We start from the raw sequence: 57,671 nt of genomic DNA on the forward strand, positions 1-57,671 counted from the left end.
AAGGCTTTAAAACTGAAACGCTGGGCAAAAGAGGTGAAAAGTGGTGATGGCGACAATCATGAAGCCTATGCTGCCGCCTATTATTTTCAGCATCTTTTTGATGTAGAAGGGTTTAGTCGTAACCAAAAAGGTGTTGCGCCCAATAATTTACTTAATTATGGCTACGCCATACTTAGGGCAATAACCGCTAGAGCCTTATGTAGTAGTGGGCTTTTACCCTCTGTGGGTATTTTTCATAGAAATAAATACAACGCCTTCTGTTTGGCAGATGATATTATGGAGCCTTACCGGCCTTATGTGGATATGTTGGTCTATGATATTGTTGAAACGGGTTGTCCTTTAGAGGAGCTCAATACCAACTTAAAGAAAGAGTTACTGGGCATACCTGCTATGGATGTTATTATAGATGGTAAGCAAAGTCCTTTAATGAACGCTATGAGCCGTACCACAAATAGTTTATACGAGTGTTTTGAAGGTGGTAGTAGAAAACTTCTTTATCCAGAATTATAAGTATCAGTAACCTTAATTAGAGTGGTTCATTAAATAATTGGCTGGTATGAATGAAAATAGATACGAACGTCTTAACCAATATAGATGTATGTGGGTACTAGTATTTTTTGATCTGCCAACCGAAACGGCAACAGAACGTAAGCATGCGGCTAGGTTTAGAAAAGATTTGCTCAATGATGGTTTTACCATGTTTCAATTTAGTATATACATGCGCTTTTGCCCAAGTAGAGAAAATGCCTGGGTACATATAAAGCGAACTAAAAATGCCTTGCCCAAAAAAGGGAAAGTTGGTATTATGCAGATTACCGACAAGCAATTTGGAATGATAGAGTTGTTTCATGGTAGAAAGGAACAACAACCGGAAACACCAAGCCAACAATTAGAACTGTTTTGAATTAAAAAATAGTGGGTTGCCTTTCTGTTTTTAGAAAATATGGAGGTTGTTTTTTAATGCTACAATAGGGGTTAAAAAACAGTATACCAACTTGTTATGGTTGGTATACTGTGAATCATCAATAAAATTAAAGAACTGAAAGCAATTCACAACTATGTTGTAGAAAATGTTATAGTCGATCATACTGTGAATCATCAATAAAATTAAAGAACTGAAAGCAATTCACAACCCATTAACCGACTTACCGCCCAATAAATCACTGTGAATCATCAATAAAATTAAAGAACTGAAAGCAATTCACAACTAAAAGTTTTTCAATGTCCAAAATGTTTAGACTGTGAATCATCAATAAAATTAAAGAACTGAAAGCAATTCACAACGCTGTTGTAGCTCTACCTCTGCCGTGTCAAACTGTGAATCATCAATAAAATTAAAGAACTGAAAGCAATTCACAACAGAGAAATTGCAATACCATTGGACAATGAAACTGTGAATCATCAATAAAATTAAAGAACTGAAAGCAATTCACAACTACCCAGCCGCTTTAATTAAAAATGCGAAAACTGTGAATCATCAATAAAATTAAAGAACTGAAAGCAATTCACAACTATTAGCGGACTCGGGGGTGGTTTTATTGTACTGTGAATCATCAATAAAATTAAAGAACTGAAAGCAATTCACAACTTGGTATTCATCACTTCGTCTAGTTTTATGACTGTGAATCATCAATAAAATTAAAGAACTGAAAGCAATTCACAACTGTTCATAATTCAATAGATATGTTCCTTCTACTGTGAATCATCAATAAAATTAAAGAACTGAAAGCAATTCACAACTTGCATTGTTTTATAAGTTCTTCCCGTATGACTGTGAATCATCAATAAAATTAAAGAACTGAAAGCAATTCACAACTCAAGATGGTGATATGGCTATATACTTAGCACTGTGAATCATCAATAAAATTAAAGAACTGAAAGCAATTCACAACTTTCAGGCGAAAAAGGAAATCTCCAGAACGACTGTGAATCATCAATAAAATTAAAGAACTGAAAGCAATTCACAACTGGCATACCGCTATCCAATACAATTGGCTCACTGTGAATCATCAATAAAATTAAAGAACTGAAAGCAATTCACAACTATTTCATATCAATTTGAATTTTAAAATATACTGTGAATCATCAATAAAATTAAAGAACTGAAAGCAATTCACAACTATTTGGGATTTTATTTCTTCAATCGTTGGACTGTGAATCATCAATAAAATTAAAGAACTGAAAGCAATTCACAACTAGTAGGGCATTTAAAAGAGCCTCTCAAGAACTGTGAATCATCAATAAAATTAAAGAACTGAAAGCAATTCACAACGAGAGTGCCGGTTATGAGCTCAAGGGCGATACTGTGAATCATCAATAAAATTAAAGAACTGAAAGCAATTCACAACTCAATCGCCTCTATGGCTTATGGCCCAAAAACTGTGAATCATCAATAAAATTAAAGAACTGAAAGCAATTCACAACTGCAAATGGAATGCATGTAATTTTGTTTTTACTGTGAATCATCAATAAAATTAAAGAACTGAAAGCAATTCACAACTACGGTAGTTCAAAGCCTTTGCCATAATCCACTGTGAATCATCAATAAAATTAAAGAACTGAAAGCAATTCACAACAACATTAAATCTACCCCCTAAATAAGTTTTACTGTGAATCATCAATAAAATTAAAGAACTGAAAGCAATTCACAACCTTGGGTTGGTAATGTTTGGAAAGATTATAACTGTGAATCATCAATAAAATTAAAGAACTGAAAGCAATTCACAACTTTTGTCGTCGATATTCTTTAGGTCAAACACTGTGAATCATCAATAAAATTAAAGAACTGAAAGCAATTCACAACTGAAACCATTCCGTTTCAATCTCCATTATAACTGTGAATCATCAATAAAATTAAAGAACTGAAAGCAATTCTCAATGCTTTACATATTTTATATTACTACAGATTTCTTTATTTTTTTCTTCTTTATTAAAGAATTCTTATGGGCATTTAATTGCTGCAAGATACTGCTGGCTAAAAACTTTGCTAAATTAACGGGTACTGCGTTACCGATCATTTTATAACCGGCGGCCACTTTTTTATAATGAAAAATAAAGTCATTTGGAAAAGTCTGTATCCTGGCACATTCACGTACACTTAGTCTTCTGTAAAGATGTTCTTTTCCTGGTACAAAAATCCGAACGTCTTTTTCAATCAGTTTCATTTTTGGCGCCTGCGGGTGTATTGGTGCATGCCTGCCGCCTGCTTGTATGGTAAACGATTGTTCGTCCCAATTACGAACGCGGTTTCTAGACATGAACATGGTAGAAAAACCACCGATCATATATTCATGATTTGGAACAGGACAACGTTTACCGTTGGTGTTATTAAACTCTAAAGCAGGAATTGCTTTTTTATCTAAATCGCCTATGGCAGATTCTAGCGTTATTTTAGGAAAAGTTTCAGTAGGGAATTCATATTTAAAATTCAGGTCTTTTCTAATACCTATAAAGAAAACTCTTTTTCGGTCTTGCGGTACGTTATAGTCAGCTGCATTTAGCATTTGAAAAGATAGATCATAACCAGCACCGGCATTTTTTAGTAGCTTTTTAATACCATCAAGTGCAGTACTGTGCTTGCCAATAAGCATTCCGCTTACGTTTTCTGCTAGAAAGAACTTGGGCTGTTTTGCTTCAAGTATCCTAATAAAATCATAGAATAGCTGTCCTCTTTTGTCCTGAATACCTCTTGCGGCACCAGCGGCACTCCAACTTTGACAGGGCGGTCCACCAATGATCCCGTCGCAATCTGGCACTTCATCTGCAGGTATGTCCACAATACTTCTTTTATCGAATGTAGTATTTGGATGATTTTTCTCATAAGTCTCCCAAATATCCTTATCATACTCATTTGCCCAAATGACATTGAAGCCAGCTTGTTCAAAACCAAGGTCAAGTCCGCCTGCTCCGGCAAAAAAGGATACTATATTCATTTTTTATGCTATTCTTTTATGTTCGTTTTCTTAAATAAGTCATCAGAAACACATCATTTGAAAACAAAAATACATTTTAGAATTTCAAATTGCTTTTAATTCAAACATCTATTTTATTCGATAATCGAGATTTAAATGCTCCGGTGCTTGCGTTTAAATAGTAATTATGTTTTCAAATTAATACTTTGAGGGCTTGCCCCAAAGTTAGTTACCGCTATGGTTTCTTTTTTACGTTTAATGTCTGCTACATTATTTTCAAATGCCTTTACTGTATGCTGATCTTTTATGACCAAATGCATTCCTACTTCGCAATGTATTCCGTTATAGCTTAAATGGGGCATGTTTTTGAATTTAGGAATGGTTACATTGTCCAAATAAATAAATTGAGTGGGGGTAAAGTTATAGGAGCAATATATAAGTGTGTCGTCTATGAGTATGAATTTTGAATGAATGTTCTCATTGACAAAATATTCGGTATTTTCGGTTTTAATAAGCTGACTAAAAAATTGTTGAAAGTTGTTGGTGTTTGCAGGTCTTCTGAATTTTATCTCTTTAAACTTTTTTTCATCCTTAACCAGTGGGGCAAATGTCTGTGATAAACAAGTGACCTTTATTCCTTTGTTCGCCATAGAAATAACCTCGCCTAATATACCTTTACGTATTTCGTTCTTATTGATAATGGTATGGTGTTTTGCGTTAAATTCATAATTAAATGCTGCCAAATGCTGTGCACAAACAATAATTCTTTCCTTAGCTGTAAGTATAAGTGCTGATAAGGTTTTATCTAGAAGATGGGCAGAATTTTCATAGAACGGAGCAGTAATACATACCAAATTTGAAAAATTAAAATCTATTTTCTCGTATGTATTACATGTGGTATCTAAAGATGCCCTGTAGTTTTTAATGTGAATAGAGTTACCGATCAAATTCTTGTAAAATGCTTTTATGTGTTCCTCATAATTTGGCTCGTCTTCTACACAGATCATAGATTCGTTTTTTACTAAATCTCGTACTGCCAAATTTGACGAACTCATTACGGCTATATAGCCACTTTTCTTTTTAATGTATGCAGATTTAATATGTAAAGAATAGGGTAGAGCTCCTCTTGAGAATTTTTTTACGCGCGCACTTCTCACATACAAATGCGGAAATATATATAAATTGATATTTTTGATCGATGTTGATCTATACATCTCGCCAAAAATATTTCTGGCCAAATTATACTTCGTAAGACTTTTGCTAGATCTTTTGCCCGTTACAAGGTTTTCTATAACTTTTGGCTTAGAATGGTCGTAACCTTCTAGCGGAATAGTTATTACATTCACTACAATACCACCTGCAGCTACTTCTTTTAAGTAGTCATGCAAATGTTGGTTGTTATACAAATACCATGAAATGTTGATTTCTTTAATATCATTTCTTTGCTCTTCAATAGTTGCTATAAATTTTTGTAGTAACAAAGGAGATCCACCTTGCTCATAAAAACCGAAGCGATCTTTATAATGGTCAGGTTCGTCAAAAAATGATTGAAATGGCATGTATGTTTTAACTGATTGTTAGAATGTAATAATACGGAGTTTTGATTACTTCACACTAATCAATACCGCCTCGCAACTCTGTAAGTCTGAGTTAAGTATAATATTTTCAGATTTCTTTCCGTCAGATATCTCTACAGATACGGTGTTGGGTGGCGAATCTCCTAAATTATGAGCGTAAAGAAATAGGTCATTAGACTTTTTGGGGTCCAACTTAATTTTAAATTCCTTTTTCAAATAGGTTAAATAGTGTTTTTTAACTACTTGTGCACCGTTAAGGTAAATGGAAACGATATCACCATCTTGCCTGCCGTGGTCCCATATTTTTACGATGATGTTTTCAGAGTTGAATTCTAGTTCTTTGGTGTATGAAATTTTTCTGTTATTAAAGCTGTCCCTAACCTTAGGTTTGCTTTTAGTTTTGGTGTTAGGCCTGTTGTTGGCTTGGGCAACTACAGTTTGTTTAGGGGGTATTTGCTCTTTTGCTTTAGATCTGGATCTCTTTTTTTTCGGGGTTACCGTATTTGCATTTGCTAATTGCTGTTTTTTCCTTCTTTCGTCCGATGCCGCATTTGTAATGGTGAAAAAAGGGGATACTTTTTTGGCAATGTTGAATTTATCATCTGGGAATAACTCTATGGCCACTACTTGATATCTATTGCCAGATCCAATGTTTTTTGCTAGTTCAATTCCGTCTTCAAAACCGTCATTTTTAAAAGAGCCTAATTCTTGCACCACCATTTCATTTCTTACAAGAAAAAAACGGATAGACTTACTGGTGTCAATTTTTACGGTATTCCATTTCAAGGCTATTCTATCTGGAATATTCCAGACTGTTTCTTTATTTGGCGAATTTAGATGTATAGTAGCTATGTCTTGTGCAAAACTAAAAGTAGCTAATAGTAATAGAGCGGTAATCAATATAAAGTGAATTTGTCGCATAGGTAATGTCTTATTTTAAAAGATCATGTTAAACGATAATCTGTCTAAGTCCCTTATAATCTACAAGATATATGAAGTTGAGCGAAAAACGATATTATTTTAATATAAGTATCATTGGCTTTTGGTTCAATGAAATCAAATTAATTTCTTATCAATAGCTGATTTTATTGGATAATTGAGATGTACATACCCTGATGCTTACGTTAAAATTTCAACTATGTTTTCAATTCAATGTCTTGCGGATTTGCTCTTAGGTTATGTACTATTTGTAATGCTATACTTTTGTTTTCATGTTAAAAAACGGAAAAAATCCAAATAACTGGAAATATTCCATAATTTAGCTGTCCCGAATTTTTAGAGCGATAGTTATGAGCAAGACCATACTTCATATAGATTTAGATACTTTTTACGTTTCTGTAGAACGGTTGAATAATCGCGAATTGCAGAATAAGCCTTTGTTGGTAGGCGGTACGGGAGACCGGGGAGTAGTAGCGGCATGCAGTTATGAAACCCGTGGTTTTGGCGTACATTCTGGTATGCCTATGAAAATGGCACGTGAACTGTGCCCTGATGCTGTTGTAATTCGTGGTAATGCCGGTGATTACAGTAAGCACTCAGACGTGGTGACAGAAATTATAAAAGAGTATGTGCCTGTATTCGAAAAATCGAGCATAGATGAGTTTTATGCAGACCTTACCGGTATGGACCGTTTTTTTGGCTGTTACCAATATGCATCAGAAATGCGAAAGAAGATTATTAGAGAAACGGGACTCCCCATTTCTTTTGGACTGTCAGCCAATAAAGTGGTTTCTAAAGTAGCTACGAACGAGGCTAAACCAAACAATCAATTAAAGATAGATGAGGGATTGGAGAAGCCTTTTCTTGCACCGTTGTCCATTAAAAAAATACCGATGGTGGGCGATAAAACCTATCAGACTTTACGAAACCTTGGTTTACGGCAGGTGCGTACCGTACAAGAAATGCCTATGGAAGTAATGCAGCGTGTGTTAGGTGCCAATGGCGGTGTAATATGGAAAAGGGCAAATGGTATTGATAATACGCCCGTAATTCCGTTTTGCGAGCGAAAATCTATCTCTACCGAACGTACTTTTAATAAAGATACTATTGATGTTAATAGACTAAGAGGCATTCTAATTGCCATGACAGAAAATTTAGCCTATCAATTACGACGTGGAGATAAACTAACGGCATGTATTTCGGTAAAAATTAGATATTCGGATTTTAACACGTATTCAAAGCAAATGCGAATTCCCTATACCAGTGCCGATCATATTCTAATTCCTAAAATACTAGACCTGTTCAAGAATTTATATAACCGTAGGTTATTGGTGCGGTTAATAGGTATTCGGTTTACGCATTTGGTATCTGGAAATTATCAAATCAACCTTTTTGATGATACCGAGGAAATACTCAGTCTTTACAATGCAATGGATAATATAAGAAAACGCTACGGAGACAAAAGTGTCTTACGAGCATCGGGCATGGGCGCAAAAACAATAGGAAGAATGCATAACCCTTTCAACGGACTGCCGCCAGTGGTGTTGGCGCATCGGAAAATTTAATCCCCCTAGCCCCCAAAGGGGGAATGAAATGTTGGTTACTTCGGCTAAGCTCAGTACAAGTGTTGGTTGATAGTTTTTGGAGGTTTTGTCCAGTCGAGTGCAGTTGAGACCTATTTGTTTGTTGAGGAGAGAAAAGAAGAAGAGCATTGCGCTGCACGCCGAGCGCCACACTCAAAGCGCAAACACGAGCAACGAGCAACGAAGAACCAACAACGAAAAGCGTAGCGTCAAGCGTTCAGCGCAAAGTGCAAAAAAAACGAACAACGAACAACGAATTTGTACCTAAACTGCCACACATACTACAGCCTTCGTTACGGCACTTTCTCGGAGATCGAGCTTTTGCAATTGGCAAAAAAACATGGTATTACGCAATTGGTATTGACAGATATTAATAACACCTCTGCTTGTTTAAACTTTGTTCGTAAAGCACCTGAGTTTGATGTAAGACCTATTTTAGGTATCGATTTTAGAAACGGAGTAGAGCCTTGCTTTGTGGGTGTTGCCAAGAATAATGAAGGGTTTTTAGAGCTCAATAATTTCTTATCACATCACATTCATCACGACAAGAAAATTCCAGAAATAGCTCCGCAGTTTAAAGAGGTGTTTGTTATTTATCCTTTTGAGAAAGTCCTTCAGCATGAAAAAAAAACCTTTGCAGAAAACGAATTTATTGGAGTTTCTGTAAATGAGCTAAAACGGTTGCGATTCTCAAAATTATTGGAGCAACGAGATAAAATTGTATTGCTGCAACCCGTAACGTTTAGGAACAAGCGCGATTTTAATGCACATAGATTGTTACGGGCTATTGATAACAACACTTTGCTGAGTATGTTGCCGGTTACGGAGCAGGCACGGGAAGATGAACATATGTATGCGATTCCCAATCTAGCGGCACATTTTTCCGAGCATAGTTTTATTCTAGAAAATACCCAACGGTTAATGGATAGCTGCTCTATTTATTTTGATTTTTCCGAGGGGCGAAAAACGCAGAATCTAAGCAGGTATCTGGGAAGCAAAGAAGAAGATGAGGTTTTTTTGGAGCAGTTGTGTCAAGAAGGATTGCCAAAACGATATCCAGAAATAAACCAGGCGGTGTTGGATCGCTTGGAGAAAGAGCTCTACCTCATTAAAAAGATGGATTTTGTCTCTTATTTTCTTATCAATTGGGATATTATCTCTTATGCCCGAAAACAAAAATTCTTTTATGTAGGTCGTGGTAGCGGTGCCAATAGTATTGTGGCATACTTACTTTTTATTACTGATGTGGACCCTATGGAGCTCGACCTTTATTTTGAACGTTTTATAAATCTGTATCGTGTAAATCCGCCCGATTTTGATATTGATTTCTCGCACCGAGACAGGCCGGTGATGACGGAGTATATTTTTAACCGCTTTGAAAATGTTGCGCTGTTGGGGACTTACGTTACTTTTCAATCTAGGGGCGTTATTCGGGAATTGGGTAAGGTATTTGGGCTGCCAAAAGATGAAATAGATGTGCTGTGCAATGGTAATGTAGAGACCAGCAGGTTAGATGCAATATCTGCGTTGGTTTTGAAGTACACGCAACTGTTACACGGTATGCCCAATTACTTGAGTATTCATGCAGGCGGAATTCTAATTACAGAAAAACCTATTCACTGGTTTTCGGCAACTAATATGCCTCCAAAAGGTTTTCCTACCACACAGTTTGATATGGTTATTGCCGAAGATGTCGGTATTTTTAAGTTTGATATTCTTGCCCAACGCGGACTCTCCAAAATAAAGGAAACGCTGGATATTTTGGAGCGCGACCGACCCGAAGAATTTGCCAAGTTTGATATTCATGATATTAAGGCATTCAAGCAAGATCCAAAGATTAGTAATATGGTAAAAACAGCGCAGTGTATGGGGTGTTTTTATGTGGAATCTCCCGCTATGCGAATGCTATTGAAAAAGCTAGAGGTAGATACCTACTTAGGTTTGGTAGCGGCAAGTTCTATTATTCGCCCGGGAGTTTCTAAAAGCGGAATGATGCGTGAATACATTCTTCGGCACCGTAACAAGGGTAGGGCAAAAGAACTTGCGCATCCGGTGATGTTAGAAATTATGCCAGACACGTATGGGGTAATGGTCTACCAAGAAGATGTGATTAAAGTAGCCCACCATTTTGCCGATTTGGATTTGGGCGAAGCAGATGTATTACGGCGTGGTATGAGTGGTAAGTTCCGTTCACGGGAAGAGTTCCAAAAAGTGCAAGATACCTTTATGGATAATTGCCGGAAAAAAGGCTATGCGGAAAAACTGATTCAAGAAGTGTGGGACCAAGTGGCAAGTTTTGCTGGCTATGCTTTTGCTAAAGGGCATTCCGCTTCATACGCAGTAGAAAGTTACCAGAGTCTGTTCTTACGGGCGTATTATCCGTTAGAATATATGGTAGCCGTACTTAATAATGGTGGCGGGTTTTATAAGCCTGAATTTTATGTGCACGAAGCACGTATGTTGGGGGCAACAATACATCCGCCTTGCGTAAATAGAAGTAATGCGGGCAATCGTATTTATGGTAAAGATTTGTATTTAGGATTAGGCTATTTACGGGATTTGGAACAGCGGGTGATGGAGCGTATTTTAAAAGAACGCTGTGTGAAAGGACTGTTTAATTCTTTGGAAGATTTTCTAGATAGGTTGATTATCTCCATAGAGCAAGTAAGTATTTTAATACGAATTGATGCTTTTAGATTCACCGAAACCAATAAGCACGAACTATTGTGGAAAGCACATTTGTTTTTAAATAAAACTAAAAAAGTAGACCACCCAAAATTGTTTGCGCCACGGCAGCAACACTTTCAGATTCCGTCATTGTATAGTACCAATTTAGAAGTAGCCTTTACGCAGTTAGAATTGTTGGGCTTTAGTTTATGCAGTCCGTTCGATTTGTTGTTAGAACAACCCTTAAATACTTCCGGTAGTAAAGATTTGGAGCGGTATGTAAACAGGAATATAGATATCTACGGATATTTAATTACCGTAAAGAGAACGCGGACACATACAAAGAAAGCAATGTTCTTTGCCACATTATTAGATCAACAAGGGCAAGTTTTTGATACGGTATTGTTTCCACCTGTAGCGGCAAAATATATGTTTAGGGGAAGAGGAATATATCGATTCTATGGCAAAGTAGTCAGTGAGTTTGGCTTTTTGAGTATAGAAGTCATTAAACTACAAAAACAAGACTTTATACAAGACCCTAGATATGCAGATATGAAAACCAGTACCAAGGTTTTTGACCAAAAGAAAACGGGTGAAGAGAAAATTGGAAAAGAGAAAATAGAAGTTAGAGAATAGAGGAATCGCCATTCGCTATTCGCAATGCGCCACGCGCTCAGCGCAAAATAATCGTCGCGAGAATCGTTCAGGGTGAGGTTAAAAGCGCCAAGCGCAAAAACCATCAACCGACAACCAACAACCAAAAAGCGTACAGTGTCCAGCGTTTAGCGAACAGCGCATAAAAAAACCGACAACTGACAACCAACATTAAAAAGCTTCTAGCACATAGCCTATAATCCAAAATAATATCAAGAACACAAAAAAGGTTCCGATACACCCACATTTACCACCGCCTATTTTTTTAGCGCCATACCAAGCACCAAAGAATTGTATTAGTTTTTTCATAAGAGCAATTTACAGGTATGTTTGGTTGTTATTCATAGAAATTGTAGCCCTAAAAAGAGTGATGGAGAATTAAGGTTTGCGCCCACTTAACCGTTCTAAAGTATCCATAACTAAAAGTCCGTCTTCTGCAGCACAAGGATTTTCATTTTGTCCAAGAAAATAATCTACCGTAGCTTTGATCATAGGTTCTTGAACGTGCTTGGGGTTTTTAAATTTAAAAATTTCAGTACCTTTTAAATTATTGAGATGAACTTCGCTATCAAAGAAAGAGAATTTTATGGAACCCTCTGTTCCGTAAATAATACATTCATCTTTTTCATTTAATGGTGAGGAAGTAAAATTCCAAATACCCCGAAATTGTATTCCATTTTCAAAAGAAATAACTCCATTAACAGTATCTTCTATTTTTGAGTTGTGCTCGGTAGAATATGAGGTGCCGCTTACTTTATTCATTGCTCCAAAATAGTGATACATTAAATCAATTTGATGCGGCCCCAAATCATAAAAATAACCACCACCTGAAATTTCAGGGTTTATTCTCCAATTCTCTTCGCTATTTGCTATAAACAAGGATTTTTTAGCTTGCAAGATTTGAATATCGGCATGTGTAATTTTTCCGATAGCATTTTGGTCCAAAAGTTCTTTTACTTTTAAAAAAGCAGGTAATTTTCTGCGATAGTGGGCAACAGTAAGTTTGCTTTTACTATTTTTTACAGCGTTGCATATTTCTTTAGCTTCAAGTGCATTTAAAGCCATGGGTTTCTCTAGGTAAACGTGTTTGTTAGTTTTTAATGCTTCTAAAGTATATTGTAAATGAGTAGAAGGCGGGGTTGCAATATATACAGCATTAATCTCTTTGTCTCTTAATATATCTTGGGCAGAGTTTGTCCAATTGGGTACATGGTGTCTATGGGCAAAATCTTGTGCTTTGTTCGCATTTCTTCTCATCACACATAGCAAGGCGGAGTTTTCTGCCAATTGAAAAGCCGGTCCGCTTTTAACCTCTGCGACATCGCCACAACCAATAATTCCCCATTTTATCATTTTACTCTAATATTTAAATTGTTGTAAATACTTATTTTGCTTACATAAAGTTACAATTTCGTGTTGGAGTTACCATTTCTGCCAATAGAATTCCCATATATGATTCTGTTAAATTATTTTTGAATAAAATAAAGAATATATGGCTTCAGGTTTTTTCGCAATTTTAGATGATGTGGCAGCACTTTTAGATGATGTAGCGGCGATGAGTAAAATTGCTACAAAAAAGACAGCGGGAATTTTAGGTGATGATTTGGCGGTAAATGCGGAAAAAGCATCTGGTTTTGTTTCACAGCGAGAGTTGCCTGTGTTGTGGGCAATTACAAAAGGTTCTTTATTAAATAAAATTATAATTCTACCTATTGCCTTTTTGTTAAGTGCCTTTCTACCATGGGCGGTAACTTTAGTTTTGGTGCTTGGCGGAATTTATCTTGCCTTTGAGGGAGCCGAAAAAATATATGAATTTTTTGTGCCCCATGAACACGAGCATGTTACAGCTGATATTGAACCTATGACCAAAGAAGAAATTTTGGCATTGGAAAAAACAAAAGTGAAATCTGCTATAGTCACTGATTTTATTTTATCTATTGAAATTGTAATCATTGCATTGGGAGCGGTAATATCTGAGCCTCTTCTTACACAGATTTTAGTTGTGTCCGTAGTGGCGTTATTGGCTACTGTTGGTGTTTATGGTATTGTGGCCTTGATTGTGCGTATGGATGAATTTGGGACTAGGCTTATCAATTTGAATGAAGAGGATGATAGTGTCTCTGATAAAATTGGACATTTTTTTGTAAGTGCTTTGCCAAAAGTGATTAAGGGATTGTCAGTTGTTGGAACAATTGCACTGTTACTGGTCTCTGGTGGTATTTTTGTTCACAACATTGATCTTTTACATCATTTACTGCCAAACGTACCTGGTATTATAGTAGAATTTCTTGTAGGGCTCGTTATCGGTTTCGTTGCACTTTTACTTTTTAAAGGGATGAAGAAGTTGTTTAGAAAGTAAAGGGTTGATTTAAATTCGATGCCATCGCAAATATGATATTGTGTAGCTATATTTCTATCCGATAATCATATTTGTTAGTATAATATATTTACAGAAGCCTTAACGGTAAAATAAAGCCGTTTAGGGAACAATTTTAGAGTGTGTAAAATGGAATATTCTTACTTTGTGTATTGATAATAATCGAGGTATAAAAACTACCATTAATATTCATCTGTTTTTAGTCTCATTTCTTTAATAAATGCTAGAAAATGGTGGTTCATTGCTTGCTATATAGGACAGCGTGGTGAAGCTTTCACCAAGAGGATTACGGAAGAGAATTTTATTAAAAAGAGTGAGAATTTGATTATCAAGGTAATACAGAAAAAAGATAACAAACCTATTGTAATACCAGTATTACCCAAAGTTAGGGAAATCTTTGGGCAAGGGCTACTTTATTCAGTTTCTACCCTAAAGCTTAATAAACATTTTAAGACGTTAGGTGAGAAGGCGGGAATTGATAAATCTACAATGGGAAGGTTAAAGGAAAAAGTAGATAAAGTGGGTTTAAGAGGTGTAAAAAGGGTGCGTCCTAAATGGATGTAGATGAGTACTCATATAGGCAGAAGAACTTTTGCGACTATTCATTATAGTGAGCTCGACAATGCCTTTATAATGGCTGTTACAGGTCATAAGAAAGAATCTTCATTTTTGAAGTATGTAAATAAATCAAATGACTCGCATGTAGACCCAATAATGCACTATTACTGAAAAAAGAGGAGGAAGATAGAAAGTTGGTTAATTTATCTTTAGTTAAAGGAACAGAGTCAGCCTAAAGTGTGTTTTCATGGTAGGAGTTATTATTAAGTGTGTTTTATTTCCCCAAAGTGGTCATTGCATTGTTTTCTTATCATTTTCATATAGTATTCTCGTAAAAGAGTCCGGTATTGATTGATTGGACTCTTTTTAGTTTATCATGTATTCAAAAGAACAGAAACAAAAAATGCCCCATTTATATGGGGCATTGATATTGTTACTCAATTTATTTTAATCCTCTAGTTGCATAGTAAAATAGATTTTATACTCAACGCCATTATCCTCTACTACAACATAACCGTCGCGATCATTCACCGTTGAGGCATAATCTTCATTGGATAAAGCCCCTGTTAATACCGTGGTGGGATAAGTGAAATAATTCTCTACAACAACCTTTTCATGTTTACCTGTTACGATTCTTTTTATAGTATAATCCCCAATATCTTCATTGAAAGTCAAAAGAATCTGTTTTGCAGAAGTAGCATTGCTGTCGCTATATAGCTTTGACTCAGTAACCTCTAAAGTTGGGTGCTCTGAAGGCAGTTGCGTAATAGTAATGCTGTAACCGATGTATTCTAAGGGATAGATCGTATAGTTACTTGAATAACCCACTTCATAGGTTCCCGTTGGCATGTATTGGCGAGATGAAAGATCAACGATAAGGTTTCCGTTAGCATCTACTTCTTCACTATAAACATAATAGTAATTACCCATACCATCACTTAGCAACACATTACTTCTTTCCCTTAAAAAGTTTGAGTTGGCATAACCAATAACAGGACCATTAAACAAATTTTCCCCTACTATTTTAAAAGTCCCATCTTTGCGCACCGAAGTAGTACTTATAGAATTAACTACCGGCTCCTTGGCAAAAACAACCTCTATTTTGTTTCCTTCGCTATTGACAAGGTCAAATACTTCCTCCCCATCGGCATTTCGTATCGCTAATTTAAAATCGGTACCTTCTGCCGGCAATACATTTGGAAGTTCCGGCATCTCAACCCTAACCCCTGATGTAATAGATGTATTATACTCATCTTTTTTAATCAATTCATAATAGACCCCATCCTTTAACAGAAAAAATTCATGATCATCTACAGCATCATCCTTTATATACACATACAAATCTAAACCATGCCCTGGCCATATTGCTTTCTCAACAGGTATTGGATTGCCATCGTTATAAGGGGTTACCACCCTTGTGAAATTCGATCTTCCTTTAAGTAACCTAAACCCGTCAGATTCATCGGTATTATCACTTGCGATCGAAACTTCAAGTTCAAATCTGTGATTTATATAGGAATCGGGTAGGGTTGCCGTTATTTCCTTGGTTTCTTCATTAATACTCTTTACCTCGAGGTCAAAGGACTCCAAATCACTGAACAACCGTACCTGGATACTATCGCGATAAGGTGTGAGTTCATTCACCTCGAACGTTATATCGCCTCCTAAAGGCACATCAGCAAATTCACTTGAAACAAAACCATCTATTCTCACTTCTTCAAGTGGCCGATTCTTAGCCAAAACAAGCATCTCATTTGTTGTACCGTCGACTCCTGTCACTGTATATTTGACCGGAGAAGAATAATCAGTTATTCCAGCGGGATCAGGCTCTAAAGTAGATCCTTCAGATACCTCGATCTGTGCTTTTAAATCTGTTATATCGGCAAACGTGAACGTATAATACAACGTATCTATATCTGCCGGATTTTGCCCGTAAAAACCCGTGCTATAACTGCCCGAATTCTCAAATGTTACCAGTGTAATTTCATTTTCGGAATCAGATTTGTCCAATACGGCCGTATATTTCTTTTGAGATTCGTCCTCAGCTGTTACCGTATATTTAACTGGACCGGTAAAATCTACCGTTTCTTCCGAAGCGGGATCTATATCCGCCATTTCGGAATAGGTGATTATCGGTGCCAAAGCAGTTAAATCCGTGGTAGAAGGAAAAGTATAAAAGATACTGTCGTTCCTGATTATGGCCGTATAATCTTCATTGTCAATACTTATTTTAAATGAAATAATCTCTTTGGCATCACTCAAAACCTCCTCTTCCGGAGTTTTAGGCGAATCATCGGATTCATTTTTAGAACATCCTAAAAAAGACAAGGTCAATAAAAAAAGTGCAATAGGTTTTTTAAGCATAATTTGATTGTTTGTTTGTTGAGTTGGTTTAACGACGAAAATATAATTTCATTGCCTTTAAAAACATAAACACGGGTATTCACAACATGTTTTACTCTCTACACATCATTTCTTTTTAAAACAGGAAGGGGTGGCTACTTAAACTATGGAATAAAAACGAAATAAAATTTTTCATTTTCATATAGTATAATCATAAATCAATGACATATACTATTTGTTTGATTTTGAAAGTATTGGCTCTACGATTTTAGCGAATTTTGGATGATTTTTTTCTACCCTATTTTTAAACTCAGGATGCTTAACCATGGTTCTTAGTACTTTAAGGGTAATTTCTATTCTTTTTTCTTCGGTGAGCATGTCTAGAGTTTTACATATTAACCAGTTAAGCAATTCTTTTTTGGCTTAACATACTTACTTTTTCTTTATCGGTTTTGGTATTTCCTTCTTTAAACCTTGTTTTCTGTCCTCCTATGATTAGGTTCTGCATAATAACCTTATTGTAGTTCTTTAAAGCTTGTTTTCTCATTTTGGTTTTAAGCTTCTTACTTATAATACTCTTTTTAGGGTCTAAACCAAATTGTGGTTTGTATTGTTGGGGTTCGTTATACATCGGGGGTATCTTTTTTAAAACTAATTAATTCAAAGAGTGTTCCTATTAAAAATAATTAATCGGTGGCTAAGTTTTGAAAAGTTAATCCACTTAACTAATATACTTGCGATAACATAAGGTAGATTTTTTTTGCAATTTTGAGTTTCTACTGATAGTCGATAGAATATCTAATCTTAGATTATTGTAAATAGCCTCCGATATATTCGAGTATTTAAAATTGGCTCAACACAAAAAGTTGTGGAGAGGTTAAAATTGGTCGATTTTTGAGTTCAAAAAGTTCTATGCTTTCAGATTCACTATCTTCTATTGCCAAATTATTATTACCTGAAGTTCTTGCGACTTATTTTGATTTGACCAAACATGAAGTCAAAGACGAAGAAATACACTTTTATTTCACGGAACTAAACGATATTTCCAAGGAGTCGACCGGAGTCAAACTTCATTCCAAAGGTTTCTTTCCGGAAGCTACCGTTCAGGACTTCCCGATACGCGGCAAGAATGTATTTCTTCATATAACACGGCGTAGATGGCTTGATGAATCTACAGATAATATGATTACAAGAGATTGGCAACTAGTAGCGAAAGGAACTAGGATTACTAGTGAGTTCGCTTCTTTTTTAAAAGAGATCCGTTAGCAACAACGCTTCCAGTACGTCGGTCGTAGCGAAATTCTATGGTGTAAACCCTAGAAGTCTACAACGACAATACAAAAATCACTTAAGCAATTTCGGCTCCTGGAGCCAAAGATCACACGCAAAACAATGGACGTTGTTCCCGAACAATATAGGAAGCCATCTATCTCTGGACGAAACTGCTTTTTCCAATGGCGATCTATACACCGTTCTAACCAATAAAAAAGAAAAAGGAAAGAAAGGAGTTATCATTACCATGATCAAAGGAACCAAGGTGGAAGCTGTTATAGCAATACTACATAAGATTCCTTTAAAACAACGAAAGAAGTTCAAGGAGGTTACCTTGGACATGGCGGGCAATATAGGACTAATCGTTAAAAAATCATTCCCGAACGCCACACTGGCCGTAGACAGGCTCCATGTTCAAAAAACTGGCCCTGGATGCATTGCAGGAAATTAGAATTAAACATAGATGGGAAGTACTGGATACCGACAAATGACGCTATAGAAAACGCTAGAGGCAAGACCTTAAAATACACACCGGTATTACTATCCAATGGAGATATATTGAAACAACTCTTAGCTAGAAGTAGATATTTATTATTTAAATCCAGTAATAAGTGGACCGAAAACCAAGCTAAAAGAGCAGAAATACTTTTTAAACGCTATCCTGACCTGAAAAAAGCATATGGATTATGCCAAAAGCCAATCCTGGATATTCAACAACACAAAAGACAAGACCTCCGCGCTGATACGCTTAGCGAAATGGGATGAAAAATTGAGATAGGGCAAGTTTAAAAGCTTCAACACTATTGCTAGAACTATGTCCATTCACTACAAAAATATACTTAACTACTTTGACAACAGGGATACAAATACTTCGGCAGAATCATTCAATGCCAAAATAAAAGCCTTCAGAGCTCAATTCAGAGGTGTTAGAAACGTAGAGTTCTTCTTGTTTAGACTAACTAATATTTTTGCATAATCATAAAATTCCACAACTTTATGACTTGATTCATTATTTTTCTTTTTAGACCCAACTTTTGAGATTGATCCCTCATTTCTATGAAAAATAGAAAAGTTATAGAACTAAAAAAGCTCTCAATTTCTTGAGAGCTTTTTGCGGTCTGGACGGGACTCGAACCTTGCTTGGCGAGCCCTGTCGCTGTGGCACTTCTGCCAAATATTTTTATCTATGTTGACGATTTGTGAACTAATTCTCGTGAGTTGTAGTTCAATTTGATTCGTCTGATGCAAAAATAATAATTCTTTTCAATTAACAACATTTATTACCAATAAATATTAAACTAATATATTACCAATGAATTGAAAATAAAAATTTAACTAAGGGGGTTTATTATCATACAATATGACCGCAATTTAAACTCGTAAAATACTTCCATCAAAAGACTACGGCATAAAGCCAACGTCTCTTCCATCGCTTATTTATTCCGTTTCCTTTTGAGCCAAGATTTTATCTTCCGTTTGGTTTCTGCTCAAATATTGTTTAATCTAAAATTTGAGTATTATGACAACAAAAGCGAGTACCACAAGAAAGAGCGGTAAAAAAATTACCACCGCCAAGAAAGAAGTCAAAGAAAAATTGACACAAAAAGCGATTGGGCTTCAGATTGAGAACCTATCAACTGCAAAGGTCATTCCCGACCCGATGCAACCCAGAAAGACTTTTAATGAAGCACATCTGCAACAGCTTTCCGAAAGCGTCAAAAAGCACGGTGTTCTACAGCCTATTACAGTCCGAAAATCTGGAAACGAATTTATCATCGTGATGGGCGAACGTAGGTATCGAGCAAGTAAGATGGCCGACAAGAAAACTATTCCGTGTATTGTCAGGGAATATAAGAACAACGATGTTCTTGAAATTCAAATCATCGAAAATCTGCAAAGGCAGGATGTTGAACCTACCGAAGAAGCTGAGGCGATTGCTTACTTAAGCGAAAAATATGCGCCTACAGAAATTGCAAAGCGATTGGGAAGAACAGATAACTTTATCAGACAACGATTAAAGCTGGCTGGTTTAATTGAAGGTTTTAAGCATTTTGTTCGTAATGGCGAAATGACGATTTCGTTAGGTGTGGGTGTTGCACTTTTTGAACCAGAAGAACAGCAGATGATGTTGGAAACGATGGGCGAAGATTTTAGTGCCCATCAGGTGAACAGGATGATTAAAGACCAGACCTATGATTTGGAAAAAGCATCTTTTGATGTAAATGATAAGAAATTGGTGCCAAAAGTAGGCTCTTGTATTGAATGTCCGTTTAACGCGGCAAATCAAGGTAATCTTTTCGGCGATGGCAAAATGGTTTGTACAAAATCAGCTTGTTATGAAACGAAGAAAAGCAAGTCGTTCTTGAATTTGATTGAAAAATCGAAACAAGAGAACATACTGTTAATTCCTGAAATACGACAGTATTGGGCAGACGAGGAAAACAATCAGCTGATTATTTCACAATTGGAAAAGAACGGTTTGAAAGTCTATTTGCTGGATGATGTTGAAATCATAGAAAATCCGATAAAGCCAACAATTGAGGACATCAAGAAAGAATACCAACATTACGATTATTCCGAAGATGAATTTAAAGCTGAGCTGGATGAAGCCTTACAGCAATACGAAGAAGAATTGGAAAAATACAATTCCGCTAAAGAAAATGAATTTGTAAAAGGTATTGTGTTCCATCCTGAAACATACAGACACAAAGAAGTCTTTATAAAGATTGTTGAACAGTCCAAAAATGAATCGACATCGTATTCAGCACCTTTGGAAAACAGAAAAATGGCAGATTGTTCCCCTGAAGAACAGATAATTAAAATCAACGAAAGGGAAATACGCAAGAAGCAAATAGAGAACAACAAGCAGTTTGAAGAAGTTGTTGAAATGATTAGAGACACCAAATACATTGATACGAAGAAAACACTTTCGGTGGATGAAATGGTAGCATTCTCATTGACGTTGTATGAAAACAATGTAGATTATGTTGGACGACAAAGATTCTTTTCAAATTTATTGGGCAATACATCCAAGATGACAGATGAAGAAATTGTTGAGAGTTTCAAAAAGAAGTTTAAAAAGGAAATCTTTCATAAGTTGATACGGTATATACTAACGAAGCAAGTGCATTTTGGCGAAAGCAATCACGTTAATAATCTGACTAACATTTCATTCTACAATGCGATGCAAGGTTATTACAAGTCCAAGATTGACGGCATCGAAAAAGAATATGCCGAAAAAAGAAACAAGCGTGAAGAACGTTTGAAAGAGCGAATAACAGTTCTTGAAAAGCAAATTCAAGGATTGAAAGAGTAGCTTTTGTTGTTTGAAGAAGGATTGGCATTCGTGCTGGTCCTTCTTTTTTTTTTATAATAGACACTTGGTTAAAATGGTCAAGGAATAGAGAGAATAATCAATCAATAGTAACGCAAAGGTAAACTCGTAAAATACACCCATCAAAAGACTACGGCATAAAGCCACCGCTTCTTCCCTTACTTATTTATTCCGTTTCCTTTTGAGCTGAGATTTTAGCTTCCGTTTGGGTTAAGCTCAAATATTGTTTAATCTAAATTCAAAAGCTATGTATTTACAAAATTTGCAACAGGATGAAATCTTTGTTTCATCAGAAATGAAATCCTTAAAAACTCTGACACAGATAGAATCCCGACGAGGGCTTGAAAATGCCATCATTTCAAATGGTAAAATCGTCAATGTGGTATCTAACAGTTATGGACACATTCCAAACCAATTGTTCTTCAAGAAAGCTGAAGAAATGCTGACAGATGCACAACTGAACTTTCACAAGCGCACCATCAACAAAAATGATAGGTCGTTCATTACCGACTTTATCATAGACGATATAAGTCAGTTTACCGTCAAGAACGATAAGGACGTGATACTGCCAATGCTACGGTTCAAAAACTCGTATGACGGTAGTGAAAAGACTTCTGGACACTTCGGATTTTATAGAGAAGTATGTTCCAATGGTTTGCACGTTTCACAAGCCGAAATTGAGTTTTCCATCAAGCATAGTAAGAACAATACACACCTTATTATGCCAAGACTAAACAACCTGTTCGACAAGTTTCTGGACAATGAATTCTATACGATAACCAAGAAATTCGACAAGATGAAAGAATTTAAAATCATCGATACACAGGAATTTGTAAAAGCCATTCTTGATAAAACGAAACTCTTTAGATATGAATGCAGCGACAAGAACAGCGACCCTTCGAAAAAATCTCGTGAAGTCCTGGAAATCCTGAATTATGAAGCATTGTTGCTAAACGAGGAACCTAATTTGTGGTTAGGTTACAATGCCTTCAATGCAGTTTTACACAACACGCTGAAGAAAAGCTTTGGCCAACAAGAAAGATTGGACAAGAAATTGTTTGATGAAATTTATGAAATGGCCTAAAGCCAAAAGGTTCATCCAGTACCTTAAACTGGATTTTTTTGTGCTTGCTACTTATGTTTAAAAGCAATACCGTTCAGCACATTCCCCTACATTTCGCGAAAAGCTTCATTCCGGAAAAAGCGCTTCCCTATAATAATCTTGGACACAATCCCTAATTTTAGCTTTCCATAGTGTTAACCCTTCCCGTCACGAAACTTCGAGACTGCTAAATAACATTTCAGTTCCTATTCAAATACGTAAATTAATCAGTAATGTTCAAATAGAAATTTTTATAAGAATTAATTAATCCTATCTAATAATACGAATAACATTATATTTATTGACCACAAAAATGAGTTGTGCGTCATTTAACAAAATATCAATTATTCAATGAACTATCAAACATTCCAACCACATCCGGATTTAGAATCTCTTGTCAGTTGCTATTGGACTTTAGAAGTTCCTGCTGAACCTGATGTACAAAAACAACGAATCATTCCTGATGGCACAATTGAAATGGCGTTTATACTTGGAGACGACATTAAACGATACACTTCGAAAGATGAATTTATACTACAACCTCGTGCAATGGTTCTCGGACAGACAATTGAACCCTTTTATATAGAACCTACAGGATATGTGAATACTTTTGCAATTCGTTTTTACCCTTATGGTTTTGCAAATTTTGTAACAATGCCCATTAATAACTTGGCAAACAAGGAAACGACAATAGAATTGTTGTTCGGAGAAAAAACTGCTAGTGACTTGGAGCGAAAAATAATTGAGGCAACTAATACTAGTGAACGAATAGAAATTATTGAAAATTTTTTTTTAGACAAGTTGAATGAAAAAACTACAATTAATAATATCGTAAAAACAACAATTGATGCTCTTTTAGCAACAAATGGAAGTGCTTCGATAAGCAAAATCCTTAAAGAAGATTTATCAAAACGGAGACAACTTGAACGAAATTTCAAAAAACAAATTGGTGTTAGCCCAAAACAGTTGGGTAAAGTAATCCGACTGCAAAATGCACTAAAAATGCTTCTTAATAAAAAGTCAGAAAACCTAACCGACATTGCTTACGAAAGTGAATACTTCGACCAAGCGCATTTTATAAAAGACTTTAAAGAGTTTACCGGAATTAATCCGAAGGAATTTTTAGGCAATGAAAATATGGCACTCTCTACCCTCTTCTACAAATAGTCAGCGTGTCGCATTTTTACAATTTTTGTATTTGCACGAAATCTAAATTTGTCTTGTCAAATCAAACAGGACGAAATGAAAAAATCCATTCTTTGTACAGCCATAATTCTTTCCTTTAGCATTACAGCCTGTAACAACCAAAACAAATCTAAAACCGAAACTATCCCGGTTGAATCTAATATTAATCAAAAAACAAAAGAAATGAAAAGTCATATTTCAATCTTTGAAATTCCAGCAACGGATGTTTCAAGAGCAGTAAATTTTTATCAAGCAATTTTAGACATTAACATTGAGAAGATAGAAATGCCCGAAATGGAAATGGGGATATTCCCTTATGAAGAACAAATGGTTACAGGAGTTATCATTAAAGCAGAAGGCTATAAACCTTCATCTGATGGTGTAACTATATACTTAAATGGTGGAGATAATCTTCAAATTATTCTTGATAAAGTTGAGAAAAATGGTGGCGAAATAATTGTTCCGAAATCACTTCACGCAGATGAAAGTGGTTATTACGGTCTATTTCTTGATTCGGAAGGAAATAAAATCGGTCTGCATTCACCGAACTAAACGAGTGAAAAAGAACAAACACAGAGCAATGTATATAAAAAAGAGGGCAAATAGTCCTTAAATAAAAGCTTTGGAGTATTTGCAAAGTAGCCATATTTTTAATTTGTATTTTGACGATAAGAAAGTTAAAAAGGAAATTAAAAATATGGCTTCGTGCTTTACCAAAGATTAAGTGCTTAATCAAGCAACAAATACACCCCATTCACTTTAAGATAGATATCAGTTTTAATAACCCACTCAGCACATTTCCCTACATTTCGCGGAATGCTACATTCCAAGAAAAGAGCTTCACTACGCAAGTCTTGGACACAATCCCCAATTTTAGCTTTCCATTTCGTTAACCCTTCCCGCTATGCTGGGAAGGAACACTTCATTCCCTAGCCAAAATAGTGAATCAAGTCCGCTTAAAAAAGGAAATCAATTATCATACAATATACACGCAAGGTAAACTCGTAAAATACTTCCATCAAAAGACTACGGCATAAAGCCATAGCTTCTTCCCTCGCTTATTTATTCCGTTTCCTTTTGAGCCAAGAATTTTAGCTTCCGTTTGGTTTCTGCTCAATATTGTTTAACCCAAAAATTTTAACATTATGAAAAGTACAGCTTTAAAATCCAACATTTCATTAAAAGAAGCCGAAGAACATTACCAATTAAGTAGTGAAAATTATACTATTGAAAGTGCAGAGTGTCATTTAGCTTACTACAGAGAGAAGCATCCCCTTTACTACCAAATACTTTTAAATAATGTTTATTCTAAAAATCAAAAAGTACTTTTTGAAGAGTGAGCTAACTATTCACAAAAGTACTATTACCCTTTTATTTAATGCGAGTTTCATAAGCCATTCAGCACATTCCCCTGCATTTCCCGAAAAGCTACATTTCGGGAAAAGAGCTTCACTACAAATATCTTGGACACAATCCCCAATTTTAGCTTTCCATTCCGTTAACCCTTCCCGTCCCGATAGCTATCGGGACTAGTAAGGAACACTTCATTCCTTTGCCAAAATTGTGAATCAAGTCCGCTTTTCATCGGAAAGTCATCACTTCGGTTTTTTTAACAGGATTTTCGGCGCGGTCTTCTTGAGCCCTTACTCGAAAATCCTTAAAAACCGAACCGCTGCCTTACACATTTTAAGGGGTTTATAATGGATAAAGCCTTTATTGTTTTTCGGTACAGCGAAAAACAGGCACGACATAACCAATTCTAATTTAACCACAGCTGCTTATCTCGCTTAACTGTCGGTACGCTCAAACGCAACTGCGTTTAAAAGAATTGCTAATGCCCTTATGGAACTTGTAAAGACTATACAAGTTTTAGTGAAAAATAAGGTTTCTACTTCCTTGAAAATGCGAGCATTTTACTACGTCGCAAACACACCTGATTTATTCCCTAAAAGTCTTGACAAAACCCACTCTATCCATTGTGCGGCGCACAGAAGAAAAGAACAAACACCCCTTAAAATTTAATTCAGTTTAAATCAAATAAGGGAAATATAAACCAGTCTGTAACAAAGCAGACACAAATCTTTTTATTATGAGTACTATTAAAAATCACGTACAGTTAATCGGAAACGTTGGACAAGAGCCAACCATTACGAACCTTGAAAGCGGAAAGAAAGTAGCCCGTTTTTCATTAGCAACAAATGAGTATTACAAGGACAAAGAAGGCAACAAGCAAACGGACACGAATTGGCATACCGTAGTAGCTTGGGGCAAAACTGCCGAAATTGTAGAGAAGTATGTTGTTAAAGGCAAAGAAGTTGGAATATCGGGAAAACTTAAAACCCGAAGTTATACAAATGATGATAACGAACAACGCTATGTTACGGAAGTTGTAGCCGATGAAATTCTTTTACTTGGAAGCAAAGACGACAAGTAAATCTTAAAATAAAGAGGGCGTTCCCGTGAGAAGTTGCGCCCTCTTTTTCATTATTCACTAATTTAAAAAAGCAAAACAATGAAAGCACAAGTTAACGAAATCAAAGAAGGATTGCAACATTTTCACGGAACGGAAATGTTCTATCAAATCCCATTATTAAGAACACGTTTTACGGACGGACTAAAATATCTTGCTAATGCGGCAGATTGTTTTTGGCTCATTACGGACACTTCCGTAATTGCAAAAAGTCTGATGAACCGAAGCGAATTTATAACCATAGACTTCAAAAGATTGCCCGAAGATAAACAGGATTTTACAGGCTATGAAGCAGAGATAATTTACAGCGATGGCAACGACAATATTTTGGAAAAACACGGATATCGGGCAACCGATTTTCCGCTCGATGAACTGCGTTTATTTTTTGTAAATGATACGCTGATGTTACCAAGCGAATATTAAAATTTTGAAGCTATGATTTACATAAAATTTCAAGATTTGAGCGAGGAAAAACAAGAGGAACTTTTACAGGTTTCGAGAGAACACGTAACACATCTTTATGGGGATTCCATAAAAAAATATGTGGAAGAAACTGGTGCAGATTATGAAAACTTGATTGACGAAGAAATGATTAAAAACTTATACACTTATAATTTTATTTTCAATATGTAGCACCATTAAAATAGAGCATCGAACACCTCTAAAATTTTAGAGGTGTTTTTGTCTGCAATTAATATCAAGTCAAAAAAAAGCGTATCTTTATATCGCTGAAATTCAGCATTCAAATTAAAGTAGGGTTATCCACTTTTCGACTTTCGCCGATAATCTTACACATCGAAAAATAACATATCGGAAAATCATTTTCCCTGAAAATGGCAATTGGCTTTTTAGCCAGATTGTATGGATTTTTGTCCCGCGAGCGGGACGAAAAGATTTCCATGTTAAAATCTAGAAAAAATGCAAAAATTTTTAGGCTACATTTTTGACATAGGGTTGCTGTCTTTTAATGACGGCACAGATCCTATGGACAAGTTTGTTCCTAACGTTATTGATGATAAGCATTTTATTTTTTCCCTCTTCGACTTTCCTTTCAAAGTAAGCTTTGATTTCGGGATCGTGGTTGATTGCAGCCATGGCACCCATATGGAGATGTTTTTTGAGTGTTCTGTTTGCCATCGGATGGATTCTGGATTTTCGATTGATAGAAGATCCAGAGGTATATTCAAATGGTACGACACCACAATAACAAGCCAATTGTTTTGGATTATCATATTTGGTGAAGAAGCTAGTAAAAACGGTAAGATGAAGTGCCGTGATCTGTCCTATTCCAGTAACAGAAGTAACCAGTCCGATCGTTTTATTGAGCCTGTCATCAGAAAGGATCAATTTTTTGATATCCCCTTCTATTCGCTCAATCTCGCCAGTAAGATTTTTATTGATTTTTTTAAGGTTCTTTTTGGCAAGCTTTCCCATTTCTGGAGAGAAGAGTTCAAGTTCATTGGGATACTTATTAAAATCGGCTCTGGCATTGACCAGTTGTCTTCTGATCTTGAGCAGTATTCTCACTTTTTCAAGGATTTCTGGAATCGGCTCATAGAGTTTGAGCTGGCCAACGTTTTTAGAGGCGTATTGCGCAATACGGACGGCATCGACCCTATCATTTTTACCTCTGTGAAGTCCTATGCTCTTCGTGATCTTGATGGGCATCTCTACGCAGAAGCTCGCTTCTTTTTCAACAAGTTTGGCAATGATGAGTTTTCCATAGACACCGGTATGTTCCATACAGGTGAGTGTGTCTTTCAATGGAATCTTTTGATTTTTCAAGAGCCTGATAAAAGCATTCGTTCCTTTTTTGGAATTCTCAAAAAAATAAGAGGTAGTCCTATCTTCATTCAAGATAGCTACGTCAAAAGTACTCTTCGATATATCAATACCGATGAAGTACGCAAAGTTCTGGTTTTGCATAATGATAAAATTAAAGGATTAAGACCAAAATCCCAGATTGCCATCGAACCCCTGATAATAGGTCTAAAAACCTGAATTTCCATCTGATGCCGGTCCAGAATAACCGAGAAGGGCTTTTATCAAATAATGCATAAGCCCGAAGCTTTGAATAGCGTATAATTCGCCCTTACCGGTTTTGGTCGTTATTCATAATTACTGAGGGTATTCCCCGATGAAAAGTTAGATAATTAAATATAAAAATTCACCACGTAAAAATCTCTATATAAACAACAATGCAAATCTAAGGGGAATAGCAAGAGGGTAACACGCTGCGCGATGTTTCGGATTCCTTTTCGTTTTCAAATAGCTGATAATCAGCGAATTGAATATATTATAATTTCCTGACAGTTAACGATTTGCGACAAACGGGCTGTTAACGCCCATTTTTAGGGATGATTTTGCGACAAATCGGCGAAATATGGACTCATTTATTGGAATTAGATTTAAAAAGGAAACTGCAAAACGTTTCCAAACGTTCTCACGTACTTACTTCAAATCGCACACCGAGGCGATGGCTACAATGCTAGATTTTTTCTTCTATAATGAAATTTCGCCAAAAGAAAAATTAGGTCCAACGGGGCGAACCATCGAAGCTAAATTGCTCAAAAGAATCAATGCGGTTATTGCCATAATGCGAGATGTGGAAAAGACACAAACCAAACCTACGGTGGCTATGATTCAATCACTTTTTGAAACAGAAGAGCCAGAAAAAAAACCGCTGATTGTGGAAAAGAAATATGCGGAAGAAAAGAAAGAAGTGCGCTTTCGCGAAAAGCGAAACTTAAAGAACGAACTCTAATTTTTGAACTATGTATATCACAATCACACCACAGAAATTAGGAACAAATTACTCACAAAGTTCAGCCGATTTTGTAGGCTATTTAGAGAAAGAAAATGAAGGGATAAAGGAAGCAGATATGGAACATTTTTTCAATCAATATGGCGACGAGATTTCCGCAGAAGAAGTGGTAAAGGAAATTGATGGAAACACCGCAAAATTGAAAAAGAAAGAACCTAAATTTTATTCCATAACGGTCAGTCCTTCCAAGTATGAATTGAACAGATTACAGAACAGTCGTGAAGATTTAAAAACCTACACTCGTGAGCTAATGAAAGATTATGTTGCCAGCTTCAATCGGGAAATCAATGGACGACCTATATCAATAGACGACATAAAATATTACGCTAAAATTGAACATCAAAGAACCTTCAAGGGTACGGACTTTCAGATAAAAGAAAACCAACCTTTCGCCACAAAAATACTTCAGCTCAAAACGGATATCCGAAATATTCAAGAAGGACGAGCTGAAGGGAATATTAAGAAAATGGAAAAGGAAATTGCCAAACTGGAACGCCAAGCGCCACATCAACAAAACGGAAAACGGATAGTTCAGGGAATGCCGAAAGCAGGAAACCAAAGTCACATTCATATTATCGTTAGCCGAAAGGATGCTTCAAATTCTATAAGCCTTTCCCCAGGAAGTAAGCACAAAGCATCCGAAGTAGAGATGCACGGAAAAAAAGTGAAGCGTGGTTTTGATAGAGATACATTTTTCGCGAAAGCGGAAAAAACATTTGATAAGACATTTGGATATAAGCGCAATTACGCAGAGACCTACAAAGCTAAAAAGACCTTTGTAAAGAACCCAAACCTATATTTTTCAGCATTGATGAAATTGCCAGCCAATGAAAAAGCATTGGCTTTTAAAATGATAAGTAAATCAGGATTGCCCATAGTGCCGAGTATTCCAGTAAGTCAGGCACAAATAGCGCTTCGAGTTTTTAAGCGATTGAGACGTGGCGCAGAAGTGGCCATCAAATCAAGTTCCATCGGAATCTAATAGATATGCAGATAGACAATCTTATAACGATACTTTCAATTATTGGTTTGGCCAGTACCGTTTTCTATGGAATGTTTCGAGTATCAAAATATGCGTTTGTGTTGAATAGCATATCGCTTTCAGTTCTCGTGTTCTATTTGTCTGAAGGAAATGAATTGATATTTATATTACTTTATTTGGTTTGTCCGCTAATGCTAATTAATATAGGACTGTATGTTTTTCTACATAAAACCGAAAGCCCGAAAAATGGCGACAGCAGATACCAAGTAAACTTTGCAACTACTAAAGGAAATTTCAGATTGGATAATATCAAACGTGGTGCATCCATCATTGGTTCTGCCGGAAGTGGTAAAACCGAAAGCGTGGTTTATGGATTTCTAAAGCATTTTGAAAAAGAAGGTTTCTGCGGAATTATTCACGATTATAAAGATTTTGAATTGACCGAAATGGCATATCCGCTTTTCAAGGATAGCGACATCCCTTTTAAGGTCATTTCCTTCGATAAAATCATTCATAAGGTAAATCCTATTGCGCCACGGTATTTAGAGAATGAGGAAAGCGTAAACGAGGTGTCAAGGGTGTTGATTGAGAATCTATTAGAGCAAAGAGAAAGCGGAACAACTGGCACGACAAAATTCTTCAACGATGCTGCAGAAGGGTTGATTGGTGGTTTGATTTGGAAACTGAAAACGGACTATCCCAAGTTTTGTACGTTGCCACATTTAATTGCGGTTTATCAATTTCTCGATACTAAAAGTTTGATTCAGTTTCTGGAAACCAACACCACATCACGAGCAATGGCAGATGCCTTTATAAGTGGCAAGGATTCTGAAAGGCAGACCGCTGGTGTAAAAAGCACATTGGCAAATGCGCTGAAAAGAATTAGTACACAACGGATTTTTATGGCTTTGTCCGCAGATGAAGTACCGCTAAATATAAATAGTGCTGAAAATCCCTGCGTAATTTCGATTGTGAACAACCCAAAATTCGAAACTTCGTATTCACCAGTAATCGCTACAATTATACACACTATTACAAAGCAAATGAGCGTGCGTAATTCAAAACCATCATTCTTGCTTATGGAAGAAGCACCAACCATTCGTTTATTGAATATGCATCGAATTCCTGCAACATTGAGAAGCTATAATATTTCTACGATTTATGTGATGCAGGATAAAATTCAGAATGATATGATGTATGGCGATAAGGCAAGCAAGGCGATTCTTAGTAATCTATCCTATCAATTTTTCGGAAAGGTAAATGACCCGGACACCGCAAAATATTACGAACGCTTTTTTGAAATCATTAAAGACCCAACCAAGAGCATAAGTCGAGGACATAACCTCGATTTTGATACTCGCATTACTACGGGCGAAAAGGAAATCCCAAAGATTCGGGCGGACGTATTTTTCAGGTTGAAACAGGGCGAGTTTATCACTTATGCAGATGGTAGGGATAAAAAGGTGCAGTTTAAATTAGCCGACATTCAAAGGGAACTTCCTAATGAGACTAAACAGTTTTCTAAAGCTGATTTGGGAGCTAATTTTGAGCGGGTTTATGAGGAAGCACGGTCTATATTTAAATAACGTTAAACACCTTAATTCATTGGGCTAAACGGTTAATAAATGATAATCTTAAAATTATCTTAACCCTTTTTTTGCAACGTGAAATTATACCAATATCTTTAACACTTATTTTTACCACCAAATGACAGAATTAAGCCAAAGAGAAAAGGACTATTTAATAGAAAAATTACAAAAGGGCGAGCAACTACCCGAGGACTTCAAGTACAAGCTTTTCCCCACTATTCAAAAGGAATATGAACTCGTTTATGCTGGAAAAATGCGTAAAGAAGATATTCTTGCAGACGAAGATGGAGTAACTGCCGCACCTTTACAAATTGAAAGAACGTATAACGGCGACCGTGAGTCTTATCCTGACGGTTGGAAAAATATGATTGTATTTGGCGACAACCTTCAATTTCTCAAAACCATTTACAAAAATGAAGACCCACTTATAAAAGACAAGGTTAAGGGAAAGGTTAAATTAATTTACATAGACCCACCATTTGCGACAGAATCTGATTTTTCAGGGTCACAAGGTCAAAAAGCATATACAGACAAGGCTAAAGATGCTGAATTTGTAGAGTTTATACGAAGAAGATTAATTATTGCCAAAGAAATTTTGGCTCGTGATGGAAGTATTTATATTCATCTTGACCAAAAAAAATCTCACTATATCAAAACCATATTAGATGAGATTTTTGGAGAAGGTAATTTTCGTAATGAAATAGTTTGGAAAAGAACAAGTGCTCACAGCGATAGCGGAAAGTTAGGAATAAACTGTGAATTTATTTTCTACTATACAAATTCTGAAAAATATATATGGAATCAGCTTTATGAGTATTATTCAGAAAAACATTTGAAACGCTTTCGTAATCAAGATGAAGATGGTCGTTTATGGACTGATGGTCCTGTAACAGCTAAGGGGTTAAAGGGTTCAGGTTATACCTATGAATACAAAGGCATAAAAGGATATTGGAGATGTCCATTATCAACAATGGAAAGACTTGATTCTGAGAATCGTTTGCACTTTACGAACAAGGGAGGAATCCGGGTTAAAAAGTATTTAGAGGAATTAAAAGGAATTCCGTTACAGTCATTATGGGATACAGTAAATCCCATCAATTCACAGTCCAAAGAGCGAGTTAGTTATCCCACACAAAAGCCTGAAGAACTAATCGAAAGAATTATACGGTTGTCAACCAATAAGGATGATTTAGTTTTGGATTTTTTTGGAGGTAGCGGAACCGTAGCCTCAGTTGCTGAAAAATTAGGTAGAAAATGGATTACTTGTGATATTGGTAAATTTGCTTTTTACACGATTCAAAAAAGAATATTGACAATTCAAAACTCAAAATCTCTAAAAAATAAAACTAAAGATTTTGGCAAGAAGTCAACATCATTTCACACGATTAATACGGGTTTTTACGATATAGAAAAACTATTTTCATTACAACATAAAGAATATCAAGACTTCGTACTAAATCTCTTTGAAGTAACCCCAAAACCAAAAAAAATTGCAGGTATTGAATTTCAAGGAGAACGTAAGGATGGGTATGACGTATTGATTTGGAAATATTGGGAGCATAAGGATGCAGCAGTTGATGAAGATTATTTAGAAATTCTTCACAAAAATATTGGCAAAAAAGTTGGCGACCGTATCTATATTATAGCGCCAGCAAATTCTGTTCAATTTATTGATGATTACTATGAGATAGGGAATGTGCGCTATTACTTTTTGAAAGTACCATATCAAATTATTCAAGAATTGCATAAGGAGAAATTTAAAAAATTCAGACAGCCTACCAGTTCCAGCAACGTAAATTCACTTGAAAATGCAGTTGGTTTTCACTTTATAAGACAACCAGAAGTTAAGTCCTCGTTTGATGATGGTGTAATCACAATAAAGGCTTTTAAAGCCTACTACCCTGATGAAGATACCTTGGAAGATATTCCTGGTCTGGAAGCCTTGGCAATGGTTGTTGTAGATAAAAACTATAACGGCAATGAGTTTTTAATGTCCGATGTATTTTTTGCTGCTGATATTGTTAGTGAGGATGGTAAAGCTAATGTTTCCATTGAAGATTGTGGCTCTAAAGTAAGTGCAGTATATATCGACATTTATGGCAATGAATTCCGCGAGGTATTTACCAATAAAAATACGAAGGGATGATTCAGGAAAAAAAGCGATACGACACAAAAGATTTAATATTAAAAGTAAATCAATTTTATAATCAAAGCGAGCTACCACTTCCTTATTGGGATAGGTTTTTGGATGCACTTTGTGGAACAAGGGAATACCAAAAGAAAGCCATAAGAAGTTCAGTCATTTACTTGGCATCCAAAGAGTATACTAATATTCAAGACTTGGTTTCTAAAAATCATTATCAAAATCCTCAATTACGGGAGAGATATCCTGAGCTTGCAGATTACCACCGTAAGCTACAGTTACCTTCAAAGTTATCTGCGACAATAGACCTTGCTACAGGAACGGGAAAAAGTTACGTAATGTATGGCATAGCACAAATCTTATTAGGTTTAGGCTTGGTCAAAAGAGTACTCGTCTTGTGTCCATCAACGACAATTGAAAAAGAACTGCATAAAAAGTTTTTAGCCTTGGTTTCTGACCCAATTCTAAAAGAAACAATTCCGCCATCTGCAATTATTAGAAATCCGAGTATAGTTGATGGAAGTGTTACCGTGGATGAAGGTGCCATTTGTATTGAAAATGTCCACGCTGTTTACGAAAGGACAGGTTCATCAATTGAAGATAGTTTTGGTTTCAAAAGAGGTTTTGACACGGTAGTTTTGAATGATGAAACCCATCACATTTATAATAAGATTTCAGGTAATACTACAGAAGCAAGAGGGTTAAAAATATGGAAGAAATTTTTATTGGACGATGGTTATAATTTTAAATATATGCTTGGTTTTACAGGTACAGCATATATAGGGAATGATTACTTCAATGACGTTATTTACAGATACTCTTTACGAGAAGCTGTTGATGAAAAATTTGTTAAGAAGATTAATTATGTTTCAGAGGATGATAGCATAAACGAAGACCAAAGATTTCAGAAAATATATCAGAACCATAGCAATAATAAAGTTACTTACAAAAATGTAAAACCATTAACAATTCTGGTAACAAACAATATTACAAATGCCAAAAGACTTGAAACACGATTGGTTGAATTTTTAATGCTGGAAGAAGGTTTGGAAGAACAAGAGGTTCGGGATAAATTGGTTATGACGGTAACTTCAGATAAGGTACATAAGCATAATGTAATTCGTTTAGAGGAAGTAGATGAACAAGACTCTACTGTAGAATGGATTGTGTCCGTTTCTATGCTTACAGAGGGATGGGATGTTAAGAATGTATTCCAAATAGTCCCTATGGAAGAAAGAGCTTTTAATTCAAAATTATTGATTTCTCAGGTTTTAGGTAGAGGACTAAGAGTGCCGCCTGAATATATAAATAATGCAGAAGTTACAATATTTAACCATTCATCTTGGGGCTCAAAAATTAAAGGATTGGTAGATGAAGTACTGGAGTTAGAAATGCGATTGGAGAGTTCTAACTTAATCGATGGCGATAGGAGTAAATTTCATTTTGAACTTTACAATATAGATTACAACAAAATTGAAAAAGCGGTAGAAAACAACAGTAAAGAGAAAGAGTTTAATTATAAAGGTATCATAAACTTAGAATCTTCGGTAGACCAAGTAAGTCAGGAAACAACATATACCAACCTTGCGAGTGATTATAAGAGTGTAGAGTACAAGATTAAAAATAGAATGACACCAATTAAGGAAATCGTTGATAAAATCTATCACGAGTTTCAGACGAGAGAATGGGAAGGTGTTACACTTAAATTACAAGAAGGTCAATACACAAAAAACAACCTTCCGCCCAAAGAAGAGATTACAAAGCTGATAAGGCGTTCTATGGATAAGGTTGGTCTGGAAGGAGATGAATTGAACGAAAAGAATAAACGAAATATTTTTTCTTCATTCAATACGCTTCTAAGACGAAAAAATAAATCGCTTGAATTAGTCAGAATAGCGCAAAAGCCCTTTGTTATCTCAACTAAAGAAAGAATAAAGGAAACATTGTCAATAGGGAATTTACGCCATAATTCTACGGTTATGTATTCAAATAATTACAATGAAGAAGTTAAAGACACAGACGTCTTAAACTTTTTGCAGGAAGTAATTGATGATGGAACTTTTCCTCGTAATGCTACTTTGCAGGCAAATAGTTATGATTTTAAAACACCGGTAGATTTAGCGTTCCTTAACGCAACACCTGAAAGAAAATTTGCTGAAAAATTGGTTAGGAATGAAAATTCCAAAGCCTTGGATGCTTGGCTAAAATCAACTAATCAAAGCTTCTATACTATTGAGTATTCGCTATCAAGTAAATCAGGAAACCATACAAAACAGGGCAAATTCAATCCAGACTTTTTTGTTAAAACCTCAGATACGGAAATAGAATATATTACCGTTGTCGAGATTAAAGATGACCAAGACTATTCTGATTTAAATAAAGCAAAATTTAAATGGGCGACCATTCATTTTCAGGAATTAAATAAACAACTTGAAGAAAATAATGTGAATCAACGCTATAATTTTCATTTCCTAAGTCCTGAGAATTATGATGATTTCTTTGAATATTTGAGAAATGGTAAATTGGTTCAAGGCCTATTTACGAGTAATTTGGATAAAGAATTGAGTACATAGAACTAAAAGAATATGACTGTTGAAAATGTAAAAAAAGCTATTACTTTATTGGAAGCGATAAATCCAGAAAATGAGTACGCTTACGAAAAAGCGGTTTTAGCCTATTTAACCATAGGAAGGCTTCCAGTTTTACAATATGAAATTCCTGCCAAATCAGTATTTTTCAGAACACGCACCCACGAAGACGATGATTTATTTCCATTAATATCCGACATCTCAATAACACCAAATAAATTTGTCAAAGATTTTGCGAGATGTAATAGACCTTTTCAGTCTAAATTCTACTGTTCAGAAAATAGACCTACTTCATTTGCTGAGTTAGTCGAGTATTGGTCTGATACAAAAGATTTTGGCGATAAAGTTTACGTTACAATTGGGCGTTGGCAATTAAAGAAACCCTTAATCGGAATTATAGTAACGACACCCGATAAAGACCATAGAATTTCGGAGTTCGACAAAGAACACGGAGCAGCTATGGAAACTTTCATTGAACAAAGTGACCCTGAAATAAGAGAAGCTACAATCTTATTTTATAGATTTCTTTTCGAGAAGTTCAGGAAATCTGCAAAAAATGACCGAAAAACATATATTATAACAACAGCCTATTGCAACGTGGCTCTTGCTCATTCCGAGGGTAAAGTAGATGGAATTTATTATCCAAGTGTACCTTTTGGCGAACAAGGAATCAATTTTGCGATTAATTCAGATTATATTTTAGGAAATAATCTTGAACTCACACATATCCTGAGAAATGAGTTAACCGTTTCCAAAAATGAAAACGGAAAACACGGATTTACCGAAACTGGAAAAGTAGAAGCTTCAGGATTTGATATCGAAAATAATTTAATAAGCTGGTAAAAAAATAATATAAAATAAATGCCAACTGCATAATAGAAACTAAAACCAACCAAGAAATTTATGTCATTTCAAACCCCTATAACCATTTCTGATGCAATCGAAAAAATAGACTCAAATCAGTTTTTACTTCCAGCCATACAACGAGAATTCATTTGGAATCACTCTAAAATTGAATGGCTTTTTGATTCAATAATGAGAAATTATCCAATCAGTTCTTTTCTATTTTGGAAAGTAGAAGAAACCACGTCAAAAGGATATAGATTCTACAAGTTCATAAATGAGTATCGCGAACGATATAAAACCCACAATGAGGAAATTTCAACAAATGGTATCAGTTCTTTTAATGCGGTCTTAGATGGTCAGCAAAGATTAACTTCTTTATATCTTGGGTTAAAAGGTAGTTTCGGTTATAAAGAGTACCGTAGAAAGTGGGAAGATACAGAATGGAGTATTCCAACGCGCCATTTGTATTTGAACATTACAACTGAACTTCAAGACGAGGAAGATGGCAGAATATACGAATTTAGTTTTCTTGAAAAATCTGAAACAGAAGAATCTGAAATTTACGAAGCGAATGAACAAAAATGGTTTAAGGTAGGTGCAATTTTAAATTATACCGAGGATGAAGCTTTTGATGAGTTTGTAGAAGAATTTGAAAGTAGCTTTTCCCGGAAAGCAATAAGACAGCTAAGGCGAACCATAATGGAAAAGCCTATAATTAATTATTTCCTTGAAAAAGACCAAAGTTTAGATAAGGCGCTAAACATTTTTATCAGGATAAATAGTGGTGGCGAACCTTTAAATTTTTCAGATTTATTAATGTCTATTGCAGTTGCAAACTGGACAAAAAAAGATGCGCGTAAAGAGATTCATAAACTTGTAGATAGTATAAGAGATAAGGGTTTTTCAATATCCAAAGACCTAATACTTAAATCCTTTCTTTATTTGTACAGTCGAGATATTAAGTTTAGGGTTACAAACTTTTCCAAAGGTAACGCAAAGGATTTTGAGACAGAATGGGAAAAGATTAGAGATTCAATCCTATCCACATTTGATTTAATAAAAACTTTCGGATTTACGGATTACACTTTGACTTCCAAGAACTCTGTAATCCCTATCATTTATTATTTGTACCACAAGAATATTTATAGAGATTATTCAACTAAGATAGAGTTCAAAGAGGACAGAGAATCGATAAAAAAATGGCTTCACATAGTGTTGATTAAGAGGATTTTTGGTGGAACATCAGATTCAGTTTTATCTCAAATAAGAAGGACTTTCACGGACAATGTAGTTGAAATGAAAATTAAGCCAGAGATTACTTCTTTTCCTGTCAATTCTATTTTTAATCATATAAGAAAGGATACGAGCGTTGGCGATGAATTTATAGAAGAAGTACTTTTCACACAGAAAGACAATCAGTATGCTTTTTCTATTCTCTCTCTATTATATCCAGATTTAGATTATAGAAATAATAATTTTCATAAAGACCATATACATTCTGCATTTGAGTTTAATAATCTTGAAGCTTCCGACAAAGAAAGCTATGGATGGCACACTTACAATTCTATCTATAACCTTCAAATGTTAGATGCCAATGAGAATATGTCCAAGAGTAATATGAATCTGTTGGATTGGGTTGAGAAAGAAACAAATGAAAATAATAGAACTCAATTTTTGAACGCTCATTTAATTCCAGATGTCGATTTGAATTTGAATGAATATGGAAATTTCCACGAAAAAAGGAAGGCACTATTATTGGATAAAATGAAAACCTTACTAAGCGAAAAAACTGTTAGCGTATAGTTATCTTTATTTCCAAATTGCCAATTTATTTAATTAATGACCGAAACAAACCGCATAGAATACAAACGAGAATTGTCTGATGGACTTGAAAAAGAGGTCATCGCTTTTCTAAACTATCGCGAAGGTGGCATTATATATATTGGCATCGATAAGGATGGAAATACTTACGGATTGGCAGATTCTGATAGCGACCAGTTAAAGATTAAGGATAGATTAAAAAACAACATCCGCCCTTCCGCCCTTGGTCTGTTTGATATTGTGAGTGAGGAAAGGAATAGTAAGAACATTCTAAAAATCATAGTGGCCAGCGGTCCAGAAAAACCATATCATCTTAAAAAATACGGGATGAGCGAAAAGGGCTGTTTTATTCGTTTAGGTTCAGCAGCTGAACCGATGCCACAAAAAATGATTGACGAGCTCTTTGCCAAACGTACCCGAAATTCCATCAGCAAGATTAAAGCAGGACGGCAGGATTTAGGCTTCGGACAGCTAAAAATTTACTACGAAGAATCTGGGTACACCCTTGGTAAACCATTTGCCAAGAACTTGGAACTACTTACTGAAGATGGTGCTTTTAATTATGCCGGCTATCTCTTGGCAGATAAGAATAACACATCAATTAAAGTCGCTAAATATTCGGGTATAACCAGAACAGACTTAATAGAAAGCAACGAATACGGTCACGAATGTTTGGTTAAGGCTACCAAACAAGTGATAGATAAAATTGCGGTCGAGAACAGAACAACCACAAAAATTACAGCCAAAGAAAGACAACAAGCCAATCTTTGGCATCCCATCGCCTTGCGTGAAGCCATCATAAATGCGTTTGTGCATAATGATTACACAAATGAGATTACCCCAAAGTTTGAAATCTTTACCGATAGAATCGAAATCACATCGGCTGGTGGTCTTCCGGAAGGATTGAGCAAGCAAGAATTTTTTGAAGGCTTTTCAGTCCCACGAAACAAGGAACTGATGCGAATTTTTAAAGATTTAGAACTGGTTGAACAATTAGGTTCTGGCATTCCTCGTATTTTAGAACACTACGGAAAAGAGAGTTTTAGTTTTTCAGATAACTTTCTTAGAATGACTTTTATTGCTAAAGAAGCTGTTGTTGAAGAAGGTGGTCAAACAGGTGGTGTAAAGGGTGGTCAAGAAGGTGGTGTAATAGGTGGTGCAATAGGTGGTGTAATTGATTCAACTGAAGCTCTAACTAGAAGACAAAAAGAAGTGCTTAAACTTATTGCAACCAATACTACTATTACTTATACTGAAATAGCTGAAGCTTTAGGTATCAATGAATCCCCTGTGGGCAAACATATAAACGCACTAAAAACTAAAGGCTTTTTAATACGTCACGGTGGCACGCAAGGCTATTGGGAAATTAATCTCAAAAACAATCAGTAAAAGTCCTTTTAAAAAGGAGATTTGTCCTTTGAGCCTCTCGCATCCGCCAGCCACTTGCCATTTTGCTTAACCAGTTTAAAAAGGCCTGGTGTCTTATCATAGGCTGTCGTATATTTTACCCAAGCCACATCACCCATAATGGTATCCTGCAAAACAGTAAAGTTTGAATCATCCTTTACCGTCGCATTAAACATATTTATAGTATTCATATAATTAGAATATGCCTGTGGTGTTGAGTTGGCTTTTAAAGCTTCCTCATCCTTTTCATAAAAGCTTTCAATAACAATCTGGGCTGTAGCACTTGGCCCAGAAACTTTAGTATCAGAATCGGCACAAGAAAGGAACAACAGTACGAGTGAGAAAACAATAATTTTTTTCATAATATTTTAATTTGGGTTATTGATATATCTATGTGATATTTTCATTTCTATATTGCGTTCGCCATCTTTCTCGTTCAATTCTAAAATCGCCCTACGGTCATTAGATAATGAAAATTTGGGCAATACATAAACGAAGCGAACCGTCTCACTTTTTGCAATTTTTGAAGGCAGATTGTGTTTGTACGTTGGTTCTTGATACAGGCGTTGTAACGATTTTCTTTTCCCTTTTTGTCTTGTTTCAATCGAAAGGTTCAAGAAATTCAAATCGTAATCCAAAGTAGAATTATTCTCAATCTGGATAACGAAGTAGAGTTCTTTCTTATCAAAAACAATATTCTCAACACTCAAAACGATACCTTCATTTCGCTTTTTAATTCGACCTATACGCTGGTTTCTGTTAAGAAGATACGAGCAGAATTTTTGGTAGTAATACGTTCTATTATCTACACGTTCTTCAGAGGATTCAGCAAGAATCGAATCGACCTTAATCGGTTTCTCATTCCCTATACTATTAGATAACGGAATGAAATAATTGAGCTTAGATAGCTGTTTTTTATATCTTACAATATACGAAAAAATTGAACCATTTCTATTGACTACCAGTAGATTACTTTCTTTGCCAGGCTTTGCTTGAAGAAGTCCAAAATACTGTTCTTTTTCACGGTTGTAGGTAAAAACAAAATTATCTGAACCGGTTATACCTTGCCGAATAGGTTCAGGGAAGAATAATGCAACGTTTTTGGTGTCGTTGGCATATATGGTATCGAGGACTGTAGTTGTTTGCGCTTTCGCGAAAGCGAAACTTAAAACAAGAGTGGAAATTATGATATACTTTTTCATAAGAGTGTGTTTTTAAATGCCCATTATGGGCTCATAATTTAGGTTTTAGAATTAATTTATAATTATTCAATACCGTAACTTTTACGTTTCGGTTGTTACGTCTGAGTACTTTGGATATACCACCAACTTGTGGTACGGTGGGAATGTTGATATCGCCAATAATATCGTCCAAGACTTCGGTGGTGGCTTCAGCTCGAAAATTGTTCTCGACATAAATGCCCTCACTACCATCTGACAAATCGAATGCTTTGAGTTTAGTAGGATGGTGCTTTATATTTTCAATTTCAATTAAAGCTCGATTGGGCTGAAAGCTGATAAACCCAAAAATTGGTGTGTTATTCGGCATCTGCTTACCATTTATTATTGCAGGTTTGGTAAGGCGCATTCGTAATCTGGTATTCGCTTTGACTATTTGGTCGCCATCTACTACTACGTAAATTGTTTCATCAGTATTACCGATGATTGAAAACTCGTTGGGTTTTGGCGATGCGGCAAAGAACAATTGATGTTCTAAGCCTAATTCTTTGGCTTCAATTTTTTGTTCTCGTTTGATTTCTGATGAATCGATTTGTTTTGTGCTTTTTTGAGCAACTTTTCTCTGTCCCAGATTTTGATAGCGTTTTTCAGAATATCGAATTTTGCCAGCATCGTAAATACTATCCACAATACGTTCTTTTTCACGTTCGGGCAAATCTGGGTCGTAAAAGCCCAACGAGTCTATAAGCTTTTCATCATAGATGCTGGGTGCGTTATTTTCACGCACTTCCTTTAAATCATTGATGGCATCCAGTTTAGAATCGTACTCTTTTTGGTTTTCCTCTAAATCGGGAATTAATGTTTGTTGTAGGCTTTCGTTCTCGCTATCATCATCGCCCATTACCATTACGGAATAGGAAATAAGGAATATGAAAATCACCGCCAATACTGCTGCAAATACTATTTTGTTCTTTTCTACTTTCATAATCTTGGTTTTTTAAATGCCGATTTTCGGCTCAACTATCATCATTCAGTTTTTTTAAAGTGTTTTCGAAGTAATTTGTAATTAGAAGTCCGTGCGGATTGTTGGGAAAGTTTCGGTCAACCATAATCAGGTTTCCAGTTGAAAACAGTTCGTAGGTGTCAATTATTGAACCTCTGTTAATTTCAAAAATGGTGGTGGTTGTAAAACTATACGAGCCATTATTTTCGTTTATCCTTGAGTCAATACTCAATACTTTTTGAACCAATGAATACTGAAGCAACCTGTTGTAAACACCATCGGCTTTTTTCTGGCGGTAAAGATTGTCCACAGAACTATTGCCTAACCAAAGTGCTTTTTCCAAATTCCTTTCATAGTTACTGGCATCGATGTTATAGAAGTAGTTGTGGAACAGTTCTAAATGTGCCAGAGCTTCGACTCTAAAATTCTCTTTTTGAGTTACGAGCTTCAGGGGAATTATACTGCCATCTGTATTGATGGCAAAAGCACTATTGAGCGCTTTTTGATTTGTATTGAATACCATCCAAACTGAAAAGGTACTGGACAGTAAGGCACAGACAACAACTGCCAAAACGATAAACCGATTCAATTTTAGGACGTTATAAATATTCTTGTATGGTGTTTTCATATTCTTATTTTTAATCTGCCTTAGGCAGTAAACAATCGGAGTGTAAAGGACGTTGCTCGTTTGTACAATTTGAATTTCAGGAAAACAATAAATGCAACAGAACCTAATTGAACCACAGGCGCAAAAAAGCCTTGACCTGTATCGGTACCAAATAAGTTAACCCAAAAATTGGTGTTGATTTCCGTATAAATAGCGTTAACAAATACATTGACTAAAAAGAATGCCGGCACTAACATATATACAGCAGCATACAACTTGAAGAATGTATAAGCAAGTGAACGGAATTTTTCAAATACTGCAAGGCTAATGACCAAAGGGAAGAACGCTTGCATTATCCCCAAAAGGAAAAAACGCTCTGCCAAGAATAGCGGATAGATGAACAAATCCAATATCCAGAGTATTGTACTTAAAATGAAAGCTAATATCTTGAACCCATATAAGGGTGTTACCAAGGCCTCATACAAAAGCGTCATTGCTGAACTCGCAGCATCAAAAAGACTTACATCTTCCTCTAACGGAATATCCTGCATCTGTAATGGCAATAATGCAGGTGCAGTCCCTCGATATTGACTTTCGATGGCCACTAAAATTCCATCGAAAAACCCTAATACCTGCGTTGAGAATATGACCAGAATAACAATAGCAAAATTCTTTGCCAGTTCACCAGGACTCAATCCCCAAGTGTACCCGTCTTTGTCCGCAATACCTTCATTGTACTTTTTAAGGATGTTGACCAGAAAGAACAGGACAGCAAGCGTTTTCATTCCGGCAATAGTATATTGCGAGAAGCTACTGTTCTGAATGGTCTGAAATACCGTATCGATATATTCCAATCCAATTCCTAAAAGTATGGTTGCGGTCATTTTTAATATCCTGTTTCGCGGTTATTTACTTTATCCTGCATTTTTCTGAATGAAATGATATCACGATAGCGTTTCGTTTTTGTAGTGATGGTAGAAACCATTTGCTTTGATTCCAGTTCTTTTTCTTTCAAAATTGCGGCACGCTCTGCATCGCTCATTTTTAGATAGTCGCTTGATAGAACTTCATCAATAAAATCTACCGTGTCCAATGAATTTTGAACTATAGCATCAAACGATTCCATAACCCTGCTTACTTCATCTGGCTTTATATAAGGCGAGTTTAAAATGTCCTGTAAATCATTTTGCATTACCTGAATAAGGCGTTGATTGTTGTCTGCAATTTCTTGAACTGCTCTAAGTTGCTGAACCACATTTGAAACCTTTTCGATGGCCTCTTTTGCATCTTTTAAGAATTTTACAGACTTAATCATTTGAGCAGTCTGTTTACCCGATTCAATCAGTTGTTTTACCAAGCTGATAAAATTGGTATTGTCATAAGTGGGCATTCCTTGGGCAGTAGCGTTGCCCGACATAAATAAGGTCAATGCTACTGTCATTACTAAAATTTTGAATTTTGTCTTCATAATGTTATGTTTTAGATGTGAATTGAATTATTGCTTTTTCCATATCGTGATGCTCGTTGTAGAGCTTTATTATTTCTTCGTTTTCCTGTCCGTCGGTTAAGTAAGCCGCATAGACTTCCTTCGGAACTTCAAGACGGAAGATGTTACTTTCCCTACCGATTTTAATGAACATTTCGGTGTACTTCCGTGGCCCGGAAAGGTTGTTTTTGATGGACTTTAATTGGTTTAAATCGTGGCTTGAAAGATTAAGGCGTTTGACCAATTCGGCATAGCCTTTTTCGTTGTTAAGGCTGTAAATGACCTGTGTATTTTCAAGGATGCTTGCAGATGTTGAATTGTTGGGAAGTTGATTGATGGATTGAAGAATGATACCAATAGCACCGTTCTGTTTACGGATGGCTTGATAATAGAATTCTACGCTTTCAAGAACGTTCTCGAACTTCAGTTGCTTGGCAAACTCGTCAAATAGGATGATACCTTTTTCAGCCCTATTTTTCCAAATGGTTCTTTGGATGGCTGACTTAATCAGCTTCAACATTACGGACAGGATTTCCTTATTGTCTTTGACTTCATCGAGTTCAAAAACAATCAAACGTTTGTCCTCTATTTTATAGGTTTGGTCTTCACTCACTTCAAACAGAAAACTATATAGACCATCGCCGACATATTCGGACATTACGTGCAAAAAGCTGGTAACGTTGAAGTAGTCGGGATGGATTTTTAGGGTGTCAAGAAGATCCTCTTGATTCCTTTCTATAAAATTGTAAAATCCTTCGAGCGAATGATTTTCTGAAATGCTATTGTAATAATGACGCAATATTTTTTTGACTGAAACCGACTGTGCTTTAGTAACCTTTAAATCTGAAGCGAACAGCTCAAAAAGGAAAACAGACAAATCTTCCAATCGTTCAGGTGTCAGATCATTTGTATCACTTATATAAAAAGGATTGATGCCAAGATTTTTTCCACTTTCGTACCGAAGTACCGTATATTTTTCAGGATATAGTTTGGCAAATTTAGTGTACGAGCCACCCAAGTCGATAATGACCAGACGAACACCACTTTCAAAGTATTGGCGTAAAATATTATTGGCTAAAAAGGATTTACCCTCGCCCGTTGGTGCGAAAATGGCAAAATTCCGAGCCTTGATACGTTTTTTTCGCTCGTCCCAAACATCTTTTAGAACAGGAATATTATGCTCTCTATCATTGAAGATGATTCCGGTAGTATCAGATTTGTAATTGGTATTATTGATGAATAGGCATAATGCGTGTTTTAAATCGGTAACATATAAATCGTTGTTCGAGAAATTGGACGAAAAACAGCAGTAACTGTTTAATATATAATTCTTGCGCTCTTCGCCTCTCGGATAGTATGGAATAATATCCAGTTCCTTAAATTCAGTTTTAATTTTTGAAGTTATTTTGTCTAGGTCTTTGGCTTCTTTAGACCAATACACAATATTGAGATGACCACGAATAATCCGTGCATTGTCATCGGCATTGATTTGGTCAAGAATATGTTGGATTTTCCCCAAAACCACTTTGTTCTGTGAACCGAAATTGGAACTCTTGTTAAGTTCCTCGACTTTCTTGTCGAGCAGCTTGCGCCACTTTTGTTTGTCGTCGAGATATAAAATCTGATTGACAATGTGGTTTTCGTTAAGCGTAAGCCCTAAGCCATCAATAAACCCTTGATGAAACACAAAATCGTCAGATGTGAATTTCTCATTGGTTTTGCTACTCTGTACACTTTCGCCAAAGCACAGTTCGCTATTGATGGCAAGGGCATCAAAATGGTTTTCGCCAATATTGACGCTTTTCTTATCTAATAGAATGTCGGTATCGAAGCCTTCGTTGAAGCCATTGAAATAGCCATTTGTGAGTTTCTGAATCCCTTCCGCTTTAAGCGGAAGGAATGCCATCTTTCGGCTATTATTGATAAAGGAAACAGAATCGCTTACAGAGTTTACAAAACTCTTAATGTTATCGTCCAGTTCCTGTACAATTCCCTTTGAAATTTTTCTAAAGGGATTGACATATTTTGAATTGTTGAGCGCTTTGTTTTTGGTCAAGATGAAAAACAAATAGCACTTGTGCTCAATATGTCCACGACCTTTAAAATGCTCGTGCGTTGCTTTTTCTAAAAATGTTTTATTCGGAAGCTGTTCAGAAGAATAGGATTTCTTCAGGTATATATCCTGTTTATGAACCACAGTTCCCACAGGCAGCGATTTCAAAGCCTGAAACCAAGCACCGTGCATATCTTCAAAGTCCTTTTCGGAAAGCGAATAAATTTCAGGTAGATTCCCTGTATAGCACAAGACCACATTGCCATTATTGGCAAAGACGATATTGTCCTGAATATCTACGATGGGCTGATATGCCGAAAGGTTAATCTTATTCATAGTTAAAACCTGAATTTCTTTTGTTACTTATAATTTTTGGAAAAGCGTTGGCTGTTTGAAAAATCTGTGGGTTGTGGCTAATTCTTGTCAAAGCCACATAGAGCGCAGCGTTAAAAACGAGAATACCTATAATCATCACGAAGCTGAAAGAGAAAATTACTATGAGCAATGAGGCCAATATGGAAACTATCATTAAGGCAAACAGGGAAATGGGGAAGCCAAAAATGACTGCCCGTTTCCTAATGTTTTTATAGACCTCGAACCGCTTCATTATACAACGATTCCAATTAGGTAAGTGAAGATGCCGACTACTGCGCCAGCTATCAAAACAAATACAAGTACTCTGGTAATACCCTTTTTTAGGTCAGCATTTTCCCCAAAGAAATGCCCTGCATTAAACAGGAAACCGATGAGGAAAATGACCCCTAATATGATTGGAAAAATGGTTCGGATGGTGTTGGAAACATCATCGACCGAATCTTCGATTCCCCCAATTTGTGCAAAAAGTGATGTTGAGAGCAACGACAAAAAAGTTGCCAAATAGATTGATTTTTTCATAACGTAACAGTTTAAATTTTTGTGTTGTTTTCGTTATTGGAAATTTACATATATTTATTTACAAATACCTGATAATCAAATATTTGTGAACAAAATATTATTTGATTTTGTTTGAATTCCTTTGTTATTATTTGATATCAAATTCTATGACTTTTGGAAGTTGAATTGTTAATAACCCTAAAATTGAAAATGAAAAAAGTGCTCAAAAACGTCAGTTTTATGATTTTGCTCTTGAAAATGTGTATCATTTTTGGACAGGAAACAGCCATTCAAAAAAGAATACTAATTGACGTTGGACACGGTGGAAAAGATTCTGGTGCGATAGGTGTAAATGGCATCCTAGAAAAAGATGTTGTACTCAATATTGCAAGTGCGATTTTGAAGCTAAATAACAAGTTGGATAAGCCTTTGGATATTTATTTGACCAGGTACAGCGATACACTTATTTCACTATCAGATAGAACCAAACTTGCCAAAGCTCTAAAAGCTGATTTATTTTTGTCGTTGCATTGCAATCATTCGGATAATCCGAATGCTAGGGGTGTTGAAGTTTACGTGACAAATGCAGAATCCAAATATTCAGATGATTCTACTTGGTTTGCTTTTCAAGTGCAAGCCGCACTTAATAAAGAATTGGGATATGAAAGTAGAGGTGTCAAGTTTGCAAATTTTCAGGTACTTCGAGAAACGGTTGATGTTTGCACTTCTGTACTTATAGAATTAGGGTTTTTGAGTAATAAAGATGAAGGCAACTATATTTCAAATTCTAACAATATCCAATTGATTGCCACAGCCATTTTGTTATCTATACAAAACTAATACTATTATGAAAGACCTATTTTTAGAATTAACAAAGAGTTTAAAAGCGATTGTAATCCAATTTATTTCTGAAGTGATTTTCTTATATAAGTCTTTCAGAAATTAGATTATTTCCGCATAACACCCGCTATCTTATTTAAGACAACCAACTAAAAGTTAGAGCAGAATATAATTTAATATTTAAGTATTTGCTTAAATAAGTAATTACTTTTACCTTTGCTCGTCTAAAGCATTAATATGAAATTAGAAATATCCTGTACAAGAGCTGAGGCTGACCATAAGCAATTACTAAACTGTAGAACTACCATTGATGGTATGGCTAATGGTTTCGACAAAATATCGAAACTACTATCTATTTCAGGTAATGAAGTGCGCTTAAAAGTTCTATTTCTTTTAAATATGGAAAAAGAATTATGCCCTTGTGATTTAGCTGATATTTTAGGTATGAGTGTTCCTGCCGTTTCTCAGCATATACGAAAAATGAAAGATGCAGGTATTATAAGCTCAAGGAGAGAAGGGCAAACCTTATACTATTCATTGAATGAGGATGAGACGGATATTCTGAATAGTATATTTAAGTCAATCAAATTAGAAAGAAAAACAGCATAAATTTTTAATTATGAGTACAGAAAAAACATCAAAAAATGTAGCATATACAGGTTTGTTTGCTGCAATAGCAGCGTCATCTTGTTGCATACCACCAGTTATTGCATTAATTGCTGGAATTGGAGGGAGTGCATCCGCTTTATCTTGGATGGAACCTTTTAGACCCTATTTAATTGGTGTCGCTATCATAGCAATTGGTTATGCGTGGTATGATTATCTAAAACCTAAAAAAGCAGATGATTGCTGTGAAATAGATGCAAAGCCAAAGTGGTTTCAAACTAAAGGGTTTTTAATAGGAATTACATTATTTGCGGCTATCTCAATAAGCTTTCCATACTACTCTCATATTTTTTATCCAGTTAATAAAAAAGAAGTGGTTATAGTGAATCAATCCAATATTCAAACGGTAAATTTTGATGTAAAAGGGATGACTTGTGCTTCTTGCGAACAACACATTACGCACGCTGTTAATGAATTAGAGGGTATTGTAAATGTAAATGCTTCCTATGAAAAAGCTAACGCAAAAGTAGAATTCGATAATTCGAAAACTACTAAAGAGGATATAGAAAAAGCAATTAATTCTACAGGCTATAAAGTAACCTACAAAGAAGAAAACTAATGGAAGTCCAATTAAAATCAGAAATTACCTGCCCAAACTGCGGACATAAAAAAGTAGAGGATATGCCAACAAAAGCTTGTCAGTTTTTCTACGAATGTGAGAATTGTAAAACGGTTCTAAAACCAAATGAAGGGGATTGCTGTGTTTATTGCAGTTATGGGACAGTTTCTTGTCCACCAATTCAAGAAAACAACAGTTGTTGTTAAGTAAATAGGTTTTAAATGACCATCCATTAAACAAGCGCCAATTTGAAAAATAGTATTCTAAAATTTACTTCCGCTTATCCCCAGCTTTTGTATCAAAAGCAATCAAATTAAACAGTTCGCGCATTCTACTACGAACACGGTTTCCATACCGTTCTTCCAGTTCTTCAGCATTTAGGTTTGTAGTAGCGTGGGTTTTGACTTTGTGTTTGGTCTCAAGGTAAAGTTCGTATCGGGAAAGTAATACTTCGCCCATCACATTCAAATCTTTACCATAGAATCGTCCTGCAGGTTCAATGCCTAAATCATCAAAGCAGTAGAATTTGGTGCTGCCATAATCCTCAATGGTTTTAAAGCCTAGATGGTTAAAGCTAAAAGCAACATTCCTGCACGGAATCATTTCATAAGGTCGTTGCATTGGCACGATATATCGCAATAGTTTCATCAAAGTGGTCTTTCCACATCCCACAGGCCCGGATAGAAGAATACCCTTGTTAGTGTCGATATCATCTTTCAGGCAATTTTCTTTGTCCTTGATGAAATAGTGACATAGTTTGCGGATGATAACCGTGTCCTCATCATAGATTCTAAATTGTTTGCCAAAGAGCAACTTTCCCTTTGCATCCAAATAAATCAGGATTTTATCAAAATCGTATAACACGCTTTTACCATCAAACTTTCCAAGCGAATATTCCACGCCACCTTCGGTAATTTTAGAGGGGTTGTCCATAATCTTTGTTTTTAGTGGTACGCAAGTTGTCCTTAATATGGGACGGTTGCTTTGTGTTTGGTTTGTTTTCCTCATTGAATAATTCAGTTCTGTCCATCCAGTTTTTAGCCAAAGCTTGCCAATCTCGTATCGGTTTTCCGTCGCTTGTTTTCCAATCGTTCGATTCGTAGTGGTCGAAGAATTTTTTTCCTTCATCAGCATCAAAACCTTTTTCTTCAAAAAAAATAAAAACGGCCTGCCTGCCCTTTGGTTGTTTTATATTGTTTACTTGTTTGGTATTGTTTATAGTAGATACCAATGCTTGTCCACTCACGGGACGGTGCGAGTCCATTACTTGTCCATTTGTGGTATGGTGTTGGTACACTACTGGTTCATTTCTGGGATGGTAGTGTCCCGCAAGTTGTTCTAATATGGGACTGTACCGTCCCACATCAGGCTCATCACTTGTCCCAATTATGGCCATCTTGATTTTACTGCCTTTGTAAGGATTGTTGGAAGGGAAGTATGATAGATAATTCCAAGAGTCCAAATCCGTAACGCATCTGTGATAGGTTGATTTAGAACCAATTTTGGCAGCCCTCATTAAATCTCTGCGGTTCACATAAAATTCGTCCGCAAATCGGCTACTATTCCATTCTTGAAATAATGCCATATACAGGGTTATGTGCGTGGGATTGAGGCGGTCATCAAAATAGAACGTTGAAAAAGCCGCATTGAGTAGCTTTATATAGTTCATCGCTTAAGAATTTATGCTGTGTTGAACGCGGTTGGCGTTCATCACATTTTGGATTTCCTCTGCATCATAGTAAATGATTCCGCCAACTTTTGTGTAGGGCAACGTACCATTGATACGCAGATTTTGAAGTGTTCCTGGACTTACTTGTAGTAAATCCATAACCTCGGAAGATTTAAGATATTTCTTCAGTTTTCCAGTAGCTTGCTTGGAAAGAAGGTTTTTGATGTCATCGAGCAATTCCATTTTGAATTCCCGAAGGTCGTCTGTAGTAATTATTGATGTCGGCATAATAGAACGGTTTTAATAGTAAGAGACTATCGCATCGCTGTCAAGTAATTTGATAGCCCCTGACCTGATTTGACTTTCGTTCTACAAAATTGGGGTAGTTTGCTGGATTTTATTCACAAGTTAGGCCTACTTGGGTGTTTTTCTTCTCTCATTTTCAATGTAATACAATAGAGGGTTTTGGTACTTCTTCAGAAAAAATACCCTATCTAAAAACCACCAAATAAAATGAGATTTTCCATAAAACAAGAAACACCCAAGTTGAAGCATCTTGGGTGTTTTATTTTACGTTATCAGTATCATCCATCCGTTTGGTCAACTGCTTTTTCAGAATATCCAAAAATTTGGTTCTGCCATTTTTACGCATCCGTATTTCCAAAAAAGCTCTGTAATAATCGCCCAAGTCCACTTTAAATGTTTTTTCAACAAAATAGGCAATATCTTTAATGTCAACAGTACCATTATTAATGACATCTGTACTGTGCAAAGCGTATATCAGTTCAATTAAATATATTTTGTGGGCTGTCCAGGTAATTTTGGTTTTACTTTGTAACAATCTTAAACTTGCATAATTTCCATTATTCTCCAATTTATCAATTTCCCGTTTTAAGTGTACAATCAAAAGGTCGTAGGCTAAAATTGAGGCCACGGTACTATCGTGGCTTGTTGCAAATTCTTCATCAACAAAAAAGTGAAATGAGTCTGGGAACAACCGAATATCTGCCTTGCCTCTTAAAAAATATTGCTCATCAAATACAGTAGCTTCCCTGCGGTAATAATGGTAAAAATCAAGATTGTCGTTAAAGTAGGTTTGAAGTTTCTCAATATAATTGTTCAAATACTTTACTTGCGATTTATTGCTTCCCCTGGGTCTTTTACTTTCAATGTTAAATAATTTTACGTAATAAATAAGTTTGCTATAAATTTTTGGTTTAGTACATTTAAAGAAATGAATTTCCTATAATTTGGTTTCAAATTCATAATCAACTACGATACTTCTAACTGATTTAAGGGTCTGTTTTGCAAGTTTAATCCCTTTTTCAGCTTTGAGTAAAATATCTTGTTCTTCTATTTCAAGAATATCTAATTTATTGTCTAATTTTTTTAATATATCGTCGTAATTTGTCGTCATTCATTCTGGGTATCATTATTTTCACTTAATCTTCTGCAATAACGTTGCATTTAAAATTGTAATTAATTAAATAGATATAAAGTACTTTAGGAATTGCAAGAACAGTACAAAGAAGATTAACACAATAACAACGATTAGAATACTAATCCAAATTATTTTATCTTTTTTGGTAATACTATTTTTTACAGAGGGTACTTTATTGCTTTTTTTATTTCGTCTATTCCGTCTATTTTCCGACATAGAATATCATTTTTACTATATATCAATCATTTCCACTTCAATTTTTGTAGCCACACAAACCACTTGGAATATTTTATTATCTTAATTCATTAATGCTTATGAATATTTCCTTTTAGCACAAAAAAATAAAGCAGAAATGCGGCTATTACCATAAGGATTATCATAAGAATACCTTTGACCTTATCTCTTTTTGTGATGTCGGTATTCGATGATTTCCGATTTTTTTTGTTTCTTCTATTTCTTCTTTTTTGAGACATTCTTTTATACTATTTCCAATTCATCTTCTGTAATCGAACCGCATTCAGAATGGCTAACAAGGCCACGCCTACATCGGCAAAAACTGCTTCCCACATCGTTGCCAGACCACCTGCGCCCAAAACCAAAACCACTGCTTTTACACCAAAGGCCAACCCAATATTCTGCCAAACGATGCGTCTTGTAGAACGTCCTATTTTTATGGCTCTAGCTATTTTACTTGGTTGGTCTGTTTGGATGATTACATCTGCGGTCTCTATCGCCACATCGCTGCCCAAACCACCCATTGCAATGCCAACATCGCTCGCTGCCAAAACCGGTGCATCGTTGATGCCATCGCCTATAAAGGCTACTTTAGTATTAAATTGTTTTTTCAAATGCTCAACTTCGTTGAGCTTATCTTCTGGTAACAAACCGCCTTTTGCAGTATCAATACCCATTTCTTTTGCCACTTGTTGGGTTATGGAATCCTTATCGCCGGAAAGCATTATGATTTTGGAAATTCCAGATTCTCTAATTTGTTTGATGGCTTCGTGGGCATCTTCTTTCAATTCGTCTGCAATGATGACATAGCCAGCGAATTTACCATCAATGGAAACCATTACGATGGATTCTACAATGTTGTCGGTTTCAGATGGAACTTCGATATTATTTGAAGTCATCAATGCTTTGTTGCCTACCAAGACCGTTTTGCCATTTACTTTGCCTTTTAATCCTTTACCCGCGACTTCGGTTACTTCTTTTGCCTGAAAATCTTCGCCATCGGCTTTATATTCCATTATGGCCTTGGCAATGGGATGGGTGGATTGTTCTTCCATTGCCATTAGGTATTTCATAAATTCGGGTTCATCCCAATCAATGGTTTTTATTTCCTTGATTTTGAAAACACCTTTGGTCACGGTTCCGGTTTTGTCCATTACCACTGTGGTTATCCTTGTCATTTCATCTAAAAAAGATGCTCCCTTAAAGAGAATTCCATTTTTTGAAGCTGCTCCCAATCCACCAAAATAACCCAACGGAATAGAGATAACCAAGGCACACGGACAGGAAATTACCAAGAATATCAATGCTCTATATAACCAATCGTTAAACACATAATCATCCACAAAAAAGTAGGGCAAAAATGTTAATCCAATCGCCAAGAATACCACAATAGGTGTATAGATTCTTGCAAATTTTCTAATGAACAATTCGGTTTTTGATTTACGAGCCGTGGCATTCTGGACCATATCAAGGATTCGGGCAATGGAACTGTCTTTAAATTCCTTGGTGGTTTCGATTTCAATAACGCCATCAAGGTTGATGCTTCCTGCAAATACTTTTTCTCCTTTTGCAATGGTGTCAGGTTTGCTTTCGCCCGTTAATGCTGCGGTATTGAACGAGCCTTTTTCGGACAATAAAATACCATCCAAAGGAATTTTTTCGCCCACACGGACTTGCACTTTTTCGCCAATAGCAACGATTTCGGGATTTACAGAAACATAATTGTTGTTCCTATAGACCAAGGCTTCATTAGGTCTTACATCTAGTAATGCCTTGATGCTTCTCTTGGCTCTTTTAACGGCGGCACTTTGGAACAATTCGCCTACCGCATAAAACAACATTACTGCCACACCTTCGGGATATTCGCCAATGGCGAATGCACCTATGGTTGCGATGGACATCAATAAAAACTCGGTAAAGAAATCGCCATTTTTGATGCTGTTCCAACCTTCCTTTATCACAGGAAAACCTACTGGAAGATATGCGACTGCATACCAGACAATACGTATCCAATCTTTAAAAAAAGCTACGTCAAAATAATCCATCGCAATACCAATAATCAGCATTACAAAGCTGAAAATTGCTGGTACATAAATTTTAAATTTCCCTATACTTTCCGGACTGCTATGGTTGTGGCCATCATTGCGCTTGTGATTATCGGATGAAGTTTTATTTAAATCTCTTAAATTCAGTTTCTTTTTTTTCATTTATATCAATTATAATTTTATTTAAATTCACAGTCATTCCAATCTCAACACCAATTGGGCAAACTGCACCTCTATGGTATCATCGATACCCTCTATTAAGGAATCCAAACCAGTATTTGAAACCAATAATTGTCCGGTTGCACTTATCAGGCAGGACATACTTACTCCTTGTTCTATATGGGTAATGGTTGCTTTAAATTGTGATTTAAAGGATTTCCCTTGATAAGTAACATCTATCAGCCAATTAAAGTTGATAGGGTCGTGCCGTTTTGATAAAAAATCCTGTGATGGAATAGTGCCAGTAAACCGAAGTATTAAAGGGTCTTCCCGCTGTTCTAAAAGGGCATTGATTTTAGGACTATATGTTGATAAAGTCTTAAGGTCGAGTACACCATTGACCACTTTGGAATCATAATCAAGATATAGTGCCAATTTATGGCTTTCTGCCTTGATGGGTTTATCATCAACCAAAGTCATCATCATAATATGACCTTCTTCAGTTGTATAAACTTTTTGGGCATTTACCTTATAATAACTAACCAACAAGATTATTAAAAAACAATGTTTAATATTCATAATGCGCATCTTTACTTGTATAATTTAAAAAAGCAGCTTCTACTTTTGCTTTTAATACTATTAATCATTTTGCTTTAAAAAGCATCATAAAAGCTGCCTGCTATTAATTAAGTTTTCACTTAACTTATTTAAATAAAAAATTTCGCTCATTCCTATAACGATTTACCGCTACTTGTTATCTATATCCTTTTCTCGTTTACCGAAATAATAAATTAGCGCAACACTTGCACCTAATAAGCCAAACAGAGTGTTCTCAAAAATTTGATTCCCATTGATATTTAAAATTTCAATGAAATTATTTATTAAATATTGCCATCAATTGATTTCGTAATTCTGGCTGCTAAACGTGAAAATTGTTATCCCAAAAGGTTGAAGGATAAAAACACCTATGGCAAACCCAATTAAAATGGTAATAAGAATGCTTTTTTTATTCATCGTCTGTCTTTTACGGAAGTAAGCTTACTGGCTCTCAATCCAATTTTTGGCATCTTCCTTTTGGTCTATATTGAAATACTTAATATCGGCATTGGTAAAAGGCTTCATAAATTGGGTTATCCAATTCTGCCATTTTTTATCTCCTACCATTGCTATTTTTTCATAGTCCGTGGCGTGGGCTGTGTCCATTTTTAGGTCTTCCCATAAACCAGGTAAATCCCAACCTGTAAAGTTGACCATCTCAAAATACCAACGGACTTTCATTCCTTTGTCCAGTATGGCGTGGATAAGTGGATGGATTTTTTCTATATCTTCTTTTCTCAATTTGCCCGAAGCTTTTGTTGCAACAATATTTTTTTCTTTTAACTCGATTATCTGTAAAATTTCATATAATTTTTAATTAATTATTATCCTTCTAAATCATAAAACCATTCTTCTTCCTTTATGATGCCTTCCGATAATGATTTTTTTAGTTCTGCCATATTTGTTAGTTAAAGAGGGTGGAAGAAACCTGAACTGGGCCATTGGGCGCAAAGGTTCAAGGTTCGAGAACTCCCACCTGTTATTTTTTTCTGCATTTTTCACATATTCCTTTCAATACCAAGTTCACATCGCTCACTTCATAATCATCTGGCAAGCTCTCTTCCGATATTTTATTTGGTAAACAGATGGTTTTCGTACAAACGGTACAATGAAAGTGCATATGTAAATCTGTACCGTATTTACCTTTGGCATTTTCATCAGAAATCGCATATTTTGCCACCCCGACCCCATCATTAATCTGATGAATCAGCCCTTTCACCTCAAAAATCTTGAGGTTTCGATAAAAGGTCGTTCTGTTGGCTGTTTTATTGGTTTCGCTCTTTTGAACAAAGGCTTTTTTTAAATCGGAAAAGGACACGGCACTTTGTTTCCTTTTCAGGAACTTGTATATCTTCGACCTCATTTGAGTAGGGCGAATACCGTGATATGATAATATTTTTTCCGTTTTGGTCATTTTAACCTTAATTCAAAAGCAACCCTTTTTATTAAATTTATTTTTTATAAGCCAAAAGTCTTAAGGCATTAAAAACCACCAGTAACGTTGAGCCTTCGTGGATGACCACTGCAATACCGATATTGGCCCAACCCATAATGGTCGATGGGATAAGTAATGCCACAATACCGAGGCTGACCCAAAGGTTTTGCTTGATAATGGTCTTTGCCTTCCTGCTCAAACCTATGGCAAAGGGCAGGGTTTCCAGTTTATCGGCCATTAGGGCAATGTCAGCTGTTTCCAATGCCACATCACTGCCCGCTGCACCCATTGCGATTCCTACGGTGCTGTCTGCCATTGCAGGGGCATCGTTCACACCGTCGCCAACCATTGCGACTTTGGATTCCTGTTCTTTTAATTTTTTAATGGCATCTACCTTTTCCTCTGGCAACAGGCTTCCCCAAGCATCGGTCAATCCAATTTCTTTAGCAACGGCGTCGGCAACCTTTTGATTATCCCCGGTTAGCATTATCATCCGCTTGATACCGATTTCCTTTAATTTTTTCAGCGTTTCCTTGGCCGCTTCCCGTGGGGTGTCCATCAGGGCGATGATACCGATATATTCTTTGTTCCTTCTTATAAGCATCGTCGTGTTTCCGCCCCCTTCAAGTTCTTTTACTTTATTCGATATTTCTT

General features: G+C 35.9%; 58 protein-coding genes and 1 CRISPR repeat array (2 of these 59 only partly in view). Of the genes, 31 read left to right on the forward strand and 27 right to left on the reverse strand.

Annotation, left to right across the window (positions count from 1 at the left end):
* Positions 1 to 510 carry the 3' portion of a type II CRISPR-associated endonuclease Cas1 gene (cas1, locus tag BW936_RS04230; protein WP_076547060.1) on the forward strand. 384 nt of this gene lie to the left of the window's left edge, so the window shows 510 of its 894 coding nt (coding positions 385-894); its start codon lies beyond the left edge, outside the window; its stop codon occupies positions 508 to 510.
* A gap of 46 nt (positions 511 to 556) precedes the next feature.
* Complete coding sequence (gene cas2 / locus BW936_RS04235; protein ID WP_076547061.1) at positions 557 to 904, forward strand: CRISPR-associated endonuclease Cas2; 348 nt, start codon at positions 557 to 559, stop codon at positions 902 to 904.
* A 107-nt stretch (positions 905 to 1,011) separates the two neighbouring features.
* Positions 1,012 to 2,880: direct repeats of the CRISPR family, unit length 47 nt; unit sequence ACTGTGAATCATCAATAAAATTAAAGAACTGAAAGCAATTCACAACT.
* A gap of 11 nt (positions 2,881 to 2,891) precedes the next feature.
* Here cas2 and BW936_RS04240 read toward each other — a convergent pair.
* The 3 genes from BW936_RS04240 to BW936_RS04250 form a co-directional block, all read right to left on the reverse strand.
* Positions 2,892 to 3,932, reverse strand: coding sequence for a DNA cytosine methyltransferase (locus BW936_RS04240; RefSeq protein WP_076547062.1), 1,041 nt, complete (start codon positions 3,930 to 3,932; stop codon positions 2,892 to 2,894).
* A gap of 164 nt (positions 3,933 to 4,096) precedes the next feature.
* The gene (locus BW936_RS04245) at positions 4,097 to 5,470 is read right to left on the reverse strand and encodes a hypothetical protein (protein ID WP_076547063.1); all 1,374 of its coding nucleotides are present in this window, start codon (positions 5,468 to 5,470) and stop codon (positions 4,097 to 4,099) included.
* Between the two features lie 45 nt (positions 5,471 to 5,515).
* A complete protein-coding gene (locus tag BW936_RS04250; RefSeq protein ID WP_076547064.1) occupies positions 5,516 to 6,409 on the reverse strand; it encodes a hypothetical protein in 894 nt (297 codons plus the stop codon).
* Between the two features lie 368 nt (positions 6,410 to 6,777).
* Here BW936_RS04250 and dinB point away from each other — a divergent pair, with 368 nt between their 5' ends.
* Positions 6,778 to 7,992, forward strand: a complete 1,215-nt coding sequence (dinB, locus tag BW936_RS04255) for a DNA polymerase IV (RefSeq protein WP_076547065.1) — start codon at positions 6,778 to 6,780, stop codon at positions 7,990 to 7,992.
* 276 nt (positions 7,993 to 8,268) lie between these two features.
* Positions 8,269 to 11,313 (forward strand): DNA polymerase III subunit alpha, encoded by a 3,045-nt coding sequence (locus BW936_RS04260; protein WP_076547066.1) that lies wholly within the window; start codon positions 8,269 to 8,271, stop codon positions 11,311 to 11,313.
* A 189-nt stretch (positions 11,314 to 11,502) separates the two neighbouring features.
* Here the strand turns inward: BW936_RS04260 and BW936_RS19710 are convergent, their stop codons facing one another.
* Positions 11,503 to 11,640, reverse strand: coding sequence for a hypothetical protein (locus BW936_RS19710; protein WP_167368346.1), 138 nt, complete (start codon positions 11,638 to 11,640; stop codon positions 11,503 to 11,505).
* 69 nt (positions 11,641 to 11,709) lie between these two features.
* Entirely contained in the window at positions 11,710 to 12,684 is a 975-nt protein-coding gene (locus BW936_RS04265) for a Gfo/Idh/MocA family protein (RefSeq protein WP_076547067.1), read from the reverse strand.
* 139 nt (positions 12,685 to 12,823) lie between these two features.
* Between BW936_RS04265 and BW936_RS04270 the strand changes: the two genes are divergently transcribed.
* From BW936_RS04270 to BW936_RS19580, 3 genes are all read left to right on the forward strand, one after another.
* The gene (locus tag BW936_RS04270) at positions 12,824 to 13,690 is read left to right on the forward strand and encodes a DUF808 domain-containing protein (protein ID WP_076547068.1); all 867 of its coding nucleotides are present in this window, start codon (positions 12,824 to 12,826) and stop codon (positions 13,688 to 13,690) included.
* A gap of 339 nt (positions 13,691 to 14,029) precedes the next feature.
* Positions 14,030 to 14,272 carry a site-specific integrase gene (locus BW936_RS04275; protein WP_076547069.1) on the forward strand — a complete coding sequence of 81 codons (243 nt, stop codon included), beginning with the start codon at positions 14,030 to 14,032 and terminating at the stop codon, positions 14,270 to 14,272.
* Positions 14,273 to 14,437 (forward strand): site-specific integrase, encoded by a 165-nt coding sequence (locus BW936_RS19580; RefSeq protein ID WP_159438995.1) that lies wholly within the window; start codon positions 14,273 to 14,275, stop codon positions 14,435 to 14,437.
* 276 nt (positions 14,438 to 14,713) lie between these two features.
* Here BW936_RS19580 and BW936_RS04280 read toward each other — a convergent pair whose 3' ends face one another.
* The 3 genes from BW936_RS04280 to BW936_RS04285 form a co-directional block, all read right to left on the reverse strand.
* Entirely contained in the window at positions 14,714 to 16,630 is a 1,917-nt protein-coding gene (locus BW936_RS04280; protein WP_076547070.1) for a hypothetical protein, read from the reverse strand.
* Positions 16,631 to 16,840: 210 nt separating this feature from the next.
* Entirely contained in the window at positions 16,841 to 16,987 is a 147-nt protein-coding gene (locus BW936_RS19585; protein ID WP_159438996.1) for a hypothetical protein, read from the reverse strand.
* Positions 16,988 to 17,012: 25 nt separating this feature from the next.
* Positions 17,013 to 17,240, reverse strand: coding sequence for a hypothetical protein (locus BW936_RS04285; protein ID WP_076547071.1), 228 nt, complete (start codon positions 17,238 to 17,240; stop codon positions 17,013 to 17,015).
* A gap of 263 nt (positions 17,241 to 17,503) precedes the next feature.
* Between BW936_RS04285 and BW936_RS19780 the strand changes: the two genes are divergently transcribed.
* The 12 genes from BW936_RS19780 (at position 17,504) to BW936_RS04330 (ending at position 26,605) form a co-directional block, all read left to right on the forward strand.
* Complete coding sequence (locus BW936_RS19780; protein WP_244156164.1) at positions 17,504 to 17,875, forward strand: ISAon1 family transposase N-terminal region protein; 372 nt, start codon at positions 17,504 to 17,506, stop codon at positions 17,873 to 17,875.
* Positions 17,876 to 18,008: 133 nt separating this feature from the next.
* Complete coding sequence (locus BW936_RS20030) at positions 18,009 to 18,332, forward strand: transposase (RefSeq protein ID WP_262493989.1); 324 nt, start codon at positions 18,009 to 18,011, stop codon at positions 18,330 to 18,332.
* Positions 18,314 to 18,646, forward strand: coding sequence for a transposase (locus BW936_RS20035; protein ID WP_084181968.1), 333 nt, complete (start codon positions 18,314 to 18,316; stop codon positions 18,644 to 18,646). Before BW936_RS20030 ends, BW936_RS20035 begins: the two co-directional genes overlap by 19 nt.
* 49 nt (positions 18,647 to 18,695) lie before the next feature.
* Positions 18,696 to 18,857 carry a transposase gene (locus tag BW936_RS20040; RefSeq protein WP_143744054.1) on the forward strand — a complete coding sequence of 54 codons (162 nt, stop codon included), beginning with the start codon at positions 18,696 to 18,698 and terminating at the stop codon, positions 18,855 to 18,857.
* 618 nt (positions 18,858 to 19,475) lie between these two features.
* Complete coding sequence (locus tag BW936_RS04295) at positions 19,476 to 21,197, forward strand: ParB/RepB/Spo0J family partition protein (RefSeq protein ID WP_244156165.1); 1,722 nt, start codon at positions 19,476 to 19,478, stop codon at positions 21,195 to 21,197.
* 265 nt (positions 21,198 to 21,462) lie between these two features.
* Positions 21,463 to 22,299 (forward strand): DUF932 domain-containing protein, encoded by an 837-nt coding sequence (locus BW936_RS04300; RefSeq protein WP_076547953.1) that lies wholly within the window; start codon positions 21,463 to 21,465, stop codon positions 22,297 to 22,299.
* 369 nt (positions 22,300 to 22,668) lie between these two features.
* On the forward strand, positions 22,669 to 23,484 hold the full coding sequence (locus BW936_RS04305; protein WP_076547073.1) for an AraC family transcriptional regulator: 816 nt from the start codon (positions 22,669 to 22,671) through the stop codon (positions 23,482 to 23,484).
* 75 nt (positions 23,485 to 23,559) lie between these two features.
* Positions 23,560 to 24,054 carry a VOC family protein gene (locus BW936_RS04310; RefSeq protein WP_076547074.1) on the forward strand — a complete coding sequence of 165 codons (495 nt, stop codon included), beginning with the start codon at positions 23,560 to 23,562 and terminating at the stop codon, positions 24,052 to 24,054.
* Positions 24,055 to 24,647: 593 nt separating this feature from the next.
* Positions 24,648 to 24,842, forward strand: a complete 195-nt coding sequence (locus BW936_RS04315; RefSeq protein ID WP_076547075.1) for a hypothetical protein — start codon at positions 24,648 to 24,650, stop codon at positions 24,840 to 24,842.
* Positions 24,843 to 25,591: 749 nt separating this feature from the next.
* Positions 25,592 to 25,936 carry a single-stranded DNA-binding protein gene (locus BW936_RS04320; RefSeq protein ID WP_026813265.1) on the forward strand — a complete coding sequence of 115 codons (345 nt, stop codon included), beginning with the start codon at positions 25,592 to 25,594 and terminating at the stop codon, positions 25,934 to 25,936.
* A 78-nt stretch (positions 25,937 to 26,014) separates the two neighbouring features.
* Entirely contained in the window at positions 26,015 to 26,395 is a 381-nt protein-coding gene (locus tag BW936_RS04325; protein WP_076547076.1) for a DUF6876 family protein, read from the forward strand.
* A gap of 12 nt (positions 26,396 to 26,407) precedes the next feature.
* Positions 26,408 to 26,605: a hypothetical protein gene (locus BW936_RS04330; RefSeq protein ID WP_076547077.1), complete on the forward strand. Its 198-nt coding sequence runs from the start codon at positions 26,408 to 26,410 to the stop codon at positions 26,603 to 26,605.
* Between the two features lie 297 nt (positions 26,606 to 26,902).
* On the opposite strand, the gene BW936_RS04335 is transcribed toward BW936_RS04330, so the two are convergent.
* On the reverse strand, positions 26,903 to 27,898 hold the full coding sequence (locus tag BW936_RS04335) for an IS110 family RNA-guided transposase (protein WP_076547078.1): 996 nt from the start codon (positions 27,896 to 27,898) through the stop codon (positions 26,903 to 26,905).
* Between the two features lie 457 nt (positions 27,899 to 28,355).
* Between BW936_RS04335 and BW936_RS04340 the strand changes: the two genes are divergently transcribed.
* The 8 genes from BW936_RS04340 to BW936_RS04375 all read left to right on the forward strand — a co-directional run bounded on the left by BW936_RS04340 (position 28,356) and on the right by BW936_RS04375 (position 40,154).
* Complete coding sequence (locus tag BW936_RS04340; protein ID WP_076547079.1) at positions 28,356 to 28,736, forward strand: BfmA/BtgA family mobilization protein; 381 nt, start codon at positions 28,356 to 28,358, stop codon at positions 28,734 to 28,736.
* Between the two features lie 10 nt (positions 28,737 to 28,746).
* On the forward strand, positions 28,747 to 29,778 hold the full coding sequence (mobB, locus tag BW936_RS04345; RefSeq protein WP_076547080.1) for a MobB family relaxase: 1,032 nt from the start codon (positions 28,747 to 28,749) through the stop codon (positions 29,776 to 29,778).
* Between the two features lie 5 nt (positions 29,779 to 29,783).
* Positions 29,784 to 31,364, forward strand: a complete 1,581-nt coding sequence (locus BW936_RS04350; protein ID WP_076547081.1) for a type IV secretory system conjugative DNA transfer family protein — start codon at positions 29,784 to 29,786, stop codon at positions 31,362 to 31,364.
* A 121-nt stretch (positions 31,365 to 31,485) separates the two neighbouring features.
* Positions 31,486 to 33,513 carry a site-specific DNA-methyltransferase gene (locus BW936_RS04355; protein WP_076547082.1) on the forward strand — a complete coding sequence of 676 codons (2,028 nt, stop codon included), beginning with the start codon at positions 31,486 to 31,488 and terminating at the stop codon, positions 33,511 to 33,513.
* A complete protein-coding gene (locus BW936_RS04360; protein ID WP_084181969.1) occupies positions 33,510 to 36,083 on the forward strand; it encodes a DEAD/DEAH box helicase in 2,574 nt (857 codons plus the stop codon). The genes BW936_RS04355 and BW936_RS04360 overlap by 4 nt, the downstream gene beginning before the upstream one ends.
* 12 nt (positions 36,084 to 36,095) lie before the next feature.
* Complete coding sequence (locus BW936_RS04365; RefSeq protein WP_076547083.1) at positions 36,096 to 36,941, forward strand: RES domain-containing protein; 846 nt, start codon at positions 36,096 to 36,098, stop codon at positions 36,939 to 36,941.
* Between the two features lie 60 nt (positions 36,942 to 37,001).
* Positions 37,002 to 38,747: a DUF262 domain-containing protein gene (locus BW936_RS04370; protein WP_076547084.1), complete on the forward strand. Its 1,746-nt coding sequence runs from the start codon at positions 37,002 to 37,004 to the stop codon at positions 38,745 to 38,747.
* 36 nt (positions 38,748 to 38,783) lie between these two features.
* On the forward strand, positions 38,784 to 40,154 hold the full coding sequence (locus BW936_RS04375; RefSeq protein ID WP_076547085.1) for an RNA-binding domain-containing protein: 1,371 nt from the start codon (positions 38,784 to 38,786) through the stop codon (positions 40,152 to 40,154).
* A gap of 8 nt (positions 40,155 to 40,162) precedes the next feature.
* On the opposite strand, the gene BW936_RS04380 is transcribed toward BW936_RS04375, so the two are convergent.
* The 8 genes from BW936_RS04380 to BW936_RS04420 form a co-directional block, all read right to left on the reverse strand.
* On the reverse strand, positions 40,163 to 40,534 hold the full coding sequence (locus tag BW936_RS04380) for a hypothetical protein (RefSeq protein ID WP_076547086.1): 372 nt from the start codon (positions 40,532 to 40,534) through the stop codon (positions 40,163 to 40,165).
* A gap of 6 nt (positions 40,535 to 40,540) precedes the next feature.
* Complete coding sequence (locus BW936_RS04385) at positions 40,541 to 41,374, reverse strand: DUF4138 domain-containing protein (protein ID WP_076547087.1); 834 nt, start codon at positions 41,372 to 41,374, stop codon at positions 40,541 to 40,543.
* A gap of 31 nt (positions 41,375 to 41,405) precedes the next feature.
* On the reverse strand, positions 41,406 to 42,335 hold the full coding sequence (gene traM, locus BW936_RS04390) for a conjugative transposon protein TraM (RefSeq protein ID WP_076547088.1): 930 nt from the start codon (positions 42,333 to 42,335) through the stop codon (positions 41,406 to 41,408).
* A gap of 31 nt (positions 42,336 to 42,366) precedes the next feature.
* Complete coding sequence (locus BW936_RS04395) at positions 42,367 to 42,981, reverse strand: conjugal transfer protein TraK (protein ID WP_076547089.1); 615 nt, start codon at positions 42,979 to 42,981, stop codon at positions 42,367 to 42,369.
* 20 nt (positions 42,982 to 43,001) lie between these two features.
* Positions 43,002 to 43,844 carry a hypothetical protein gene (locus tag BW936_RS04400; protein ID WP_076547090.1) on the reverse strand — a complete coding sequence of 281 codons (843 nt, stop codon included), beginning with the start codon at positions 43,842 to 43,844 and terminating at the stop codon, positions 43,002 to 43,004.
* A gap of 2 nt (positions 43,845 to 43,846) precedes the next feature.
* Entirely contained in the window at positions 43,847 to 44,428 is a 582-nt protein-coding gene (locus BW936_RS04405; RefSeq protein WP_076547091.1) for a conjugal transfer protein, read from the reverse strand.
* A gap of 4 nt (positions 44,429 to 44,432) precedes the next feature.
* Positions 44,433 to 46,835 carry a TraG family conjugative transposon ATPase gene (locus BW936_RS04410; protein WP_076547092.1) on the reverse strand — a complete coding sequence of 801 codons (2,403 nt, stop codon included), beginning with the start codon at positions 46,833 to 46,835 and terminating at the stop codon, positions 44,433 to 44,435.
* Between the two features lie 270 nt (positions 46,836 to 47,105).
* Entirely contained in the window at positions 47,106 to 47,393 is a 288-nt protein-coding gene (locus tag BW936_RS04420) for a hypothetical protein (protein WP_031428457.1), read from the reverse strand.
* A 189-nt stretch (positions 47,394 to 47,582) separates the two neighbouring features.
* Here BW936_RS04420 and BW936_RS04425 point away from each other — a divergent pair, with 189 nt between their 5' ends.
* The 4 genes from BW936_RS04425 (at position 47,583) to BW936_RS19845 (ending at position 49,643) form a co-directional block, all read left to right on the forward strand.
* A complete protein-coding gene (locus BW936_RS04425) occupies positions 47,583 to 48,212 on the forward strand; it encodes an N-acetylmuramoyl-L-alanine amidase family protein (RefSeq protein ID WP_076547094.1) in 630 nt (209 codons plus the stop codon).
* 237 nt (positions 48,213 to 48,449) lie between these two features.
* A complete protein-coding gene (locus BW936_RS04430) occupies positions 48,450 to 48,821 on the forward strand; it encodes an ArsR/SmtB family transcription factor (protein WP_076547095.1) in 372 nt (123 codons plus the stop codon).
* Positions 48,822 to 48,831: 10 nt separating this feature from the next.
* A complete protein-coding gene (gene merTP, locus BW936_RS04435) occupies positions 48,832 to 49,437 on the forward strand; it encodes a mercuric transport protein MerTP (protein ID WP_076547096.1) in 606 nt (201 codons plus the stop codon).
* Entirely contained in the window at positions 49,437 to 49,643 is a 207-nt protein-coding gene (locus BW936_RS19845) for a GDCCVxC domain-containing (seleno)protein (protein ID WP_076547097.1), read from the forward strand. Before merTP ends, BW936_RS19845 begins: the two co-directional genes overlap by 1 nt.
* 64 nt (positions 49,644 to 49,707) lie before the next feature.
* Here BW936_RS19845 and BW936_RS04445 read toward each other — a convergent pair whose 3' ends face one another.
* The 10 genes from BW936_RS04445 to BW936_RS04485 form a co-directional block, all read right to left on the reverse strand.
* Positions 49,708 to 50,370: a DEAD/DEAH box helicase family protein gene (locus tag BW936_RS04445; RefSeq protein ID WP_076547098.1), complete on the reverse strand. Its 663-nt coding sequence runs from the start codon at positions 50,368 to 50,370 to the stop codon at positions 49,708 to 49,710.
* On the reverse strand, positions 50,354 to 51,106 hold the full coding sequence (locus BW936_RS04450; protein ID WP_076547099.1) for a hypothetical protein: 753 nt from the start codon (positions 51,104 to 51,106) through the stop codon (positions 50,354 to 50,356). The genes BW936_RS04445 and BW936_RS04450 overlap by 17 nt, the downstream gene beginning before the upstream one ends.
* 3 nt (positions 51,107 to 51,109) lie before the next feature.
* Entirely contained in the window at positions 51,110 to 51,394 is a 285-nt protein-coding gene (locus tag BW936_RS04455; RefSeq protein ID WP_076547100.1) for a helix-turn-helix domain-containing protein, read from the reverse strand.
* A gap of 277 nt (positions 51,395 to 51,671) precedes the next feature.
* Positions 51,672 to 52,346 (reverse strand): RteC domain-containing protein, encoded by a 675-nt coding sequence (locus tag BW936_RS04460; RefSeq protein WP_084181970.1) that lies wholly within the window; start codon positions 52,344 to 52,346, stop codon positions 51,672 to 51,674.
* 3 nt (positions 52,347 to 52,349) lie between these two features.
* Positions 52,350 to 52,523 (reverse strand): hypothetical protein, encoded by a 174-nt coding sequence (locus tag BW936_RS19590; RefSeq protein WP_159438997.1) that lies wholly within the window; start codon positions 52,521 to 52,523, stop codon positions 52,350 to 52,352.
* A 506-nt stretch (positions 52,524 to 53,029) separates the two neighbouring features.
* On the reverse strand, positions 53,030 to 54,988 hold the full coding sequence (locus BW936_RS04465; protein WP_076547101.1) for a heavy metal translocating P-type ATPase: 1,959 nt from the start codon (positions 54,986 to 54,988) through the stop codon (positions 53,030 to 53,032).
* A gap of 33 nt (positions 54,989 to 55,021) precedes the next feature.
* Positions 55,022 to 55,564, reverse strand: coding sequence for a hypothetical protein (locus BW936_RS04470; RefSeq protein ID WP_027126741.1), 543 nt, complete (start codon positions 55,562 to 55,564; stop codon positions 55,022 to 55,024).
* A gap of 459 nt (positions 55,565 to 56,023) precedes the next feature.
* Complete coding sequence (locus BW936_RS04475; RefSeq protein WP_027126742.1) at positions 56,024 to 56,383, reverse strand: SpoIIAA family protein; 360 nt, start codon at positions 56,381 to 56,383, stop codon at positions 56,024 to 56,026.
* A gap of 178 nt (positions 56,384 to 56,561) precedes the next feature.
* A complete protein-coding gene (locus BW936_RS04480; RefSeq protein WP_076547102.1) occupies positions 56,562 to 56,996 on the reverse strand; it encodes a Fur family transcriptional regulator in 435 nt (144 codons plus the stop codon).
* Between the two features lie 37 nt (positions 56,997 to 57,033).
* Positions 57,034 to 57,671, reverse strand: the final stretch of a protein-coding gene (locus BW936_RS04485) for a heavy metal translocating P-type ATPase (RefSeq protein ID WP_076547103.1). Its footprint extends 1,891 nt past the window's final position; 638 of the gene's 2,529 nt are visible here — the last part of the coding sequence; the start codon falls outside the window, past its right edge; the stop codon is at positions 57,034 to 57,036.

The organism is Maribacter ulvicola, from assembly GCF_900155985.1.
GTDB lineage: Bacteria > Bacteroidota > Bacteroidia > Flavobacteriales > Flavobacteriaceae > Maribacter > Maribacter ulvicola.

What these genes read in the sequence shown, in the direction of transcription:
- traM (WP_076547088.1), bottom strand. Translation starts at nt 42,335, where the DNA reads ATGAAAGTAGAAAAGAACAAAATAGTATTTGCAGCAGTATTGGCGGTG.
- BW936_RS04240 (WP_076547062.1), bottom strand. Translation starts at nt 3,932, where the DNA reads ATGAATATAGTATCCTTTTTTGCCGGAGCAGGCGGACTTGACCTTGGT.
- BW936_RS04470 (WP_027126741.1), bottom strand. Translation starts at nt 55,564, where the DNA reads ATGAATATTAAACATTGTTTTTTAATAATCTTGTTGGTTAGTTATTAT.
- BW936_RS04325 (WP_076547076.1), top strand. Translation starts at nt 26,015, where the DNA reads ATGAAAGCACAAGTTAACGAAATCAAAGAAGGATTGCAACATTTTCAC.
- BW936_RS04355 (WP_076547082.1), top strand. Translation starts at nt 31,486, where the DNA reads ATGACAGAATTAAGCCAAAGAGAAAAGGACTATTTAATAGAAAAATTA.
- BW936_RS20035 (WP_084181968.1), top strand. Translation starts at nt 18,314, where the DNA reads ATGCATTGCAGGAAATTAGAATTAAACATAGATGGGAAGTACTGGATA.
- BW936_RS04430 (WP_076547095.1), top strand. Translation starts at nt 48,450, where the DNA reads ATGAAATTAGAAATATCCTGTACAAGAGCTGAGGCTGACCATAAGCAA.
- cas2 (WP_076547061.1), top strand. Translation starts at nt 557, where the DNA reads ATGAATGAAAATAGATACGAACGTCTTAACCAATATAGATGTATGTGG.
- BW936_RS04375 (WP_076547085.1), top strand. Translation starts at nt 38,784, where the DNA reads ATGACCGAAACAAACCGCATAGAATACAAACGAGAATTGTCTGATGGA.
- dinB (WP_076547065.1), top strand. Translation starts at nt 6,778, where the DNA reads ATGAGCAAGACCATACTTCATATAGATTTAGATACTTTTTACGTTTCT.
- BW936_RS04405 (WP_076547091.1), bottom strand. Translation starts at nt 44,428, where the DNA reads ATGAAGACAAAATTCAAAATTTTAGTAATGACAGTAGCATTGACCTTA.
- BW936_RS04265 (WP_076547067.1), bottom strand. Translation starts at nt 12,684, where the DNA reads ATGATAAAATGGGGAATTATTGGTTGTGGCGATGTCGCAGAGGTTAAA.
- BW936_RS19580 (WP_159438995.1), top strand. Translation starts at nt 14,273, where the DNA reads ATGAGTACTCATATAGGCAGAAGAACTTTTGCGACTATTCATTATAGT.
- BW936_RS04250 (WP_076547064.1), bottom strand. Translation starts at nt 6,409, where the DNA reads ATGCGACAAATTCACTTTATATTGATTACCGCTCTATTACTATTAGCT.
- BW936_RS04455 (WP_076547100.1), bottom strand. Translation starts at nt 51,394, where the DNA reads ATGCCGACATCAATAATTACTACAGACGACCTTCGGGAATTCAAAATG.
- BW936_RS04445 (WP_076547098.1), bottom strand. Translation starts at nt 50,370, where the DNA reads ATGGACAACCCCTCTAAAATTACCGAAGGTGGCGTGGAATATTCGCTT.
- BW936_RS04350 (WP_076547081.1), top strand. Translation starts at nt 29,784, where the DNA reads ATGCAGATAGACAATCTTATAACGATACTTTCAATTATTGGTTTGGCC.
- BW936_RS04420 (WP_031428457.1), bottom strand. Translation starts at nt 47,393, where the DNA reads ATGAAAAAATCAATCTATTTGGCAACTTTTTTGTCGTTGCTCTCAACA.
- BW936_RS04365 (WP_076547083.1), top strand. Translation starts at nt 36,096, where the DNA reads ATGACTGTTGAAAATGTAAAAAAAGCTATTACTTTATTGGAAGCGATA.
- BW936_RS19845 (WP_076547097.1), top strand. Translation starts at nt 49,437, where the DNA reads ATGGAAGTCCAATTAAAATCAGAAATTACCTGCCCAAACTGCGGACAT.
- BW936_RS04425 (WP_076547094.1), top strand. Translation starts at nt 47,583, where the DNA reads ATGAAAAAAGTGCTCAAAAACGTCAGTTTTATGATTTTGCTCTTGAAA.
- BW936_RS04285 (WP_076547071.1), bottom strand. Translation starts at nt 17,240, where the DNA reads ATGTATAACGAACCCCAACAATACAAACCACAATTTGGTTTAGACCCT.
- BW936_RS04305 (WP_076547073.1), top strand. Translation starts at nt 22,669, where the DNA reads ATGAACTATCAAACATTCCAACCACATCCGGATTTAGAATCTCTTGTC.
- BW936_RS04320 (WP_026813265.1), top strand. Translation starts at nt 25,592, where the DNA reads ATGAGTACTATTAAAAATCACGTACAGTTAATCGGAAACGTTGGACAA.
- BW936_RS04300 (WP_076547953.1), top strand. Translation starts at nt 21,463, where the DNA reads ATGTATTTACAAAATTTGCAACAGGATGAAATCTTTGTTTCATCAGAA.
- BW936_RS04335 (WP_076547078.1), bottom strand. Translation starts at nt 27,898, where the DNA reads ATGCAAAACCAGAACTTTGCGTACTTCATCGGTATTGATATATCGAAG.
- BW936_RS04465 (WP_076547101.1), bottom strand. Translation starts at nt 54,988, where the DNA reads ATGAAAAAAAAGAAACTGAATTTAAGAGATTTAAATAAAACTTCATCC.
- BW936_RS04395 (WP_076547089.1), bottom strand. Translation starts at nt 42,981, where the DNA reads ATGAAAACACCATACAAGAATATTTATAACGTCCTAAAATTGAATCGG.
- BW936_RS04450 (WP_076547099.1), bottom strand. Translation starts at nt 51,106, where the DNA reads ATGAACTATATAAAGCTACTCAATGCGGCTTTTTCAACGTTCTATTTT.
- BW936_RS04280 (WP_076547070.1), bottom strand. Translation starts at nt 16,630, where the DNA reads ATGCTTAAAAAACCTATTGCACTTTTTTTATTGACCTTGTCTTTTTTA.
- BW936_RS19590 (WP_159438997.1), bottom strand. Translation starts at nt 52,523, where the DNA reads ATGACGACAAATTACGACGATATATTAAAAAAATTAGACAATAAATTA.
- BW936_RS04245 (WP_076547063.1), bottom strand. Translation starts at nt 5,470, where the DNA reads ATGCCATTTCAATCATTTTTTGACGAACCTGACCATTATAAAGATCGC.
- BW936_RS04370 (WP_076547084.1), top strand. Translation starts at nt 37,002, where the DNA reads ATGTCATTTCAAACCCCTATAACCATTTCTGATGCAATCGAAAAAATA.
- BW936_RS04410 (WP_076547092.1), bottom strand. Translation starts at nt 46,835, where the DNA reads ATGAATAAGATTAACCTTTCGGCATATCAGCCCATCGTAGATATTCAG.
- BW936_RS19585 (WP_159438996.1), bottom strand. Translation starts at nt 16,987, where the DNA reads ATGCTCACCGAAGAAAAAAGAATAGAAATTACCCTTAAAGTACTAAGA.
- BW936_RS04310 (WP_076547074.1), top strand. Translation starts at nt 23,560, where the DNA reads ATGAAAAAATCCATTCTTTGTACAGCCATAATTCTTTCCTTTAGCATT.
- BW936_RS04315 (WP_076547075.1), top strand. Translation starts at nt 24,648, where the DNA reads ATGAAAAGTACAGCTTTAAAATCCAACATTTCATTAAAAGAAGCCGAA.
- BW936_RS04385 (WP_076547087.1), bottom strand. Translation starts at nt 41,374, where the DNA reads ATGAAAAAGTATATCATAATTTCCACTCTTGTTTTAAGTTTCGCTTTC.
- BW936_RS04360 (WP_084181969.1), top strand. Translation starts at nt 33,510, where the DNA reads ATGATTCAGGAAAAAAAGCGATACGACACAAAAGATTTAATATTAAAA.
- BW936_RS20040 (WP_143744054.1), top strand. Translation starts at nt 18,696, where the DNA reads ATGTCCATTCACTACAAAAATATACTTAACTACTTTGACAACAGGGAT.
- merTP (WP_076547096.1), top strand. Translation starts at nt 48,832, where the DNA reads ATGAGTACAGAAAAAACATCAAAAAATGTAGCATATACAGGTTTGTTT.
- BW936_RS04480 (WP_076547102.1), bottom strand. Translation starts at nt 56,996, where the DNA reads ATGACCAAAACGGAAAAAATATTATCATATCACGGTATTCGCCCTACT.
- BW936_RS04400 (WP_076547090.1), bottom strand. Translation starts at nt 43,844, where the DNA reads ATGACCGCAACCATACTTTTAGGAATTGGATTGGAATATATCGATACG.
- BW936_RS04330 (WP_076547077.1), top strand. Translation starts at nt 26,408, where the DNA reads ATGATTTACATAAAATTTCAAGATTTGAGCGAGGAAAAACAAGAGGAA.
- BW936_RS04270 (WP_076547068.1), top strand. Translation starts at nt 12,824, where the DNA reads ATGGCTTCAGGTTTTTTCGCAATTTTAGATGATGTGGCAGCACTTTTA.
- mobB (WP_076547080.1), top strand. Translation starts at nt 28,747, where the DNA reads ATGTATATCACAATCACACCACAGAAATTAGGAACAAATTACTCACAA.
- BW936_RS19710 (WP_167368346.1), bottom strand. Translation starts at nt 11,640, where the DNA reads ATGAAAAAACTAATACAATTCTTTGGTGCTTGGTATGGCGCTAAAAAA.
- BW936_RS04340 (WP_076547079.1), top strand. Translation starts at nt 28,356, where the DNA reads ATGGACTCATTTATTGGAATTAGATTTAAAAAGGAAACTGCAAAACGT.
- BW936_RS04380 (WP_076547086.1), bottom strand. Translation starts at nt 40,534, where the DNA reads ATGAAAAAAATTATTGTTTTCTCACTCGTACTGTTGTTCCTTTCTTGT.